At 42.5% G+C, this 57671-nt stretch carries 48 protein-coding genes (1 of these 48 running past the window's edge); 31 read left to right on the forward strand and 17 right to left on the reverse strand.

Going from position 1 to position 57671, the window contains the following annotated elements; translation table 11 throughout:
- On the forward strand, positions 1-195 hold the 3' portion of the coding sequence (locus JK628_RS05325; protein ID WP_202288295.1) for a M9 family metallopeptidase. It extends 2832 nt beyond the left edge of the window; 195 of the gene's 3027 nt are visible here — the last part of the coding sequence; its start codon lies off the left edge, out of view; the stop codon is at positions 193-195.
- 60 nt (positions 196-255) lie between these two features.
- Positions 256-837: a DUF2059 domain-containing protein gene (locus JK628_RS05330; protein ID WP_202288296.1), complete on the forward strand. Its 582-nt coding sequence runs from the start codon at positions 256-258 to the stop codon at positions 835-837.
- Between the two features lie 91 nt (positions 838-928).
- On the opposite strand, the gene JK628_RS05335 is transcribed toward JK628_RS05330, so the two are convergent.
- Positions 929-1309: a hypothetical protein gene (locus JK628_RS05335; RefSeq protein ID WP_202288297.1), complete on the reverse strand. Its 381-nt coding sequence runs from the start codon at positions 1307-1309 to the stop codon at positions 929-931.
- Positions 1310-1535: 226 nt separating this feature from the next.
- On the opposite strand from JK628_RS05335, the gene JK628_RS05340 reads away from it, so the two are divergent.
- A complete protein-coding gene (locus JK628_RS05340) occupies positions 1536-2201 on the forward strand; it encodes an SDR family oxidoreductase (protein ID WP_202288298.1) in 666 nt (221 codons plus the stop codon).
- Between the two features lie 301 nt (positions 2202-2502).
- On the forward strand, positions 2503-4830 hold the full coding sequence (locus tag JK628_RS05345) for a TonB-dependent receptor domain-containing protein (RefSeq protein WP_202288299.1): 2328 nt from the start codon (positions 2503-2505) through the stop codon (positions 4828-4830).
- Positions 4831-4890: 60 nt separating this feature from the next.
- On the opposite strand, the gene JK628_RS05350 is transcribed toward JK628_RS05345, so the two are convergent.
- Both JK628_RS05350 and JK628_RS05355 read right to left on the reverse strand, forming a co-directional pair.
- On the reverse strand, positions 4891-5340 hold the full coding sequence (locus JK628_RS05350; protein ID WP_202288300.1) for a dCMP deaminase family protein: 450 nt from the start codon (positions 5338-5340) through the stop codon (positions 4891-4893).
- Between the two features lie 121 nt (positions 5341-5461).
- Positions 5462-7123: a Na+/H+ antiporter NhaC family protein gene (locus tag JK628_RS05355; protein ID WP_202288301.1), complete on the reverse strand. Its 1662-nt coding sequence runs from the start codon at positions 7121-7123 to the stop codon at positions 5462-5464.
- Positions 7124-7586: 463 nt separating this feature from the next.
- On the opposite strand from JK628_RS05355, the gene gltS reads away from it, so the two are divergent.
- Both gltS and JK628_RS05365 read left to right on the forward strand, forming a co-directional pair.
- Positions 7587-8819 carry a sodium/glutamate symporter gene (gltS, locus tag JK628_RS05360; protein ID WP_202288302.1) on the forward strand — a complete coding sequence of 411 codons (1233 nt, stop codon included), beginning with the start codon at positions 7587-7589 and terminating at the stop codon, positions 8817-8819.
- A 136-nt stretch (positions 8820-8955) separates the two neighbouring features.
- Positions 8956-9204, forward strand: a complete 249-nt coding sequence (locus tag JK628_RS05365) for a DUF3297 family protein (RefSeq protein WP_202288304.1) — start codon at positions 8956-8958, stop codon at positions 9202-9204.
- 95 nt (positions 9205-9299) lie between these two features.
- On the opposite strand, the gene JK628_RS05370 is transcribed toward JK628_RS05365, so the two are convergent.
- Positions 9300-10214 (reverse strand): LysR family transcriptional regulator, encoded by a 915-nt coding sequence (locus JK628_RS05370; RefSeq protein WP_202288305.1) that lies wholly within the window; start codon positions 10212-10214, stop codon positions 9300-9302.
- A gap of 116 nt (positions 10215-10330) precedes the next feature.
- Here JK628_RS05370 and JK628_RS05375 point away from each other — a divergent pair, with 116 nt between their 5' ends.
- Positions 10331-11050: a CPBP family intramembrane glutamic endopeptidase gene (locus JK628_RS05375; RefSeq protein ID WP_202288306.1), complete on the forward strand. Its 720-nt coding sequence runs from the start codon at positions 10331-10333 to the stop codon at positions 11048-11050.
- Between the two features lie 191 nt (positions 11051-11241).
- Here the strand turns inward: JK628_RS05375 and JK628_RS05380 are convergent, their stop codons facing one another.
- The gene (locus tag JK628_RS05380; protein WP_202288307.1) at positions 11242-12030 is read right to left on the reverse strand and encodes a hypothetical protein; all 789 of its coding nucleotides are present in this window, start codon (positions 12028-12030) and stop codon (positions 11242-11244) included.
- 860 nt (positions 12031-12890) lie between these two features.
- Here JK628_RS05380 and JK628_RS05385 point away from each other — a divergent pair.
- The 3 genes from JK628_RS05385 to rihA all read left to right on the forward strand — a co-directional run bounded on the left by JK628_RS05385 (position 12891) and on the right by rihA (position 16190).
- Positions 12891-13421, forward strand: a complete 531-nt coding sequence (locus JK628_RS05385) for a hypothetical protein (protein WP_237524151.1) — start codon at positions 12891-12893, stop codon at positions 13419-13421.
- A gap of 326 nt (positions 13422-13747) precedes the next feature.
- Positions 13748-14833, forward strand: coding sequence for a DUF3083 family protein (locus tag JK628_RS05390; RefSeq protein WP_202288308.1), 1086 nt, complete (start codon positions 13748-13750; stop codon positions 14831-14833).
- 394 nt (positions 14834-15227) lie between these two features.
- Positions 15228-16190, forward strand: a complete 963-nt coding sequence (gene rihA, locus JK628_RS05395; protein WP_202288309.1) for a pyrimidine-specific ribonucleoside hydrolase RihA — start codon at positions 15228-15230, stop codon at positions 16188-16190.
- A gap of 232 nt (positions 16191-16422) precedes the next feature.
- On the opposite strand, the gene yecR is transcribed toward rihA, so the two are convergent.
- Positions 16423-16740, reverse strand: coding sequence for a YecR family lipoprotein (yecR, locus tag JK628_RS05400; protein WP_202288310.1), 318 nt, complete (start codon positions 16738-16740; stop codon positions 16423-16425).
- A 203-nt stretch (positions 16741-16943) separates the two neighbouring features.
- On the opposite strand from yecR, the gene JK628_RS05405 reads away from it, so the two are divergent.
- Entirely contained in the window at positions 16944-18290 is a 1347-nt protein-coding gene (locus JK628_RS05405; protein WP_237524152.1) for an aspartate aminotransferase family protein, read from the forward strand.
- 142 nt (positions 18291-18432) lie between these two features.
- Here JK628_RS05405 and JK628_RS05410 read toward each other — a convergent pair whose 3' ends face one another.
- Positions 18433-19485 carry an alkene reductase gene (locus JK628_RS05410; RefSeq protein ID WP_202288311.1) on the reverse strand — a complete coding sequence of 351 codons (1053 nt, stop codon included), beginning with the start codon at positions 19483-19485 and terminating at the stop codon, positions 18433-18435.
- 149 nt (positions 19486-19634) lie between these two features.
- Here JK628_RS05410 and JK628_RS05415 point away from each other — a divergent pair, with 149 nt between their 5' ends.
- The 8 genes from JK628_RS05415 to norW all read left to right on the forward strand — a co-directional run bounded on the left by JK628_RS05415 (position 19635) and on the right by norW (position 33836).
- A complete protein-coding gene (locus tag JK628_RS05415; RefSeq protein WP_202288312.1) occupies positions 19635-20216 on the forward strand; it encodes a TetR/AcrR family transcriptional regulator in 582 nt (193 codons plus the stop codon).
- A 338-nt stretch (positions 20217-20554) separates the two neighbouring features.
- On the forward strand, positions 20555-23158 hold the full coding sequence (gene glnD, locus JK628_RS05420; protein WP_202288314.1) for a [protein-PII] uridylyltransferase: 2604 nt from the start codon (positions 20555-20557) through the stop codon (positions 23156-23158).
- Positions 23159-23660: 502 nt separating this feature from the next.
- Complete coding sequence (locus tag JK628_RS05425) at positions 23661-26840, forward strand: EAL domain-containing protein (protein WP_202288316.1); 3180 nt, start codon at positions 23661-23663, stop codon at positions 26838-26840.
- 304 nt (positions 26841-27144) lie between these two features.
- Positions 27145-29211, forward strand: coding sequence for a methyl-accepting chemotaxis protein (locus JK628_RS05430; protein ID WP_202288317.1), 2067 nt, complete (start codon positions 27145-27147; stop codon positions 29209-29211).
- A 161-nt stretch (positions 29212-29372) separates the two neighbouring features.
- Complete coding sequence (locus JK628_RS05435; RefSeq protein WP_202289722.1) at positions 29373-29792, forward strand: ribosome recycling factor family protein; 420 nt, start codon at positions 29373-29375, stop codon at positions 29790-29792.
- Positions 29793-30234: 442 nt separating this feature from the next.
- A complete protein-coding gene (gene cspE, locus JK628_RS05440) occupies positions 30235-30447 on the forward strand; it encodes a transcription antiterminator/RNA stability regulator CspE (protein ID WP_101093053.1) in 213 nt (70 codons plus the stop codon).
- A 689-nt stretch (positions 30448-31136) separates the two neighbouring features.
- Entirely contained in the window at positions 31137-32666 is a 1530-nt protein-coding gene (gene norV / locus JK628_RS05445; protein ID WP_202288319.1) for an anaerobic nitric oxide reductase flavorubredoxin, read from the forward strand.
- Between the two features lie 24 nt (positions 32667-32690).
- Positions 32691-33836, forward strand: a complete 1146-nt coding sequence (norW, locus tag JK628_RS05450; RefSeq protein WP_202288320.1) for an NADH:flavorubredoxin reductase NorW — start codon at positions 32691-32693, stop codon at positions 33834-33836.
- Between the two features lie 115 nt (positions 33837-33951).
- Here norW and JK628_RS05455 read toward each other — a convergent pair whose 3' ends face one another.
- Entirely contained in the window at positions 33952-34830 is an 879-nt protein-coding gene (locus JK628_RS05455) for a LysR family transcriptional regulator (protein WP_237524214.1), read from the reverse strand.
- 268 nt (positions 34831-35098) lie between these two features.
- On the opposite strand from JK628_RS05455, the gene JK628_RS05460 reads away from it, so the two are divergent.
- The 3 genes from JK628_RS05460 (at position 35099) to JK628_RS05470 (ending at position 37379) form a co-directional block, all read left to right on the forward strand.
- Positions 35099-36310: an adenosylhomocysteinase gene (locus JK628_RS05460; protein WP_202288323.1), complete on the forward strand. Its 1212-nt coding sequence runs from the start codon at positions 35099-35101 to the stop codon at positions 36308-36310.
- 605 nt (positions 36311-36915) lie between these two features.
- Entirely contained in the window at positions 36916-37065 is a 150-nt protein-coding gene (locus tag JK628_RS05465; protein WP_202288325.1) for a hypothetical protein, read from the forward strand.
- Positions 37066-37142: 77 nt separating this feature from the next.
- Positions 37143-37379 carry a hypothetical protein gene (locus JK628_RS05470; protein WP_202288326.1) on the forward strand — a complete coding sequence of 79 codons (237 nt, stop codon included), beginning with the start codon at positions 37143-37145 and terminating at the stop codon, positions 37377-37379.
- A gap of 681 nt (positions 37380-38060) precedes the next feature.
- On the opposite strand, the gene JK628_RS05475 is transcribed toward JK628_RS05470, so the two are convergent.
- Positions 38061-38291, reverse strand: coding sequence for a hypothetical protein (locus JK628_RS05475; RefSeq protein ID WP_202288327.1), 231 nt, complete (start codon positions 38289-38291; stop codon positions 38061-38063).
- Positions 38292-39492: 1201 nt separating this feature from the next.
- Between JK628_RS05475 and JK628_RS05480 the strand changes: the two genes are divergently transcribed.
- The 5 genes from JK628_RS05480 (at position 39493) to JK628_RS05500 (ending at position 44878) form a co-directional block, all read left to right on the forward strand.
- Complete coding sequence (locus JK628_RS05480; RefSeq protein WP_202288328.1) at positions 39493-40452, forward strand: helix-turn-helix domain-containing protein; 960 nt, start codon at positions 39493-39495, stop codon at positions 40450-40452.
- Positions 40452-41672, forward strand: coding sequence for an EAL domain-containing response regulator (locus tag JK628_RS05485; RefSeq protein ID WP_202288330.1), 1221 nt, complete (start codon positions 40452-40454; stop codon positions 41670-41672). The genes JK628_RS05480 and JK628_RS05485 overlap by 1 nt, the downstream gene beginning before the upstream one ends.
- Entirely contained in the window at positions 41659-41967 is a 309-nt protein-coding gene (locus JK628_RS05490) for a hypothetical protein (RefSeq protein WP_202288332.1), read from the forward strand. The genes JK628_RS05485 and JK628_RS05490 overlap by 14 nt, the downstream gene beginning before the upstream one ends.
- Entirely contained in the window at positions 41957-43963 is a 2007-nt protein-coding gene (locus JK628_RS05495; protein WP_202288334.1) for a hybrid sensor histidine kinase/response regulator, read from the forward strand. The genes JK628_RS05490 and JK628_RS05495 overlap by 11 nt, the downstream gene beginning before the upstream one ends.
- 201 nt (positions 43964-44164) lie before the next feature.
- Complete coding sequence (locus JK628_RS05500) at positions 44165-44878, forward strand: glutathione S-transferase family protein (protein WP_202288336.1); 714 nt, start codon at positions 44165-44167, stop codon at positions 44876-44878.
- A 106-nt stretch (positions 44879-44984) separates the two neighbouring features.
- On the opposite strand, the gene yghU is transcribed toward JK628_RS05500, so the two are convergent.
- Together yghU and JK628_RS05510 are read right to left on the reverse strand one after the other, a co-directional pair.
- The gene (gene yghU / locus JK628_RS05505; RefSeq protein ID WP_202288338.1) at positions 44985-45842 is read right to left on the reverse strand and encodes a glutathione-dependent disulfide-bond oxidoreductase; all 858 of its coding nucleotides are present in this window, start codon (positions 45840-45842) and stop codon (positions 44985-44987) included.
- Between the two features lie 290 nt (positions 45843-46132).
- A complete protein-coding gene (locus JK628_RS05510; RefSeq protein ID WP_202288340.1) occupies positions 46133-47137 on the reverse strand; it encodes an HAD family hydrolase in 1005 nt (334 codons plus the stop codon).
- Positions 47138-47401: 264 nt separating this feature from the next.
- Between JK628_RS05510 and JK628_RS05515 the strand changes: the two genes are divergently transcribed.
- The 4 genes from JK628_RS05515 (at position 47402) to JK628_RS05530 (ending at position 50715) form a co-directional block, all read left to right on the forward strand.
- Complete coding sequence (locus JK628_RS05515) at positions 47402-47650, forward strand: hypothetical protein (protein ID WP_202288342.1); 249 nt, start codon at positions 47402-47404, stop codon at positions 47648-47650.
- A gap of 72 nt (positions 47651-47722) precedes the next feature.
- A complete protein-coding gene (locus JK628_RS05520) occupies positions 47723-47881 on the forward strand; it encodes a hypothetical protein (RefSeq protein ID WP_202288344.1) in 159 nt (52 codons plus the stop codon).
- Between the two features lie 68 nt (positions 47882-47949).
- The gene (locus JK628_RS05525; protein WP_202288346.1) at positions 47950-48096 is read left to right on the forward strand and encodes a hypothetical protein; all 147 of its coding nucleotides are present in this window, start codon (positions 47950-47952) and stop codon (positions 48094-48096) included.
- A 198-nt stretch (positions 48097-48294) separates the two neighbouring features.
- Positions 48295-50715 carry a hybrid sensor histidine kinase/response regulator gene (locus JK628_RS05530; protein ID WP_202288347.1) on the forward strand — a complete coding sequence of 807 codons (2421 nt, stop codon included), beginning with the start codon at positions 48295-48297 and terminating at the stop codon, positions 50713-50715.
- Between the two features lie 128 nt (positions 50716-50843).
- Here the strand turns inward: JK628_RS05530 and JK628_RS05535 are convergent, their stop codons facing one another.
- The 6 genes from JK628_RS05535 to JK628_RS05560 all read right to left on the reverse strand — a co-directional run bounded on the left by JK628_RS05535 (position 50844) and on the right by JK628_RS05560 (position 57498).
- Positions 50844-52913: a M13 family metallopeptidase gene (locus tag JK628_RS05535; protein ID WP_202288348.1), complete on the reverse strand. Its 2070-nt coding sequence runs from the start codon at positions 52911-52913 to the stop codon at positions 50844-50846.
- Between the two features lie 200 nt (positions 52914-53113).
- The gene (locus JK628_RS05540; protein WP_202288349.1) at positions 53114-54169 is read right to left on the reverse strand and encodes a PepSY-associated TM helix domain-containing protein; all 1056 of its coding nucleotides are present in this window, start codon (positions 54167-54169) and stop codon (positions 53114-53116) included.
- A 337-nt stretch (positions 54170-54506) separates the two neighbouring features.
- Entirely contained in the window at positions 54507-55163 is a 657-nt protein-coding gene (locus JK628_RS05545) for a nitroreductase family protein (protein ID WP_202288350.1), read from the reverse strand.
- A gap of 110 nt (positions 55164-55273) precedes the next feature.
- A complete protein-coding gene (locus JK628_RS05550; RefSeq protein WP_202288351.1) occupies positions 55274-55564 on the reverse strand; it encodes a putative quinol monooxygenase in 291 nt (96 codons plus the stop codon).
- A gap of 579 nt (positions 55565-56143) precedes the next feature.
- A complete protein-coding gene (locus tag JK628_RS05555) occupies positions 56144-57046 on the reverse strand; it encodes a prohibitin family protein (protein WP_202288352.1) in 903 nt (300 codons plus the stop codon).
- Between the two features lie 212 nt (positions 57047-57258).
- Positions 57259-57498: a YdcH family protein gene (locus tag JK628_RS05560; protein WP_202288353.1), complete on the reverse strand. Its 240-nt coding sequence runs from the start codon at positions 57496-57498 to the stop codon at positions 57259-57261.
- Positions 57499-57671 lie beyond the last annotated feature (173 nt).

Consider the following 57671-nt stretch of genomic DNA (forward strand, 5'->3'; position numbering starts at 1 on the left):
CACGGCACAGGTAACCTCAGTCTCTATGCTGGTACCAGCTGGTCGAATGCGACCAGCTACGATTATGCTTCGACCAATGCGGATACTAACCAAGAATCGATTAGCGTTGCTAATCCACCTGAGGGTTGGTATTACATTACTGTGCAAAGCGAGCCTAGTGCGAGTGGTGCTAGCGTTCAGGTAGATGTTAAATAAAGACCTTTATTGAGGGCTCCTTAGGGAGCCCTTTTTTCGATAATATATAGAGGAACTTCTATGCTCAGGTTATGGATATTTCTGTTGCTGTTGGTTGCTAATGTTGGTTTGGCAGCAGATGAAGACAGTAAACGGCGTCAAGCGAGCGCATTGCTAAACGCCATTGATGCCGAAAGAATGCTTTTACAGGCACAGTTTAAGTTGCAGGGGCAATATAGCCATCTATTGAAGGATTACCGAATTCCAATCGCTAAGCGACCGCTGGAGGAGCAGTTTCGTAAACGAGCTTTCGATTTCGCTCGCCAAACCATGAGCTGGGAACAGCTTGAGCCGCCAATTGTTGAGGCATACAGCCAGCAATACAGTGAAGAGGAGCTAGCAAGCTTAACAGCTTTCTTTGCGTCGGATACCGGGCAGAAGTTTTTAAAGACGCAACCGCAACTTGCCGCGAGCGTCGACCAATTAGTTAATCAGCAGTTGCAGATGGTTAATGGCCAGTTTGCGAATTTGATTGAAGAGTTTGTTCTTCAGGCTGGTCTGACTCAGCAACCAGTGCCGAGTCACGGTTCAGCGGTCCACATCTCCCCCAAAAGTCGTCCTATAGCACCGCCATCAAAACCAACTCATAACGTTAGCCAATAGTTGCTCTGTTTTGAACAGAGCTTGCGGGCATAGAGTATTCTTGTGTGAGCTTATAGTTTGAGCTGCTCCAAGAAAGGAGCAGCAGTATGACCTACTCTTTGCTTGGGCTCGTTCGACTAATTGGAGCTTGGACGGGAGCCTGATGGTTGGGATGTGAGACGACTCCTTGGCCATTTGCTGGTGGTGCCATCGGTGGAATACCTACTGGCGGAGGTGGGGGCAATGGTTTGTCGTCAGCCGCAAATATCTCAGTCTCATTCTCGGACATTTTACTTTGGCTTAGCGGGTACTGTTGAGGTTCGTTCACCCGCTCATCCACACTAGATCTCTCTACGGGAAGTTGAGCAATGCTGGCCTGAGTGTCATTGGCCAGAGGAAGCGACTCACTCGCTGGTTTGGTTTGTTCTAGGTTGACGACGAACAAACCCGCAAGCGCCAAGATTGTAGCGCCAATAGCTATTTTATTATTCATTCTATAAACATCCATGTGTAAGTTAATAACTTAACCTAACAGGTGTGCAGATTGTATGCAATTAGTGGCGTGAGAACGAGTCTAATACCGTGACCAGCAATGATGGCAGTTCCTCATTATGGTATGGGTTAAACGCTGACAAAGTGTGAGCAATTGCTAAGGCTGCTTGTGTATGTAAAGCTATAATCAGGTATTTCGTTCATCAATTTAGCTTATAGGAACAAACATGTCTCAAACTGTAGTGATTACTGGAGCTAATCGCGGTATAGGGTTAGCGCTAACAGCCCTTTATGCCGCAGAAGGTAAAACTGTTTATGCTCTATGCCGAACACCGTCTGCCGCGTTATCAGCGTTAAAGGTAAACGTGGTGACTGATATTGACGTGGCAACGGATGCTGGCATCGCCAACATGAAACAGGCATTAGCGACTATCAACATCGATGTGCTGGTGTGTAACGCTGGTATATTACGGGATGAGAACTTGGCTAACCTGAATCTTGATACTATTCGCGCCCAGTTTGAAGTGAATGCGTTGGCACCACTTCGCGTGGTTGAATCGCTACAAAATCGCTTAACTCGCGGCGCTAAAGTGGCGATGATCACCTCTAGAATGGGCTCAATTGAAGATAATACTTCCGGTGGTCGTTACGGTTACCGTATGTCAAAAGCGGCGTTAAATGCAGCATCAATGTCGTTAAGCCATGACTTGGCTCCTAAAGAGGTGGCGGTTGGTATCTATCATCCTGGATATGTGCAAACCGATATGGTTAACCATGGCGGCGATATCTCAGCTACTGAGTCTGCAGGCCGCATCGTTGACTTAATTGAGCAACTTGATATGAGTCAGTCTGGGGTGTTTAGGCACTCAAACGGTCAAGTATTACCTTGGTAAGCGCAATTTAAAAAAGAGAGAGTAAGTAGAGGCTGGGTTGTTTGTTATTTCGGAACAGGTAACTCTGTCTTCAGGTTTTGGTATCAATACTATTTTATGCCGATTGAACAGCAATGGCGTCGGCCACTATAGGCGCTTTGCATACTTTAACTTTGTATGTTTTATGTGAGATTTAGGGCGTTACCCTGATGTGGTTATAACATTAGATCTTCATATGTAAATTGTAAGTGATAATCATTATTATTTGGTTGTTTTTTCTTTATACTCGCCGCCATCTTTTCTTATCTATGAGAATACTCTGGTGTTGTCACGTTCTATTAAACTGTTTTCATTATCTTTTCTTGCTCTATCGATTCAGTCACATGTCTATGCGCAAACCGAAGTCTCGGCAATGGACTCTACCTCTAACACACAAGCGGCCAAAATTGATGCGACAAACAGGGTGCTAGGCGCACCTAAAGTCGCAGCGATGGAGGTCATTGAAGTAACAGGAAGAGCTTATCGACGAGGGTTAAAATTGGCGCCTCCGGGCACAGCGGTTATGACCATGAAAGAGGTCGAGGAGCAGCAATCAACACAGTTTGCAGAGCTGGTTGATCAACTCCCTGGTGTTAACATTGATGGCGGTACGCGAGTCGGGGGGGAGCGCATTAATGTGTGGGGTTTTGGTGATGAAGAAGACCTTAATATGTATTTAGACAATGCCCCTTTAGGTTTTGAGCAGTATCGTTATGGCTCTTTTTTCGTTGACCCTGATTTAATTAAGCAGGTGCAGGTGATTAAGGGGGCGCATGATGTTCGCTCTGGTAATGGTGGTTTTGGTGGTTCCATGTATGTCACCAGCAAAAGTGCAGAGGACTTTTTAAAGGCTGGAGAACATTTCGGCGCCCGAGTCAAAGCAGGTTACAGCGACAATAATGACGAAAAGCGCAGCTTAGTCAGTGTATATGGGCAATTTAATCGTCACCTATCTGCCATTGTGAATTACACCTATCGAGATGCCAACGACACCACTCTAGGAAATGGTATTTGGGGCGACAATATCGCTGAAGAGGGGGAGCCTCCTGAACGTGATACTGGTGATGAAGCTAAACTGCGCTACTCTGGCTACCGTCAAAATAGCTTATTAGCAAAAATTGACTTCGACTATGGCGACCATTTGATGTCACTGTCGATGACAGATTACCAAGATGAAGGACAAAAGCCTTGGGCAAACCGCCGTGGCCAAATGCCCACGATTAGTGACTACAACATAAAGAAGTATGGCGATTACGAAACAGCCTTGTATGCAACGACGGCAGACAATAACTACAAAGATACTAATTACTCATTAAACTATCGTTATACGCCAAATAACGATTGGATTGACACTCAACTTGTTGTCTCAACTAGCAATAATCAGCGGCATTGGATACGTCCCGATATTGCATGGGAGAAAATGTATGTGTCCGTTGGTAATTTTGGTCATGAGTCATGGCTTGATTACAAACGCTCATTTGTGGATATCAATAACACCAGTTGGTTTGGCGATAATAGTCTATTGATTGGATTGCAGTATTTGAGCTCAGATCGTGACTCATTGGTGTATAACAAAACTTACGCTAAGAAAGAAGCAAAGAATTTTGGTTTATATACGCCTTATTACCAACCAAGTGGCAAGCAGCAAACATCCAGCGCTTATGCTGAGTTTAATTACCGGATTAATGATCAGCTTTCAGTGAAACCTTCGGTTAGATATGACTATATCCGCAGTGAAGGTAAGGGCAACTTGGCCCCTGATTATAACGATCTCTCAGCGGGCCATGATTATAGCGCAGTGTCACACTCTGGCGTTTCACCTCGTTTAGGGATCCACTATGAGTTGAGCCAACAGACGCAGTTTTACTTTGACTACGCCTATACGTTACAAGCTCCGGTTATCGACGATATCTACACTGTACAATACGCTAGAGCGAGTAAGGCAATCACCTCAAGCCGTGATCTTGAGGCTGAACGCTTACATGCTTATAAATTGGGGCTTACGCAGTTAAATAGTGGCTTATTGGCCGATGACGATACCTTGTCTACCCAGCTTACCCTCTATTACCACAAAGGTGAGAATGATGTCGCTAAGCGCTCAGGTGTAAATTCGGTAGAACAAGCACAAGGTTATAATACTAACCTTGAGGGCTATTATAATCAGGGGGCTGATTTAGTTGTTAATTACCGATACCAAGATCTGTTTGCCGATTTAGATGCGTCTTATATTACTGGTAAACACAATGGTAGTTTAAAAGACTCGAGCGGAGAGGATGAATACCTAGCCGACTTAGCACCGACGAATATCGGTTTGAAGCTGGGTTACTACCTTACTCATGACTTAATGTTCGCATGGCGTGGTAAGTGGTATGACAGTAAGTCTGAAGATGAGATGCCAAACAAAAGTAGCTTTAGAACGGATCAAGCAACAGATGCTTACTTTGTTCAGGACTTCTATGTTGCTTATACAGGTGAATCGGGCGTTCTAGATAATTGGGAAGGTTATTTAACGGTAAAAAATATAACCAATCAATACTATAAGCCCTATATGGGAGACGGAGTTCCAGCGGCAGGCCGAGATGTTAGAGTCAGCGTGGCTTACAAGTTTTAGCCATTAATACAGCAATAAAAGGCCATAATTTTGGCCTTTTATTGTCTCTAAATTTAATAACTACTCAGCTTCAGCTGCTTCTACCTGCATCCAATCAACTTCGACGCCGGCTTGGTCGAACATGTCTTGGCTTATCTTAATCTTTTCGCCCCAACGTGATAGAAAGTCTGGACTTGGTTGTGGGCTGTGTACTGTGCTTAAGCCTGTTTGAATTATCTTTGCCGCGCAGTTAGGGCAGGGAAAATGGGTTACCCAAATTTCGCAGCCACTGAGATCTCGCTTGGCATAGAGGATAGCATTCTCTTCGGCATGGAGGGTTTTAAGTAACTTCATCTCACGGTTGTCGGTTTCAGCACTATCAGAAACCCCATGAGGGTAGCCATTGAAACCTAAAGAGACAATGCGGTTATTTTCGGTGATCACCGCGCCTACTTGTGTAGAGGGATCTTTGCTCCAAGATGCAACAAGCTCGGCCATCTGTAAAAATCGTGTCGCCCATTTGGTCATCATCTAACAAGCACTCCTAAATCTATACGACTGAATAAACTACTCAAACTTCACGCTATTCTCTATGGAGAACAATGATAAATCAACCTATAGCTAGCTGAATGAGTAAATAGGCGGAATAGGGCTAAATGATATCGAGCGAGGATGTCTGGGTTGTAGAATAAGCAGGGATTTGGCAAGACTGGCCAAAGCGATTCAAACCAAACCACAACAATAGCGTTGCAGTGAGGAGTACGCTCCACCATGAAAGTCCAAAGCCTGTCGCCACAGTGCTTAAGAATGCGGTGGCTCCAACAACGAGCGCGTATGGCATTTGGGTTCTAACATGCTCTATATGATTACACTGAGAAGCCATAGAGGAGAGAATCGTAGTATCAGATATTGGCGAGCAATGATCCCCCCAAACTGAGCCCGCTAGTACACAGGAAATTGAAGAGTATATAATGTGCATGTCCGCAGGGTTAACAGCGCCATTGTTGCCTGAAACTAAGCTCCAACTTACTGGAACAACCAGCGGCATTAATATCCCCATGGTGCCCCAACTCGTCCCCGTTCCCAGTGAAATAACCCCAGCCAATAAAAAAACTACCGCTGGAAATAACGCCGGATAAATGCCATCAGCTATGATAGTTGCAAGATAGTTTGCAGTGTTTAACTCTCGGGTGATTTCAGCGAGTGCCCAGCTTAAAACAAGTATCACAAGTGCTGTTGTAACGCGGCTTAATCCATTTGTCCAAGAGTCGATAGTCTCTTCTAAAGACATGATTTTTTGAAAAACTGTCATCATAATTGCGACAATAGATCCTAGAAAGCCACCAAACAATAATGCAACAAGTGAATTGGCACTGGCCAGTATATCTGTAATCGTAGCGCCTTGACCTGTGACTATAATACCCAAGATAACCGTGATAATTAAGGTAAGGATCGGCAGTAATGCATTTAAACAACTAGAGCGTTGAGGTGCTGATTTTACTTCGTTTAACTCTGGCACATGTACTGAAGGTTCAGCTGAGAACGCTCCTCTTTCAGCTGTTAGCATCGGACCAAAATCTTTACCTGTGTACGCGATGAAAATAACAAATATAAGTGTCAATATAGGATAAAAGCTATAGGCAAGGGAGTTTAGAAAGATAGCATAGGGTTCGTTTAAACCATCAATACTCTCGATTGCCACGCCAATCAATCCCACCTCATATCCAATCCAAATCGAAATCAACGCTATAGACGCCAGAGGTGCTGCGGTAGCATCGACCAAATAAGCCAACTTCTCCCGTGATATTTTTACTTTATCGGTTAGAGACCGCATGGTATTGCCGACAATTAATGTATTGGCATAGTCATCAAAGAAGATAACAAAGCCCATAAAGACAGTACTCAGCTGTACGCTTTTTCGACTGTTTGCCCAACGCTTAATCTGCTCAATTAAGCCAATTAAACCACCATTGCTAGAAATGACTCCGACCATACCACTGATAAATAAAGTAATGAGAATAATTGAAGTATGGTCAGTATCATTCATCACATTTATTACATACTTTTGTGGTACATCAAGCAGACCTTTAAAGAGCGCTGTAAAGTCTTGGCCTGCTATTGCCCACGCGCCAAACCAAATTCCTAAAAACAGAGCAATAATAACTTGCCGCAGAATAAATGCTGCTGCAATGGCGATAAGAGGAGGTAAAATTGAAATAACATTCGGAGTTGCTAATGCTGAACTGTCAGCTGCAAAATGGGCTATCGAAAAAGAGCAAGCAAGCAGCACTATGATTGATATCCAGCGTTTCATATCTAAATTTACTCCCGTGTTTTCCCCCTTTTTTAAGCCCGCTTTATCTATAACGGCCATGAATAATGAAGAGCTAACAGTGCCATATAAAGCTGTTTTTTTAAGGTGGAAAACATGCAAAATTGATGACATTGAGTGTAGGTTAGGAAATTTAGAAGTACAAATAGCACCATCCGTGGGCAACTTCTGCATCGCAATCGAGACACATATGACTTAGTTAGGTCGCCCCTCTAATGCTCTCAAGGCAGTATCAACCATGCTTGTAACGAAATGCATGACAATGTTGTGTGGTTTTGACTGATTATCTCCACTGATTAAACATTTACACTTCCCCGTATAGGTCCCTCAGAACGAATAGATCTTAAATGGCGTTACTAACACCCATAGATAAAGTGTCGTCAAATCTATGATTACCCTCAAACGACATATAAGTAAAAAAACGCAGAGTAGCAAGGAAATATAAATGCAGCTTGAAATCGTCGATGTATCACCGTTTGTCGCTTTTACGTTAGCGATTATGGTGCTGTTTTATGGAAAATATCTAACGACTAAATATGAACTATTGCGTAAATACAGTATTCCAGAGCCCGTCGTGGGCGGTTTTGCTTGTGCTGTCTTAGTCGGCGTACTGTATTACTTTTTTGGCTATCAACTGAATTTTGAATTGGATGTCATGGAATGGTTGCTGGTCTATTTCTTTACTGGGATCGGTTTACGGGCTGATATTAAAACCCTATTAAAGGGCGGTAAGCCTTTGTTGTTTTTACTCCTCTTAGCTTCGAGCTATATTGTTATGCAGAATATTTTAGGGGTGAGTGTCGCCAGCTTATTTGGACTCGATCCTAAAGCTGGCTTGATGTCTGGTTCGGTTGCGTTAACGGGAGGTGTAGGTACTACTATGGCGTGGGCACCGACCTTTGTGAGCGAGCTTGGTATTGCAAATGCGACAGAGCTAGGCGTAGCGTCAAATACCTTAGGACTTATTGGCGCTTGCTGTATAGGTGGCCCGATAGCCGCCTACTTGATTAAGCGTCACAAACTTGAAGTCAGTGCCAGTGATGATCTCACCATAGGGACAACACATACTGCTGAAACGGCTGGAATTAGTGTGACATACTTTGGTGTGTTACGTGCGTGGTTGTGGTTAAACGTCTCTATGATGCTTGGCTATAGTATTAATGAAACCTTGCAAGCGGCAGGGGTAAAATTACCGTTGTTTGTGGCCTGTTTGCTGGCGGGTATTTTAGTCGGAAACTTTGGTCGTTGGGCATTGGGCCGCTTAAATAGACCTAGATTACATAACTATGCAGAAGAAGCTGAGCGAGGTTTAACGCTTATTTCGGATCTCTGTTTGGGGATGTTCTTGACCATGGCACTAATGAGTCTGCAGATCTGGAAACTGGAAGGCAGCTTTGTTTACATTTGTACTATTGTAGGACTACAGATCTTGATGTCTGCACTATTTACGACTTTTGTGGTGTTCCGCGTGATGGGCAAAGATTATGGCGCCGCTGTTATCTGCGCAGGCTTTGGTGGTGTCACGCTCGGTTCAACAGCGACTGCGATTGTGAATATGCAGGCGGTTACACAGCAATATGGCGCTGCACGTCAGGCCTTTATTGTGGTGCCATTGGTATGTGGTTTCTTCATCGACATCGTTAACGCTATGGTGATTAATTTTATGGTTTATTTTTAACACTGTAATCAATAATAAATTTAGCGAAGGTATAGCGGTACATAACATTTATGATTGCCGCTCTTGAGCATAAGGCTTGTATTGCCTACAATAGCGCACGCTTTATTAACTACAACTTTTCACTACAGGCCCGACCATGACTGACACTACAGCAAAACCAGCTTTACCTGATCGCCTTTCGGTTAACCCACGTAGCCCACATCATGTGGCAGCAATTTTCGATCACGATATTGGTATTATGCTAAACGGCAAAGAGCGTTTTGATGTCGAAGAGTATTGCATCAGTGAAGGTTGGGTTAAAGTCCCGACACACAAAGCACTGGACCGTCGTGGTCAACCACTTATGGTGACAGCAAAAGGTACAGTTGAAGCATTTTATAAATAAATAGCCTTAACTGATCAACAGGTTTATTGATGCCAGTCATTGTTAAACCTGTTGAAGATACGCCCTTTTCATAGCGCTACTACACCGTTTGAGTCTCACCAATATTTTCTTTTTGAAAGAAAAAAATCAATAAAAGCACGGACTTTAGGCTGCTCAAGCTTAACCTGATGATAATAGAGATAAAGTTCTACGGATGAATACCAGTATTCCTGCAAAACTGGCACTAACTCTTGATTGGCCACATAGGTTTTAATGTCGTGATTATCAACTAAGGCATTGATTAACCCTATCCCTTGCACTGCCAGTTTTGAATGTCCGCTAACGGTTTTAATCGGCGCGTCCAGTAACACGTATTCCATCTCAGTTTGTACACTATTGGCGGATTTGTTAACCACTAGCGCATTACTCGGTTGTTGGTGCGGATGACTAATCATCTGGTGTTTTTTTAGTTCATCTGGGGTATCTGGGGTACCGAATCTGACCAGGTAGTCTGGCGAGGCAAAAACTCCCAGTTTTGCCTGCCATAATGACCTCCGTTTTAGATTCGGGTGTTTTATTCCTAAGTAATCAGATACCCCCCAATAGATATCATGGAGGTCTTCGTCTACATCAATAATGTTTTCCTTCACATCAAAAATGAGTTCAATATCAGGGTAAAGACGGTGAAACTCGGCTAACCAGGGGAAAATGGTTTCATCATAAGTTTGCACATCTTGAGACATTAATTTGAGGATCCCAGTAAATTTATCCTGTCGAGTCTCAAGCCAGTGCGACAGTGAATCATGCTGTTCAATTATTTTCTGTGCGCGGAGCAAAAACTCGCCACCAAACTGGGTCAATCTGATTTTTCGAGTGCTACGCTCAAACAGTGGTGCTCCCAAGCGTTTTTCGAGTTGTGAAACCTGCTTGCTCATCGCCATTGGAGTTTGTCTTTGGGCATTCGCTGCTAGGGTAAAGCTGCGGTGCTTGGCCACAAGAATAAAGGCAATTAGGGTTTCCGTTTTGAACATAATGGCCTGACAGTAAACTTTTAGTTTAGCCAGCTTATACTGATAAACTATTTTTATGTAGTTTTATTCCTTATACAGTGTGCTTCATTCGTTTAAAAAAGCAACGGAGAGGAACTATGCAATACCTGGAATATTTATTATTAGGTTATTTAGTCATTTGGCCCATATACATCTATCTCACCCATGAAAAAGAAAAGCAAAGTGTCATAGCAAACCCGGAACAACGAATTGCTGTTTATCGTATTACTATGCTGCAGTTATGGCTGCCCGTGATGATCTTGATGATACTGGTCTCCCAGAGCCATATTTCGATGAGTGATATCGGATTACAATGGCAGTTCGGGCTGGCTAATCAAATCGGTGTCGCGGCGCTAGTGTTGATTGGTGGATATTTTTTAATGTCACTTAAAAGGCTTAGTGAAAGCACTGAAAATCATCAAGCGATACGAAAACAGTTAGCTTATATTCAGTGGTTAATGCCAACATCAGTCAAAGAGTCCCGTTACTTTATCTTGGGTGTTTCGATCACTGCTGCTGTCTGTGAAGAGTTATTGTTCAGAGGGTATCTAATGCACATGCTAGCCGACTATATGCCCACTTACGGCGTCGTCATAATATCGAGTCTTGCCTTTGGGTTACCTCATCTTTACCAAGGACCAATTCATATTCTTAGGACTGCGCTGATAGGGGGGGTGATGGCGTTGATTTATCTGGCGACAGATTCAATTATCGTTCCCATTGTATTACACGCAGTTATTGACATGTACAGCGGTGCGTTGGCTTATCTTGTTTTGAGAAAACAGCCAAGTGAAATTATTGCTGAAAAATCCAGATAGACGCTCTATTTATTGATATGTTTAACTTTTACTATTCTAGTGTTTATTACTTGTTCTGTGATAGTGTAATTCGTCCGGAGCATAGACCATATAATCTTCTGTTAAATTAAAATGGGAACAAATAAAATCTAGCGAGAATAAATGGTCATTCTCGCAAGATAACATTACTCGTTTAAATTTAACAAGTTTGATTAAAAACGGAAGTCTACACCGATAGATGCGGTGAAGCCATCTGAATTAATATCTCCTTTTGCGGTGTTCTGTATTTCAACATAATCATATTTCAACTCAAAAATAACATTAACAACCTGCTCTCCAACTTGAGTCTTTATTCCTTGTAGCCACATTAAGTTAGCAACATTCATATCAACACCGCCATATGAAGAGCCAAGGTTAACGTTAAATACAGAGAAGTGTGTTTCGTTCCAAGCATGTAGTGCATAAAGGTTTATTGAACCTAGGTGCGCTTCTTCGCCGCCTAATGCCTCAGCGACCTCTTTTGAAGTAATTGGAGGTAGTGGAGAGCCCGGTATGCCGGATGCCATATCTGCGATATCATCAGTTTTGAAATCAAGGTAGGTATAATTTAATGATGGAAAAAACTGCGTGCCATTATCACTTGATAGTGGCAACATGTAACCCGCTGTGAACATACCCGCAGACTCATCTAAATGATAAATATCAACATAAACACCACCGAAACTGTCAAAGTGTGCTGCCCGTAAGCGAGCATTATTTGATTGAGTGTAATACTCCGCAAAACCTATAGTTTGTGAAATATCACTTGTTAAGCCCGCTGCACCGCCGCCCGCTAGCAATTTTAGCTCACCGTCTTGATCTGCAAATACACCGATTCTCTTGCTGCTATTGCGTGGATCGGCATCATGATATTCAGCTGACTGCTCATCATTGGCGACTGCGTTAGCAGATAGTAAAACCGATGCTGTTACTAATGCTGCGTTTAGTTTATTTAGTTTCAAAGTGGTGCTCCAAATGGTATTAACTTAATGCAACGCGGCATAACTTCAATGCTGCATTTACTTTATTTTGTATGTACGGCTTGTATACATATTGTTAGTTAACTAGCGCGAATAAGTAATATTTAAACGATAGTTATTAAAAGTCACACGAAGTTTTATCTAATTCAATGGTATTAATTAGGCTTGTTTGTTGTTACTAATTATTTGCGGTGATAATAGCATTCGCGATAATTAACTTAAACTGAAAGTAGGACTATATTGTCTGGCTGCATAGGACACTTAGTCTCATTTATTATGAATTGGCGCTGGTTACTTGTAGTTAGTAATCTAGATGGTGTTCTGCTCTAGTTACATTTAATTTAATTGTGATGTTATGGGCTTTTTCTCTATTTTAGCCAGGGTTTTGTTGTTGAACAAATATTTGATTTTGCCGTGATATAAAATAGAGCGGGATAATAATATGGTTAAGTATAATCCCATCAGCATTATTGCTGAGCGGCATAGCTGATATGTTTAGGAGCGAAATTTGCTTGCTACTTGTGAAGGCAACATCCTGAAAATGAGTTGTAATTATCAGTCTAGATACTATTTGGCTAATAAATAATATCCTTAAGTATTAATGCCTTGGTTGATTTTCAAGCTTGAATTAATCACTCTTCAAGCGCATCATTTACTTAGGCACGGCAATAGCGTTTATCCGCTCAGTCTGAAGAGACGGATTTTAGTGGGAGTTTATGGGCTGTTTGAGGTTAGTTATTACTGCTTAACTGACATTCACAGCATCCTAGGTGCTAGCATTGATCGCAACGAATGGTCGCGAGCTAGGTAAAATTAATAGAACAGATCGCAAGGAAAGCACTATGCATACTCATTTGTGGGTTAGCACTATGTTCACCGCTGTCAGTTTGTTGTGTTTATCGATAAGTACATTAGCGACTCCATCAGAGTCGCTGAAGCAGTCCAAACTAAAAATGCCAGCTCAAAAAACACCAGTGCAACAAGCTGTAGCCATCATCAATATTGATCTCAATAAATACCTCGGCGGTACTCAAGGCAGGCTTAATAATAAGTCAGCACTTATCTTCAAGTTTGGTGATGGCACGGATGGTAATTCTTGCAGTATTATCACCACAGATAACTATCTTAGGCACTCAAAAAATAGGCTCGAAAACATCAACCTTAGCGAGTCTAACTTCTACTTTGATTGCCAATGGAATAATAACTATTATTTTCTTTCTAATCGCTCTCCCACATATGCAGAAGTGATCATCAAGCAACCCGATAGCCAGTTCCCTATGTCGATGCATATCGAGGCTAAACTGGTCAACCTTACGGGAGAGGAGGCCAATGTTGTTAGCGGCGACATCTCCTTAAGAAGAAAACCTAGATAGACTCACTTTTATGGGAACTACTGAATAATATCAGCCATGATTGGATGGCCAAAGCTTGCCAACTTCCAACCTCCAACCTCCAACCTTAAGCTACAGACTCTCTTTCTCTAACCTTTGGAGTGCTTGTCGATAACAACGGCTTCTTAATAGAAATTAAGCGAGTAATGAGTTTGCAGTTGGCGATGGATTTTAATAAATAAATCATATTCGGGAGGTATGATGTTGCCAGTATATAGAAGCGTGTTCTACCGCCGTATTTCCGTAACCGTTTATCGCTATTATCGGCAGCAGACTATGCAACGGTTAACTTATCACAAGGAGTATTTATGTCCCTTAGCCATCAGCAAAAAGTGTACATACCCAAGGACGTTCGAAACAATCAATACATCACAGCAGAAATAAAAGTAACAGATGCTTTGTTGGCCCATTATCTAGATTACAAAGCGTGTTATCAGACGCTCAGCCGCACTATTTTCAAGCTTGCAGAGCAAGATGAGTTATATAATGTGCATGTGATCACTAATGATAAGTTACCCGTGGTGCGTTTTCACAGTGAAACGTATTGCTTTCCAACTGCCGAGCAGATCGTATTTTTCTATAATCCCAAATACCATGAAGCCCAAAGCCTCCATAGCCAAGATGGTTACCGAGCACGTAAAATAAGGATCGTATTCTTAGCGACCGGTGAAGACATTCGCAGCAACTCGGCTGATTTTCATCTGAAAGTGCAGTCTTTTCTGACGAAACTGATGCCGCAGTTGCCAGAGAAAGATCTCAGCATTAAAATCCGCGACCATCAGCATCTCTCTTACGATCTATTCGCCAAAGCTAAAGGCAACAAAGAGAGCTATGGATATAAGCTACGTTCAATCAGCGACAGATATAAAGCGAGAAGCTGTCCGCTTCCTGAAGGGCATGGTTCATTATGCTATGTCACAGTAAAACTACCGTTAAGTCGTACGCTTAAGCAGGCTTTATTACCTGAAGGTGCCAATGACTTTACCCCACTGTATCAGAAGCTTGAAGATGCTTTTATCCAGACGACATCGGCTAAGAATCTCAACCGGGTTGCTATGGTTGCCAATGGACTAACGCCATTGGTACGCAACAGTAAATATGACCAAGTCGATGGTACCGACGAAGTACAAATGCTTGGGTTTGATCCCAATATTGAGGATCAACAATTCATTCGCCACTGGAACGGTAACGATCTAGTTGAAATGGTGAGCTTTACGATTGCTGCGGGCGTACAAGATAGCAAAGATGGTGGGCTTGGCCGTTACTTGAATCGAGTTGAAGAGGCATTAAAGAGCTTTACATCTGAACTAGCGTTTGACAGATCGCGACAAGATCTCATTGTACGATTCCACCAACATATCAGCTATCAAATGCCGGAACAGCTCATCAGCTAATCAACTTCGTCACGGTGAGTCGACTCAAGATTGTTAATTAAAATAGCGAGCCAATGGGTTCGCTATTTATGGATGAACTTTCAGGTAGCAATTTAGCTTTTATTAGTCCTCAAGATAGCTATTTAGTCTATGTGCCCGAAAAAGCTACGCCCGTGCAACTATCCCCATGGTTGGCATGAGGGGAATCGTGCGCACGAACGAGGTTGAGCGCTTGCATTTACTGCTTCTTTCCTTGCCATTGGCAGGCTTATAAACTTGATAAATAGATGATTTAAAACGAACATGATTGGTCATTAGCTGCATAAAATCCGATAACTCATCACAGTTTTATCTATTACAACTGACTAGGATGTTAATTATCTATTATCTCACTGCCGATTAGCGGAGTCTAAGCATGTCCAATATAGCCCATTCCCCAAAGCCGATTATCCTCGATTGCGATCCAGGTCATGATGATGCCATCTCACTGATTCTTGCATTGAGCAGTAGTCAATTGCAGCCTTTGGCAGTGACCACAAGTGCTGGCAATCAAACTCCAGATAAAACCTTAAACAATGCATTGCGGGTGCTGACACTGCTCGGGCGCAGCGATATTCCAGTTGCTGGTGGCGCGATTAAGCCATTAGCCCGTGACCTTATCATTGCCGATAATGTCCATGGTGAGAGCGGTCTTGATGGCCCCGAGCTGCCCGACCCGAGCTTTATGCCATTAAATAAGTCAGCAATAGAGTTGATAGCGGAAAAAGTGCGTGCCAGTAGTGAACCTGTCACCTTGGTGCCATCGGGTCCATTGACCAATATTGCCCTGTTCCTGTCTACTTACCCTGAGCTGCATTGCAAGATTGAGCGCATTGTATTGATGGGGGGGGCTGCTGGCGCGGGTAACTGGACTCCCGCGGCTGAGTTTAATATCTTTGTCGACCCAGAAGCTGCCGATATGGTGTTTAAAGCGGGCGTTCCCATCACCATGTGCGGGCTGGACGTGACTCATCAAGCGCAAATAATGGATGAAGATATTGAGCGTATTAGGAAAATTCCAAACCATGTCGCCAAGTGTGTGGCTGAGCTGCTAGATTTCTTCATGATCTATCATAGAGACCCTAAATGGGGCTTTGAAGGCGCACCACTACATGATCCATGCACCATAGCCTGGTTACTCAAGCCTGAGTTATTTAGCGCTTATGATTGCTGGGTAGGGGTTGAAACTAAGGGCGAATACACTCAAGGCATGACGGTGGTAGATCGATACCAGCTCACCCAACGTCCACATAATACTCAGGTGCTTTGTGACATTGATAGAGATGGCTTTGTTGATCTGATTGTTGAATGCCTAACAGCCTATAATCCAAAAAACTAATATTGAAAGCAAGCGCATGGGTTAGTATGAAAGCGAATATGCTTTTCAGCGTTTTGATACTAACGCATCAGCTTAAGCAGCGGTATGTAAGTATGGACTTATCGATTTAAACTGGAGTACGGCTCTGATCATTAAAGCTGAGCGCGGTCGAGAAGCTGGGATCGAATAAAACGATTAGCTCTACTGGGTCAATTAGGTCGCCATCCTTGGCCATAGGGGTTGGCTAGGTCAATTAATCAATGCACTGAAATTCAGCGGTGATTCGAGAGTTAGTACAGCCGTAATCACCGCGGGCGATGCAATTCTCAAAGCTGGCGAAAGCTTCTACGTCCTTATAGCCCCAACGCTCACAACGCTTAAGAGCAGCAGCCTTTGTGGCTGGCTTATCTATATTTGCAACCGCGCCCCACATTGGGCTGTATTCATGCATCATTTTTACGGTTCCATCAGCCTTACTGCCGCCAGATGCTTGCATGGCAACGGGTGGGGTTTTAACAGCACAACCGCTTATTGATAACGCAACAAGGCTTACTAATACTAAACTTTTCATTTTGAATTCATTTTCTTATGTATTTGGGGGAGTAGGTTGAGTATACACTTGTGTAGTTGGTGGTGTAAAGAGGACGAATTAGAGCCTCTTGCACGAATAGAGCATCGGTAATAGCGAGTAGAATCTCGATTACTCAGCTTTAGGTGGTGGTACTAATGTAGTCAATGCTTATTTCACCCTGTATCATACGTGCCAGATATTTTATGATGAAGACTGTAAAGATGAGCAATGCCAATAAACCCGCTACCAATGCGCTGCTAAAACAAGCCCATAACAACATGCCTTTAGGTGTAGCTGATAGCTACCGTTATTGGGGTGAAGAAAATACCGTATTTGTTAAAAGCAGCCAGGGTTGCACCATTACCGATGCCGACGACCAGCTGTTTATCGACTTCCGTCTTGCCTATGGGCCTATCATCTTAGGCTATCGCGATAGCAGAGTAGATCAAGCAGTCGTGGCAGCAATCACTGAACGTGGCACTATTTCTGGCTTTTCAACTGACCTTGATTCCCAAGTGATCGAGTTGATCAAGCAGATGTGCCCCAATATTGAGAAAATGCGCTTTGCTAACTCAGGTACAGAAGCGGTAATTGGCGCAGTACGTACCGCCCGTGGGTTTACTGGGCGTGATAAAATCGTAGTGGTTGAAGGTGGTTTCCATGGCCTTTACGACGAAATGATGTGGAAGTCAGATGTCGATAACTGGGACAACACCACTGAGGAAGCACCGAAGATTGCCTCTTTTGGCGGTGGTATTCCTGAAGCAAGTCGCGAGCATTTGGAAACCGTGCCACTTAATGATTTTGCTGCTATCGATGAAGTCTTTGCGCGTGTTGGCGATGATATCGCAGCTATTGTGATTGAACCGATTTTAGGCAACTGCGGCAGTATTGCATCAAGCCAAGAATACATGCAGAAATTGCGTGATGTTTGTGATGCTAGTGGCACCTTGTTGATTATGGATGAAGTTAAAACAGGTTTCCGTGTCGCTAAAGGTGGTGCACAAGAGCTCTACGGTATTCATGCTGATCTAACGACTTATGCTAAAGCGATGGGCAATGGTTATCCTGTCGCGGCTTTTGGTGGTCGGAAGGACGTGATGGACGTGATCAGTTTTGGTAAAAATGGTGTCACTCACGGTGGTACGTATACCGCTAATATGATTGCACTCAGCGCCGCTAAAGCAACGTTAACAATTTTGAACGAAACCGATGCGTATGACAGCATCAATAAAGCCGGTGCCGATATTCAACAGGTGTTGTCACGGGTATTTAGCAAACACGGTATCGAGCATAAGTTTGCCGGCCCTGATGCGATGTTTGGCATTCACTTTGGCAGCGAAGTGCCACATAACTATCGTGACTGGAAGAAAACAGACAGCGACTTATATACCGAGTTTGCCCATAACTTGATTAAGAGCGGTATTATGTTGGAACCCGATTCGCGGGAGCCGTGGTTTATCTGTGAATCCCATAAGGAGATTTGCTTGCTCAAGCTGGAAGAGGTTGCAGATGCCGCCATGGCAAAAGCTATCGCCGATCGCAAGTAAAGCAGCCTAAATTTAGGTTATTAGCCTAGTGTTTTTTGAGGTAAAAAAAAGAGGTTAACCTTAGGGTTAACCTCTTCTGCCTCAACGATACCTAATTCAAGGATAAGACACAGGGTTGATGATTTAGTAGAGCGCTTTATAGCTAGACTAGGCTGGTTAGCATCTCATCTGAATATGGCACTAACTCACTCCCTTCTCTAACTCGGGTGACATAATCAGGGTTGGCGATAAAAGGTCTGCCGATCGCGAGTAGATCAAATTTATTTTCGGCGATAGCGGCGCTACCTGTTTCAGCGCTATAGCTGCCTACACCAACTAGGGTTTTACTGTAAACGCTACGTACGTAACTCGATGCGCTGCCGTCTAGATAATCAAACTCCATAGCATCATCAAAAATACCTATGTGCAAAAATGCTAAATTACGCAACTCAAGCTCAGCTAGTAAGTAGTCAAATACTGCGCGGTCTCGTTTGTCACCTGCCATATTGAAATAAGCACCTGGTGAAACGCGCAGTGCGGTTCTGTCATTACCAATACGGTTACTTATTGCATCAACAACAGCTAAAGGAAAGCGCGCCATATTTTCAACGGTTTGACCATATTCGTCAGTGCGACGATTACTGTCGTGATGCAGGAACTGATCGATAAGGTAACCATTGGCACCGTGGATCTCGACGCCATCGAAGCCTGCATCAATCGCATTTGCTGCGGCCTGAGCATAATCAGCGACTAGCTGCGTGATCTCATCATGGCTAACCGCTTTAGGGACTTGATAGGTCAATTCACGCATTCTAGGAACACTCCCCTCCACGCCAATCGCGGATGGGGCTAATACCTGGGTTGAACCTGACTTTTCATAGAAGTGCGGGTGTGCTACTCGACCGGTATGCCACAACTGTGCAAATATTTTACCGCCACCTTGATGCACAGCATCGGTCACTACTCGCCAGCCATCTATTTGGGCTGGGGTAAATAAACCGGGCGTGTTGGGGTAGCCTTGACCATCGGCACGGATAATCACGGCTTCAGAGATAATAAGGCCTGCCTCTGCGCGGCGTGCATAATAATCTGCCATGGCTTGAGTCGGCACTAATTCACCATCTGCCATACAACGAGTCAGCGGTGCCATAAGAATGCGATTTTGTAGGGTGATAGTTTCGTTGAGGGCAAAATTTTGAAATAGGTTATCAGTCATAGCGATCTCCGTTTCTTGAATGTTCATTCAAGATATTCTTATTTGAATAATCATTCAAGTATTATTTTGAACAAACATTCAAAATTAAGTACAATCAGTTTATCGCCGCCCCAAAATCCCAAAATGAAAAGCTCGGAGCCCAAGCCCGCATGCGTAATGCTGAATTTGATAGAGAAAAAGTACTAAGATCTGCCATGACCGCTTTTATGGACAAGGGCTACGGCAAGACGAGTATGCAAGATCTTACTAAAGCCACAGGATTGCACCCCGGCTCTATCTACTGTGCATTCGATAATAAACGTGGCTTATTGTTAGCGGCTTTAGAGCAATATAAAACCGATAGAAGTGCAGAATTTCAGCGATTTTTTTCGGGAAAAAAACCAGTATTAGTCGAACTAAAAGCCTACCTAGATAATACTGTTCAAGAGTGCATTAGCTGCGAAGCGGCCAAAGCGTGCTTGCTCACCAAGGCGCTTAATGAGATGGCGCAGCAAGATGAAGAGGTACAAAAAACAATTACCGAGAATCTGGCAAACTGGCAGCAGGGACTCGCCGATGTTTTGGCGTTAGCGCAAACGAAAGGTGAGCTGAGCAGTAAACGTGATAGCCAACATTTGGCCCGTTTTCTAGTGATGGGAATATACGGTTTAAGAACCTTTGCACACACGCATCCCAAAGGCGACACGCTGCAAGAGCTCGCCGACCAACTTTTTTTAGATATCAGTGCCTAGGGCAGTGCTAACAGCTTAATAGGGGACTCATCAAATTCAGTGCCCCTCAATATCTACTCGTGGTAAAGCTATCACTATCACCATAAGCAGAAATAACTGCAGCGTTGAGAACGCTACTCATTGTTGCCTATTCTCATTTATCTCTATCCGGGGATTTCCGCTGGTTACACTTGCTGAGTGGAAAGGGGACTAATGACTAAAATGTTGTCTATTTGTAATTTATAGCTAGATCATCTACCCTATTTCTTCATTTTAAGGCCATTGCATAGCGGTATAGTTAGTATAAATAAAGATAACAAATCTTAATTATACTCAGTGCAAACAGCGACAGGAGAAACATGTCAGACTCTGATATATCACCTCAATTCGATACAAAAATGAGCATTACTGATTATAAAAAGGTAATTCAAGATGCTGACAACTACTTTAATAAAAACTTCACCCACGTCGCCATCGACGAGATTGTAAAGTTACGCGCTGATTTTTTTGATGCCCTCCTTCTCCATCTCTGGCAATGCGCCGATCTCGTCACCGAAAACTTATCTCTCAATGCTGTCGGCGGTTATGGTCGTCAAACCCTACATCTACATTCTGACATTGATATTTGTGTGTTATTTGCTGACGAGCTTAGTCCTCATCAAGAGGCGCAAATAGGCCAGTTTTTTACCCAACTATGGGATATCGGTCTAGAGCTAGGCCACAGTGTATTAGCGCTGAATGAAGTTGATAAAGCGTGTGAAGATATTACCATTGCCACCTCCCTCTTTGAGATCCGCCATTTAACCGGACCAGAGTCCCATGCAAAACAAGTCTTAGAGAGACTCTATGGCGATGATCTTTGGAGCAGTGAGGCATTTTTTAAAGCCAAGTTCAGCGAGCAAGATGAACGCCACAAAAAGGCACAGGGCAGCGCTTTTAGCCTAGAGCCAAACTTAAAAAATAGTCCCGGCGGCATGCGCGATATTCAGACCTTGATCTGGGTTACTCGTAAGTATTTTGCTGCAGAGGATATGGCAGCCTTAAGGCGATTCGGCTTCTTTACCGCCGATGAATATGCAGAATTATTAGAGTCACAACATTTTATCTGGCGTGCTCGTTGGGCACTGCACGCAGCGGCGCAGCGTTCTGAAAATCGATTACTTATTGGTTTGCAAAGTGATGTTGCTAGGTTAATGGGCTTTGGCGACAACAGTCACCTTGCTATCGAAAAAATGATGCGTCAGTTATATCGTGCGATGCGACGGATCAGTGAACTCAATCAAATGTTATTGCAGTATTTTAAAGATGAAATACTAGTACAAACTGACAAGAAGTCCACCGCGATTAATCAACATTTTGAGATAAATGGTCGACAGATAAATGCGCGCCATGATGATGTCTTTGTTGATCGTAAGCAGCTAATTGCGCTGTTTATCCATATAGCAGAAAACGCCAACGATATTGATGGTATTTCGCCGCAAACCATTCGTTTAATACGGCAGGTTAGACGACGATTATTGGGTGATCTGCAAGATTTTGATAGCTGTCGTAAAGAGTTTATCTCGCTATTTCGTCACCCTCAAGGCATGGGGCTCGCGCTATCGTTAATGCACAAACATGGCATTTTAGCGTCATATCTTCCCCAGTGGCGTGAAATTGTCGGCCAGATGCAATTCGACCTATACCATGTTTACCCCGTTGATGAACATACTCATAAGTTACTGAAGAATTTATATTCATTGAGCTATAAAACTGAAGTTCCTTCGCTTGTACAGCCTAGTGCAGTTTACAAAGCGATAGAGAATAAAGAGGTATTGTTATTAGCAGCCCTATTTCATGACTTAGGCAAGGGCCGCGGCGGTGATCACAGTGAATTGGGGGCCGTCGATGCGCTGCAATTTGCAAAGTTTCATGAGTTAAAACCATCGCAAGCTAAGGTGATGGCTTGGTTAGTTAAAAATCATCTATTGCTATCTCTGTCCTCACAGCGATTAGATATTTATGATCCTTCGGAAGTCAAAAACCTTGCTAAAGCGATAGGGACTAAAGCCAGACTCGATGCGCTCTATTGTTTAACTGTTGCCGATATTAAGGCGACAAATGATGATCTGTGGACTAACTGGAAGGCAACCTTACTTCGAGATCTCTATTTATCGATTAGTTACGCGTTGCGTAATGGCTTAGAGAACGTTTTAGAGCAACGAACTATCGTTCGTGAGCACAAAAATGAAGCGCTAGAGCTGATGGGGGTGAGTACAGCACCGGATGCCATAAAACATTTGTGGAAACGCTTACCGCTATCATTTTTTAGCAATGCTCAACCGAGTGATATAGCCCGTTACTCTAAGGCCATGACGCAATATCCAGCTGACCGTGCACTTATTCTACTAGATGAAAGCAGTACTAAAGGTAGTAGCGACCTATTCGTCTATATGAAAGACAAACCGGGTCTGTTTGTTACGCTATTTAATACCTTAGCTTCACTACAGATCTCCGTTCAGCAGGCGAATATCTCCAAGACTAAAGATGGTTACGTGGTGGAGTCTTTAAAAATACTGGATTATGACGATCACCCCATTAGAACCGCTGGGCGACGAGACCGCATCAAGCAAAAGCTGAAACAGGTATTGTTTGAAAATAGAAAGGTGCCTAAGCAGCGCCTCAACAGTAATATAGGCTCATTTGTCAGCGAAGCCAAAGTTGAGTTTTTACATTCTCGTAAAAAAGATAGAACGCTAATTAGTGTTACGGCGCTCGATAATCCACAATTTATGAGCCATTTCTGTAATGGCTTCAGGCTATTTGAACTCAATATTCACTCTGCAAAAATAACCACAGTGGGAGAGCAGGTTGATAATGTATTCCTTGTCTCTGACAAAGAGGGACAATCACTAGATGATGAGAATAAACAAGCGCTGAAATCTTTCTTTGTCGATATCATTAAAGAGCAGGAACCAGCCTGATGGGTTGATGTTTAATGAAATGAACATCATTGAACTACCCTCGCTTATGCATCGTATAAGCGAGGTGAGCCTACAGCGCTGAAATGAAAATCAAAGCTGCTATTCACCGTCAGTATGGGTCGTTAATTCGGTCTGATAGCTTCGCTTTTTTTAACAATGCAAAGAGGTCTCTTCTAAGAGGCAAAATGCAAAAGTCTAATAGCTAAAAACGCTGCTTTTATGTACTCTTAAGAGAGAGGCCGTTAGTTGCGCTTATTTCATCTTTCCTAAACCATTTATAGAATAATTAACAGAGATAAATAGCAAAAGTTTCTTTGTAATTAAGGCCTTGTTTAAAACTCATTGAACTCCCACCGAATCCTGTATCTTTAGGTCGGATGGGTATACATAAGATCATCTGTAATGGAATTTCATTTGCATCATAAAGCTTCGTAGTTGAATATCAGCGGTTAGGGTGCAAATTCAGCATCGCTTAATATCGTTTAAGCGTAAGGTTTACAGGATGTTGACTTGTTTATTCTCGCTTAGTAAGCACTTATCTATTTCATCGAAATGGCTGACATTTTTTGTTGTTATGCTTTGCGTCATACTTGCTTGGGTCCCCACTTCTAAGGCGGTTGCAGAAACTGAATCAGAGCAAGATATAGTGTCCCTGCAACTGCGTTGGCACCATCAGTTTCAGTTTGCGGGTTACTATACGGCGCTAGAAAAGGGCTTTTATCGGGACGAAGGTATTGAGGTTCAACTTCGTGCGGGAGATCCTAAACACACACCCGTGGAGGAGGTGCTATCTGGTGATGCTTTATACGGTGTCGGCAACAGTGAGATCCTTTATCGACGTTTGCAGGGAGAACCTCTGGTTGCTCTTGCTGCTATATTCCAACACTCTCCATCAATATTACTGACTCTAAAACAGTCTGGAATACGCTCTGCCCATGATCTTATAGGCAAAAAAGTGATGTTAGCCAATAAGAATCAAGATGCAGATTTCTTGACTATGTTTGTCAATGAAGGGATCTCGTTACCACAACTGGATATTATTTCTAGCAGTTATGATCTTGATGATCTGATCAATGGCAAGGTGGATGCATTTAATTCGTACACCACCAACGAACCCTACATTCTAAAGCAACTTAACATCTCCTATAACGTTATTGACCCAGTCAGTTATCGGGTCGACTTTTACAGTGATATTTTATTTACCTCGGAGACGGAACTGAATGAGCAGCCTGAGCGCGTAGCGGCCATGCGACGGGCTACGCTTAAAGGTTGGCGTTATGCGATGGATAATCCAGAAGAAATTGTGGATCTATTACTGACCAAATACCAAGCCAATAAATCACCAGAACATTTACTCTTCGAAGCGACAGAGATGCGTAAGCTGATTGTGCCTGACCTGATCCAAATCGGCCATATGAACCCCAAACGCTGGCAGCATATGGCTAGCACTTTTGTCAAAGCCAAACTGGTTAAGGATAACAGCAACTTTGCTGGCTTTATCTATGACTATAATCCTAGTGCTACCGCACTTCCTAAATGGGTATATCCGGTACTCTTCATTGCACTCTTCATTGTGATTTCAACCAGTTGTGTTAATTTTTATTTGCATCGTTTTAATCGGCGCTTGGCTGATGCGAAAAAGACGTTACAGCACAGTGAAGAGCGGTTTAAAGCCCTTAGCGAAGCAACTTATGGCGGTATAATCATCCATGACGAAGGGAAAATTCTTGAATGTAATAGTGGTTTGTCAAACATCACGGGTTTTAGCTATGCCGAACTGATGGGCATGCGAGGTCTTGACCTAGTTGCGCCAGAGTACCTTGATGCTGTGCTCAAAAATATGCGCAGTGACTACACCAATAGCTATGAAGTCATAGGGGTACGTAAGGATGGTTCTCAATACCCACTGGCTATCAAAGGCAAAAATATTATCTACAAGGGACAACAAGCGCGGATCATAGAGTTCATTGATGTCACCGAGAATAAGGTAATTGAAGAAAAGTTAAAACTCGCCGCAAGTGTTTTTACTCACGCCCGTGAAGGGATTATGATCACAGATGCCAGTGGTAACATTATTGATGTCAATGAGACATTTAGTACGATCACCGGCTATGATCGCGAAGAGGTACTGGGTAAAAATCCAAGACTTCTTCAATCAAATCGGCACAGCCAAGAGTTTTATTCGGTAATGTGGAACTCTCTATTAGAAAATAAACAGTGGTCGGGAGAGCTGTGGAATAAACGTAAAGATGGAGAGGTATTTGTTGAGCTCATTACCATTAGCGCAGTATCTGATACCAGTGGTAAAACCAAAAACTATGTTGCACTTTTTTCCGATATTACTTCAATGAAGCGCCATCAACAGCAGCTCGAACATATTGCTCATTATGATACCTTAACTGACTTACCTAACCGAGTGATGCTGGCTGACCGATTGCTTCATGCCATGATGCAGAGTGAGCGGCGCCAACAGTTTTTAGCGGTGGCTTATCTTGATTTAGATGGTTTTAAAGCAGTCAATGATACCTACGGTCATGATATGGGTGATGAGCTGTTAATCAAGCTATCGAGGCTGATGAGTGATACTTTGCGCGAGAGTGACACTCTGGCTCGCATCGGTGGTGATGAATTTGTTGCCTTGCTGGTGGATCTAGAAAGCATGGAGGATTGTGAGCGAATATTGGAGCGTTTATTGTTGTCGGCAAGCTGTCCCGTGACGTCTGGCCATGTAACTTTACAAGTGTCGACCAGTATCGGCGTGACCTTGTATCCTCAAGACCATGTCAGTGCCGACCAGCTGCTGCGCCATGCTGATCAAGCTATGTATATCGCCAAGCAAACAGGCAAGAATCGCTTCCATCTATTTGACGTCAATGAAGATAAAACCATACAAACTACACATGAGAACATTGAAAATATTCAGCGAGGACTGGAGCGAGGGGAGTTTGTATTATATTACCAGCCTAAAGTGAATATGAAGACTGGTACTGTAATTGGTTGTGAAGCTTTGATCCGCTGGCAGCATCCTGAGCGAGGTTTACTGCTGCCTGGAGAGTTTCTACCTATCATCGATAAACATCCGATTAGTTTAACGCTAGGAGACTGGGTTATTGATACGGCGCTGTCGCAGATGGCTCAGTGGAGTGCGGTTGAATTGAATATTCCGATAAGTGTCAATATCGACGCTTATCAATTACAACAAGAGGGCTTTGTCACTAAGTTATCCACTGCGTTAGCGCTACGACCAACAATTAACCCCGGCTCACTAGAGCTTGAGATCCTAGAAACCAGTGCATTAGGCGACATGCTCAAAGTGTCGGCGACGATGGAGGCCTGTATTGATATTGGGGTAGGCTTTGCGCTAGATGACTTTGGTACAGGCTTTTCTTCACTGACCTACCTTAAACGTCTACCGGCAAATTTACTGAAAATCGATCAGAGTTTTGTCAGAGATATGTTAGTGGACTCTGATGATCGGGCGATAGTCATGGGCGTCATTAGCTTGGCTTCTGCTTTTCATCGTCAAGTGATAGCTGAGGGGGTAGAGAGTATTGAACATGGCACGCAGCTAGTGTCGATGGGTTGCGTACTTGCTCAGGGCTACGGTATAGCGCGGCCTATGCCTGCTGCTAAATTACCCTCTTGGGTGGATGAATGGAAACCCAACACTGCTTGGATATGACGTTAAAAATTCGACGACTGCTTAATCGCTTCTGCTGTGCAAGCAATAATCTCCTTTTCTAGTGAGTTACCTCCACGGACACTTAAGCATAAGTATGTGTTCCATGGGCTATGATCAGGCGCTTAATTCTAAGCTTCAGTTAACTCTAATGTTTTAGCTATCATCGATAACCCATTTAGAGCGAACATTTAGTAACGCAGGCTTCACAGTTCTATAACTTTGGCGTTGTATTTGAGTGGCATTTGTTACCTAATATCTATTAGATTTTTCTTATGTCTTGCAGTGTTTATTTAGGCGGTCTTTTATGAAAATGACGATAAAAGCTAAATTAATCATTCTGGTAGCTATATTACTTATTGCGGTTTCCAGTTTATTTGTTGCCAACATGTTTGTAATAGAGCAGGCGGTTCTTAAGCAGGAGGAGCAGAATATTGGCAATGAAGTTGAGGCGCTAGTAAAGCAAAATCTCATTGGTCAAGTTGATACGTTAAGCCGTTCGGTTAACGACCTCTATCAACTCTCTAGGATCGATAATATCAAACAGGCGTTGGGCGACGAGATTAAGATGTTTCGCAATGTCATACATCGGATGTATGACAATAACCTTACCGATGAAGCCGATATGATGGTGTATACCTTCCTCAATGAATATCAATGGGGAGAGGGGCGATATTTGTTTGCCTATGATGCGGATACCCTCACCAATGAGGCATCAGGTATGGGTGGCGTATCAATGGGAAATAGTCGTGATGCTGTTGATGACAGAGGCAACTTTTATGCCCGCGATATTGTCACCGCAGCGAGAAACAATGAGATAGGCTTCAGTAGCTATTTTTTCTCAAATCCATCGACAGCTCAGGTCGAAGAAAAGCTCTCTGCCTCATTTTATTTTGAACCTCTTAATCTAGTGATCGCTACGGGTGAATACATCAGCACCTTAAAACAAGATAAGATCACCGCGGCGCTGCAGACGGTGATGGCAGCCAAATTTGGAGACAAGGGTAAGTTTTGGATACAGGATACGGATGGTAAAATTCTGGCTCACTCTGAAAAAGAGAAAATTGGCCAACTTACAGCAAACTCAGCTAAGGTGAAGCAAGCTTTAGGCAGTCAATCTGATGCCTTTTTAACGCTTTCAATTTTTGAAGCTGCAACCAATACAACTCAAACTCAGATTGTTTACGTCAGGAATATTTTACCTGAGTGGGGTTGGGTGATCGGAACTGGCACCTATGAATCAAATGTGACCTCGATTAAACAGGGCTTAACAGCCGGGACTCGAGAGATCTTTGACAGTAAAATTTATCAAAGTATTGCATTAACAAGTTTGCTTATTATCGTTGCGCTTAGCTGTTGTGTTTATCTATTAAACAAGATCATTGCTGACATGGTGGTGTTGAAAAAGCGCATTGAAGCCTTATCCACAGGTGATGCAGATCTGACTTCTCGGTTAGAGATTGTTAGTCATGATGAACTTGGCGACATAGGCCATTCGGTTAATCGTTTCATTGGCTATTTACATGACATGATGCTGGATATATCGCAATCTTCGCACAAGATAACCGAAGGGATAATACAACTCGATAACCAGTCGGAGCGTAATAGCTTAGCGCTCAATAATCATAGTTCAGAGACTGAACTGGCGGTAACAGCGATTAATCAGATGCATGCATCGGCAGATGCAGTCGCTAAAAGTGCAGTTAACACGGCGTTGAGTACCCAGCAGGCCAACGAAGAAGCAAAAGCGTCGAAATTAACCGTAGTCGAAGCCTCAAACAGCGTTATATCACTGGTTGAGGAAATGAACTCAGCAACCAGCAGTATTCATACTATGAGTGAAAACACCAATAAAATTGTATCCGTGCTCGGGGTTATTAAGGAGATCGCCGATCAAACTAATCTGCTGGCACTGAATGCGGCTATCGAAGCGGCTCGAGCGGGAGAGCAGGGAAGGGGCTTTGCGGTCGTCGCCGATGAAGTGCGTTCGCTGGCTTCGCGTACACAATCGAGTACGACTCAAATCGAGCAGATCTTATCTACGCTACGCAGTGATGCTAGCAGGGCTGAAAAAGTGATGAACGAAACCAAAAACAGCTGCCAAACCGTGGCTGAAAACACCTCTCTCGTCACCACTAGCCTAGATGCAATGACCGACTCTATTATAGAGATAAATGATTTAGGCGGGCAAATAGCAACCGCTTCTGAGCAGCAAAGTACGGTTACTGCAGAGATAAGCCGAAATATGCACGCCATTGAAGCGATGGCTGTTGAATTATTGCAAAATGGTCAGCATACAGCGCAGAGTACCCGAAACCTTTCAGCAGCCAACGAGCAGCTTAGTATATTGGTGAGTAAATTTAAGTTAGTTTAATCTTCGACGGACAGGTTGATAAACCATGGTTTTAGGAAGGTTGGCGGATCACTACAATGTATGCAGAGGTGAACCGTTATCATTTCTTTGAGTAGGAACTGTGGGATCTGCGGACAGTTAATGATTAAATAGCTTCAGAGTAATTGATCCGTAATACAGCCATGAATGAAGCCATTATCATCTCACTTCCCTCCCTTATTCATCGAATAGGTAGGGAAACCGTCAATAGTGCTAAAGTGTTTGCTGCGCAGTATCATTGTGAGCTTAAGCGGGTGCGTCGCTCTAGAAATTGGCAACTCTCTGGTGAGGCTATCGACATTCAATCGTTTGCAAGGGATTTGAGAGCTGAGTCAATCAAAACTGGGCAACGGGAGGTAGGGGCTAATGGTGAGTTTCATTATCTTATCAAAAAGATTGAAACGGCATTGCTTGGTCATGCAGATAAGCTGGAACCGCTAGCAGAAAAGCTTGCTCGCCTTATTAGTGAAAACCCCAACATCACCTTGGCCGAATTGGTGCACATCACCGATTGCCGCATGAGCGAGGCCAGAACAGCACGCTTTGATGCCGATCTTTGGTAGCGCCATTCCAAGTTGAATCAGGGGATCTTGTTCAAAGTAGAAGTTAACAAAAAAACAAGCCTCAGCATGGCAGACTATGTTGCGGAACGAAAATACCCCTTAATGTTCTAGTTGCAAGCTACTGATTTTAAGTGTTTTTAATGGTGCAGCGGGTCGCTACAGTATCTGTTTTATTCCATATGGCGTTACAATTTTACGGCTACGACATCTTTTTACATAAATTAAACCTTTACAATATCTCAAAGTGCTGTAAAGTACGCCTTGCTCTGGCATACAGAGTTATTAATGAAACATCAAGTAAAAGAAAAGCTTCAGATTCTGCGTTATCGTTGTATCATCTGTGTTTCCCTTAGCTTCATCGTAACATTTAATAATTCAGGCTCTCAGCACATCGCACTTTCGCGATAGATTTATTAATTCTCAACTATATAAGGGACATAAAATGTCTAATTCAACTACTGGTATCGTAAAATGGTTTAACGAAGACAAAGGTTTTGGCTTCATTACTCAAGACAATGGCGGCGCTGACGTATTCGTACATTTCCGCGCTATCACTTCAGAAGGTTTCAAGACTCTTGCTGAAGGCCAAAAAGTTTCTTTCGACCTAGAGCAAGGCCAAAAAGGCCCACAAGCAGCTAACGTAGTTGCTATCTAGTTGAAAGTCGATTCAAATAGTTAATAGCTATTTGAATCACTTTAAATAATTAAAGAGAAGTTAAATTCTCTTCAATTATTAAAAAAAGCGAACCTTATGGTTCGCTTTTTTGCGTTTAGGGGAGATAAATTTTTACCTTCCACTAATTGAACGGTTATTAGTGTCTGATTCACTATCTACAACACAACATTCGAGCCGTCGGCCAGCGTTTTATCTAGGCTATCAATGTCTGCGTGTACCTTTATCAACGAATTCACTTTCCAGTTCTGCCAATTGCCTACAGTGATTTGAAACCCACCCTACGGGAAGCGCTCACGCATTCCACTTCTGCTTTGCATTGGCTCATAAGGGAATAACCATTCTGTCGTCAATGCGCCTTGAATTGAAAAGCTTGAGCGCTTCTGAATTGATTAAATACCTAATGCAATTGGTATTAGTCAGTGCTACCTAGTCGGACACTATTTTTAATAGCTAGCATTCTTTTAAGTAAGTCATTATGACTATTATTTGAGCTGTCTTTATGACTGCCTATGTGTCTTTAAGACACTGTGCGACATTGTTATTTTGACATTGATTTTCAGGCGGGTTCTCCTTTATGACTCAGTTTCAATGGATTACGTTTTTGGCATGGTTAGTGCTAATACTCAGCTTAGAAATTAAAACTTATTTAATATTTTAGGCGGTAGCAAATGACAATTCATGTAAAAAACAATATTCATTGGGTCGGTCAACGAGATTGGGAAGTTCAGGACTTCCATGGTACAGAATATAAAATGACCAGAGGTACTAGTTACAACAGCTACCTCATTCGTGAACAAAAGACGGTATTGATAGATACCGTTGATCACCGCTTTAGTCATCAGTTTGTTCAAAACCTAGAGATGGAAATTGATCTCAACAGCATCGACTTTATTGTGATGAATCACGCGGAAGAAGATCACTCTGGCGCTTTATCTGCATTGCTGGCGAAAATCCCGGGGACGCCCATCTATTGTACCGAAGCGGCGGTTGATTCTATTGTGGGTCATCACCATCACCCTGAGTGGAATTTCAACATAGTCAAAACCGGTGACAGTGTGGATATTGGTAACGGTAAGCAACTGATTTTCATCGAAGCGCCAATGTTGCATTGGCCTGACAGCATGATGACCTACATGACAGAAGACGCGGTTTTATTCAGTAATGATGCATTTGGTCAGCATTACTGCGATGAACATCTGTTTAACGATGAAGTCGATCAAAATGAGCTTAAAGAGCAGTGCCTACGTTATTACGCAAATATCCTTACGCCCTTTAGCAGTCTTGTCACGGCTAAGATCCATGAAGTCTTAAGTTTTAATTTACCGGTGGATATGATTGCGACTGCGCACGGTATTGTATGGCGTGATAACCCAACGCAGATCATTCAGCAATATCTCGAGTGGGCTGATAGCTATCAAGAGGACAAAATCACTATCTTCTACGACTCAATGTCGAACAATACTCGGATGATGGCAGATGCCATTGCTCAAGGCATACACGACGTCGATCCTGCTGTTGCGGTTAAGGTGTTCAACGTTTCTAAGCATGATAAGAACGAAATCCTTTCGCATACCTTCCGCTCAAAAGGTGTCTTGGTTGGTTCGTCGACGATGAACAATGTGATGATGCCCAAAATTGCAGGCATGCTGGAGGAGATCACCGGACTCAGATTTAGAGGCAAGAAAGCGGCTGCATTTGGCAGTTATGGCTGGAATGGTGGCGCAGTCGACCGTATCAACACTCGCTTAATGGACGCCGGTTTTGAAACTGCGATTGGCTTGAAAACCAAGTGGCGACCAGATGGTAATGCGATGCGCGAATGTCGTGACCATGGTCGTCAAATTGCTAAACTGTGGGCTCTGCACCCTTTAACAGCTACTGCAGCGATTAATCCAATTAACGCGATAGCAAAGAAACTGGCGGCTACGCCTGCTCCAGTTGTGGAAAATAGCGATGTTGTTGAGCAAGTAGTGGCTCAACAATCAGTACCTGTTGGAGCGACTAATGACAATGTAGCTGCTCATCAGTCTGGTTGCCAACGTATGATCTGTACCGTGTGTAATTGGGTTTATGACCCCGTAAAAGGAGAGCCAAACCAAGATATTGAGCCTGGAACGGTATGGTCTGATGTTCCTGCTTATTTTCTCTGTCCTGAGTGTAACTTAGGCAAAGACGTGTTTATTGAACACAAGGTTTAGTTGGCGTATTTAGAGGAAGTAGTAATGACAGCACCGATTGTAATTATTGGTAGTGGTTTCGCCGCATATCAATTGATAAAAAATATCCGTAGGCAAGATAGCACTGTAGCTATTCAGGTCTTTACGGCCGATGACGGCGATGAGTATAACAAGCCAGATCTGAGTCATGTATTTTCAAAGCAACAAGATGCAGATGCATTGATCTTGCTATCAGGTGCTGACTTTGCCGCCCAGTATCAGGTTGAGTTACTGGCCAATACTCCGGTAGAGCGAGTCGATACGCAGGCACAATGTCTCTATGCCAATGGCGATTCTTATGCTTACTCTAAACTGGTTTTTGCCACTGGGGCGAGTGCCTTTATTCCTCCGGTTAAAGGAGATTGCGCAGCAAAGATTGTTACATTGAACAGTTTATCAGAGTACCGTCGCTCGCAATTAGAGATAAAACAGGCTGACCGCATCTTGATTATGGGCGGTGGCTTGATTGGTGTTGAATTGGCGATGGATCTGCAAACCAGTGGTAAAGAGGTGATAGTTGTAGAGCCTAATAGCCGCTTGCTTGCCAATGTCGCACCCGACTTTGTCTCATTGAAGCTGGAGCAGCCACTGCGTGACGGTGGAATGACACTCGAACTCAATGACTATGTGACAACAATAGAATCATTCGCGGCTGAGCAAGCGTTTGTGGTGAGCACCAAGGCTGGTAAGGTGTTTGATGTTGATTGCGTTATTTCAGCTGCAGGTTTGCGTCCGAACACGCTGTTAGCGCTGCAAGCAGGAATTGAGGTCAAACACGGCATTGTGGTTGATGCGCAACTTAAAACATCTGCCAATAATGTGTATGCATTAGGGGACTGCGCCGAGATTAATGGCAGAGTCATGGCTTACCTTCAACCTATAATCCTCAGTGCCAATGCACTGGCAAAGCAGTTATTGGGGCAATTATCGCAGTTGAGCTTCCCGCCAATGATGGTTAAAGTAAAAACACCGACATATCCAATCCAAGTGGGTGGTAGGTTTAATACTGATTCCTCATGGAGAGTGGCTTTTGATAAACATGGCGTGACTGCAGAAGCTTTTGATGATCAAAATAACATGACAGGTTTTGTCGTAACCGATGAAAATGCTAAGCAGGCTTTTTCGTTGCTAAGGAAAATGTCGGCGCGTTGATTAGCCGTGATAGGCCGGTTAACTAAAGTAGATTGGCCTATCTTTATTTTGTCTTTACAACAAGTGGGTTTAACTTTGACGGTAAATGATTTTTCGAACACCAATAATTTTTAGGTTACAGGGCTTGGGGAGCAAGTAAATCAATCAGCTTTCTGCTTTTCAAAGGTATCACAGCGTTGTTTGGGTAGACTGCGTATAGCTCTGTTTTCCAAGTAAACTCTGTTAGTAAACTGACTAGCTCACCAGATTCAATGTAAGGTTCGGCAATGAAATCGAGGGTGGTAGTAATGCCTAACCCTTTAACGGCATACCCCGCGAGTAATGACTCACTTTCTAACTGAAGAAAAGGGGCTATTTCTATTTTTACCTGTTTGCTGTCGATGATAAACATCCACCGGTTTTGGGTTAGACAGTGGGTGTAATTCATGCATTTATGCTTATTTAACTCAAAAGGATCTTGAGGCGTACCGTAGCGAGAAAGGTATTCTGGCGAGGCAATAACATAGGTATTTATGTTTTTGATTTTTTTGCATCTATACGAGCTATCTTCAAGTGCGCCAATTCTTAGCACTATATCAATTTTCTCTTGAATGAGATCGCCAATTCTATTATCAAAAATAATCTCAAGTTCGAGTTCCGGATAAGTTGATAGTAGTTCGGCAAACACGTTAGTGATGCCGTTATCAAACTCCAACACGGCAGGCATTTTTACCCGTAGCTTTCCTCTAACAATGTCTTTGCGCTCATCAATGAAGTTGTAGCATTTATCAACGCTATCAAATATCTCAGCGCAGCGCTCGTAGAGAAATAGTCCCTCTTCGGTGAGACTAATTCGGCGTGTGGTGCGTTGAATGAGAGAGCAACGCAGCTCATATTCTAGTTGATTTACATGTTTACTTATCACCGATTTTGACAAGCATAATTTCTCTGCTGCGGCAGAGAATGAGTTATTTGTGGCTACGCTATAAAAGGTGGCGAGTAAGTTCAGGTTCATCGTTTTCACGGCTTAACTCCTTATGCATATCGGTACAGTATCTGCTTCACTTTCTATTATTATTAATATTTATATTGTTTCTAAAGTGGAAACTCACTGGCTGGGGATAGCGAAATTTCGACTGTTAAGGATTTTATTATAATAATGTGGTTTCACCCTCTATTTTGCACAGTATGGAAACTATAAGTTCGTAATAAGTTGATTAACGCCTTGTTATTTATCAGCGATGATTTAGCGGTCCAAAATACGTTTATATAAATGAGGCCCTATGACAAATATCATCCATCCAGAGCATGACGTTGCCGATCTATCTCTTGCGCCACAAGGTAGTCGCAGAATCGCCTGGGCGCGTAACCATATGCCTATAATGCGCAGTATTATTGAACGCTTTGAGCGGGAGCAGCCATTTGCCGGATTAACTATCGGCATCTGTTTGCATGTAGAGGCGAAAACAGGGGTGTGGTTAGAGGCATTAACTAAAGGCGGAGCTAAGGTGGTTATTACGGGGTCGCCCGGATCGACTCAAGATGAAACCGCCGCAGCATTGGTTACCGATTATGGGGTGAGTGTCTATTCTCAGCGGGATGAAAATTTTGACGACCATATTCGCTATTGCCGTAAGGTCTTATCCCATGCTCCCGACATCATTGCCGACAATGGTGCCGATCTACACGAGCTTATTTTTACTGAGACAGAATTTGCTCCGCTTAAGCATACGCTATTGGGGGCTACAGAAGAAACAACGACAGGGGCTAACCGATTGCGTGAAGATTTCAATGCTGATCAGTTCAGCACCTTGATCATTAATGATACCCAAGCAAAACGTATCATCGAAAATAGATTTGGTGTGGGCTCATCGGTTGTCGATGGCATCATGCGTGCTACAAACGTCATGCTCCACGGCAAAAAAGTGGTGGTTATTGGCTACGGTTATTGTGGTTCAGGTACGGCGCAGCGTCTACGTGGTATGGGAGCGCACGTTACGGTAGTTGAATCAAATCCGTTATCGTTACTTGAGGCGCATATGGAAGGTTTTTACACCGCGAACCTAGAAGATGCACTGCCTGATGCCGATATGGTAGTTACCATTACCGGGCGAGACAACGTATTGCACAGTGCACACTTCAAGTTAATGCGACACAACACCATAATTGCCAATGCAGGCCATTTTCAACGTGAAATTAATATGGCTGAACTACAGGCGATGAGTGAAAGCAAAGATAAAATTCGTCCACATGTAACAGCTTACCAACTTGCAGATAAACAACTTTTTGTCCTATCTGATGCTAACTTAGTTAATCTGTCGGCTGGAGATGGCAACCCAATTGAAATCATGGATCTAGGTCTTGCGCTACAATCTTTAAGTTTGGAGCGTATCGCCATCAACCGTGGGTCATTACAATATATTCCCCAGCCAGTACCATTCGATATTGAAATGCAAGTCGCAGAACTGGCGGTTAAATATTGGATCAATCATTGATATAGCACTGTGTCCCCTCTGGTTTCAAAGGGGGCAAGCTGTATCTTACCTTGAGGTCGTTTAGACAATATGTCGCGAGGCTTTTTTTGTGAGGCCGAGCCGCGAAGCTAGGTTATTGTTAGTCTATTTATGACTTCGTCTGTAAGTGAGCCGGCAATCGGCTCACCAGCGTTATATTAGCCTGCTTGCAATATGGCTTAAATGTGTTTCCAGCTCATCTTCCGTTTTAGGAAGTGAATTGAGTTCGAATGAGAGTGGCTTGCTGCCATTGAGCATGAATACTGAGCTTGCACCATGATCATAGTGGAACCATTTTCCGTTGACGCAAAGATCAGTATAACAATTTGGTAGTAGTTCCATCAGGCACCTCTAAATTTTACATTTCATTTATTATGAAAAGACATAAAGTCATCGAATGTGTGAGCCTTGCTGTATTGCGACGTTTTATATTTGTGACTCAGCTCACCCTTATAAGACCTGAAAAGGCGTAGGCGCTCATTGATCTAAATCAAAGCCAATGTGATTAGCGATTCTGGTACCGCTATTTGACAAGATTAAAAACTAACAAAGAGATGTTTTTTCCTACTAATAAGATGGAAATCTGGATGGCTAGCTCGACTATGGCAATATGTGCTTTGTTCTACATAGACTACCGTTTCCTACCGACAATTACTGGCTTTGAAACAGTGTTGTTTGTGCTGGCTAATACTGAATGTTTATCTGCTAAAGGATTAGACTCTGCTTTTCAACTTTGATCTTGGTCAACATGTAGCAAGTCAAATAGATTCAATATTAGTGTATGGAATAATACTTAATCTTGAGGAGGCTAGATGTGACGGATGCAAAACTGATATTGATTTTAAAAACCTGTATTTCTATAGGCTTGTTGTTGATCCTACTCGGTATTTACTTGCATAACTTTAGCGAGTCGATAGAAGCGATGGGGGTAACAGGGATTATTATCAGCGCAATGTGTATTGCTCTAGGCATGGTACTGTCGCTACCGACAAAAATGTACCTGACCTTCATTTTGGTTCGACGCGAGTCCGAGGTTAATAAATCAAAGTAAGCCGTAGTTTGGTCCGAATGGCTGATTTTTTAATGGTGAAAACACTGGCTGATAGTGTTATCAATTACAGCATCGACAGCTGCATTGACAATAATCGCGCTACGGGGAGCTATAGCATCTGCCCTTCTAAAATGCTTCATTAAAGATCAAATAGAACCCACTCTTCGTAGCATTCCTATCGTAATCGACCCTGACATTCATTCTTGGTTATAGCTCATAACGATAACTTAGGCCATAGCTGAAAATGATTTCTCCATAGAACTGATTAGGGCTTTCTGCGGTAGACCTATCTCATTAAGCACCGTCATACCGTGTCTTGTCAGTCCACCATCGCTATCTTTAAATGTATGTCGATACCCAACGCTATGTTCGATGGTATTGTTGTTGCGGTAATGGTTTCTATAAGTACCTCTTAGCGAGTGCTGCCTAGGTCATAGTTGGGGGCGTCGCCTTGACTCCATTGAAATGCTTTGTAAAAGCCAACCCTCGGCCAAGGGGAGATAAATAATAGTAACGGTAGTTTAGCGCTAATTTTTGATAGTCATTACCGCTGCCAATTCTTTGAAAGTAATCAGTATATTCAAAATTGTGGAAATAGCCCTTCCATACATTAACTGAAAATTCCCGGGTGTCCTTTGTGAGTACGATGCCTAATTCAAGCGAAAAAGGCTTATCCTTAAATTATTGAAAGTTCGGGGGATCTATCGCCAATTGTGGCAATGAATCTTGATTTGGCTCATAGTATTTAATCCTTAACGCTGGGCCAATATAGAAGCCGTAATCGGTTTCAAAGATTAAATTGCCTTCGTAATTAATGATGATCGGACGATTTTTGTGCCTCTCCGGTGTCATAACCAATCCCCAGTCATATTCGTTTTGCTTCCCCATAGAGAGTTTACCGAAATAGCGCATGGCATTGTCATCAAAAAACAGGTCTGTTTAGAGCGTAAACCTAGGTCCACGCCATCATCTAGCTGGGTGCCAATTGAGGCGAATGTGACACTGGAACGATGTTATCATGAGCCTTGCCACTTTATCCGCTGTTAGCGGCGCATCTTCTACCTAGAACTGTACAAGTTGACGCTTAGTAGACGTTAGGCTCCTTAAGGCCTAATGGTTACTTTGTTGATACAATGAAGCGACCCATCAGGCTCACCTTACCCCAGTTGTTCTTTAGAGCTACAGTTACATAGAATGCTCAAAGAAATGGATGACTTGAGCATGTAGTGTGCGGTTCACTTCGGCAATGATAGGTGTAATGCTTCAGGTTGTATTTCTGAATTTTATGGCCTTAATTACACATTTGAACATCCTCAAACTGTCGTTTATTGTGAGCATAAGAATATTTAAATTTATTCTGATTATCTCCCTTGATTATCTCCCTTGATTATTTTCTGTATTGAAGGTTTAGAATTTCAACTTATTAATTCTATCACAGTAGTTATATTTTATACTTTATATTTAAATGGTTGAGTCAGAGTCGATAATGTTTAATTTATGAGTCTTTAGCTTACAATTTTATGGTCCTGATGATTAATTAATATGAATTGTAGAAGTGGCCTTATGCGCTAGTTAATTAGGCTGTGCTATTTAGCCATACGACTAACTGAATTTAAATCTACTCCAGAATATCAAGAATAGTCTGATACGGATATCTGTTATCAAATCTAAGTGAAACAGTCAGATCTTAAAAAAACTGTCAATCTTTGTTGATTGATTTACTACAGACTTATCGGGCTGAATAAGTGATATTACCCGCCATATAAATCTATCTTAGCTCGTGGATTTAGCTTTATCTATTTGTTCTCTAGGATTTTAAAGGGCTTGATACGAAGCTCTATATTAGCTAGGCATGTTAGATGACACTTAGCATGTAACTTGCCAATGTTGTCATATTTAATAATGTTTTACACTCAGTAATCAGTTAATTATACCAAATGACTTACTGGTGGAAGTATGAAGAACGAGCATGTAACAGGCCTTTATTTTAACGAGAGTGATCATCGGGTGTGGATTATGTACACGCAGCTATATCCTGAATGTATCGACGGCGTAGACAGAGAGCAATATATGAGACTATTAAAACAATTAAGAAAAACTAATGGAACGCGTTATGACCTCTACCAATTACTCCTATTCAAAAGACAAGCAGAGCCATGTATTCTCCACCTTTTTGAAACATATTCGGCAAAATAACGATCTGTCACAAGAGCAATTATGTGTGCATCTAAGGCAGCACAGTAGTCTTTTTCATAATTTAGATACTATTACCGTTAGCCGTTGGGAGCGTGGTGTTAATATCCCATCCTTAGCTAAACAAGCTGAAATAGTCGAACTGTACGACAATGAACTCACGAGTATTTATAGTTGCGATAAACAGTTTTTGAAGGAGTGCTGCTCGTTAGTGGCTATCCCTAATGCATTAGATCTTAAATCAAGCCACCCATATTACGCAAATGATGAGTATCAAATTCAAAGTCTCGATATCCAAGATGATAGCTTTTACTTAGTGCTTAAGATGATCCTTCGTTATGAAGGCAATCCAAGTCTTAAGTTAAAGCCTCCTCTTGAAGACTTTTATGGCCTCACTAATGTAAAAATCTCCATAGCAAAAGCATTTAATGGTCAAATCGTAGGTCACGGTCTCTATTTGGAAACCTCAGCTAACAATGTTTTTGAGTTAATCAATATTAGTAGTGGCCTTAGTGAAATAGTGGCTAGTTGTGAGCACAAAGATCGTGATGCAATGTTGGTATTGTCCTCAGCGGGTGCAACTAAACAAGTTGAGAACAGCATTATGTCTACTTATATCAATCAATTTTCTCAACAAAAGAATTTACGCTACCTCTGCTTTAGCGTCTGTGATGAAGGATTCATTAAAAAATTAAATACGGCGAAGTTAGAGCCGTTTAAGGTTAGAAATATGGAGTTTAACGACATAATGGTAGCCATTCACTCTTTCTTGCTGAGTCGTTCTGAACTGATGGCGAATCGTTTTTTGCTCAAGTTGGCAGTGATATCGCCGAAAAGATTGGTTACTTTTCTTAGCAATGATGATCAAGGAGGTTGCTAATGAAAGTACTTATTGTTGATGACCAGCTGTTTGTAAGAGAGACGATAAAAAGTGAGTTATCCTTGGTTGCCCCAGAGGTTAAGTTTGATTTTCATGAGGCTGATTGTGGTAATAAAGCTATAGAGATGCTTGAAAATAAATATATAGATGAGTTACCAGCCATTGAGTTAGTTATTGCAGATTTGAAAATGGAGAATGGTGATGGCCTTGCCATTATCAACCATATGGCGACTACTCGTAGTCGTGAAATCCCGCTAGCAATTGTAAGTTCCTCTGATAAACGAACTCTAGAATTAATAGGCAGTATTACTAATAGCTTTAGTTTGAATTTGGTTGGCGTATTTCAAAAACCCCTAGATATTAGTGAAATTTATGCTTCGGTCTCGGCAAATAAATCTGTTCCGCAAGAATGTGAGCAGTCAATAGAAGTAACACCGATCTGTAATGAAGCTAACATCACATCATTATTAAACGAAGATAATCTTTTTCTGTGCTACCAACCTAAGATAAACATAAGAACAGGTGAATTGGTCGGTTTTGAGGTTTTGTCTAGGCTTTGCATTCAAGGGGATGGGTTTATTTATCCGGACAAATTTATCCCATTAATTGAAAAGTCGGGCTTAAATTGTCAGTTTACTAAGTTAGTGTTTAATCAGGCGTTATCGCAATGGCATTTATTTGAGAAATTGAAGTTCTATAGCTTATCAGTCAATATAAGTGCTAATGACTTGTTGTCTGATGACTTTATCAATTATGTGATTGATAAGCACTTAAGTCATTCAGATATTAAGCTGATGCTCGAGCTGACAGAGTCTCAGCAAACAATTAATCAAGACCGATCGATACAAGCAATCGCAAAGTTCATAATTAATGATATTCCGATATCACTTGATGACTTTGGTAAGAGCTATTCTACGTTTGACCGCTTAGACAGCATTCCATTTGATGAGATAAAAATCGATAAAGACTTTGTCACAGATCTTGATGTTAACTTACAGCATCAAGCTATTGTTGAGTCAACAATAGCTTTAGCCCGTAAACTGAATGTCAAAGTCGTTGCTGAAGGGGTCGAAACATTGTCAGTGTTAAAGAAGCTGAAAGCCCTAGGGTGTCACATAGCGCAGGGCTATTACATTAGCCCACCCATAGAGGGGCGCTATTTGATGGCTTGGATTAATAATTATAACCAACAAAATGAGTGTCAACATGTTAGCTGCTAGCCAAAGTATTAAAACTAAGCTCCGCACCTTTTTTGCTCATTTCAAAGATGTTAGTAGGAGTCATCTTTATGGGGTTCTAACATTGGAACTTGATAATTTAGCTTCTGAAACTAGTCAGTTGGATAGTAGTAATTTTGATAATGTTTCTGCACAACTTCATAAGTACAAGGGTATTTGTCGATATTTGAAAATTGACAATGAAGCGCTTTATAGCGATGACCTTAGCAAGGTGGAGCTACTAGGGAATATCACAACTCTGCAAATTTTACTTAAGGATATTGAAAGTGAAATTTAGCGGTTTTGTTTTTGTGTTGGGTGTTTTTGGGACGCTAATCATTGACGTTGTGCTTTGGCAATATCGCCACGGAGAATTGAGTAAGCAATATCAAAGTCGAGCAAATAAGGCCTTTGAATCATCTAGAACTCAACTCATTCAACATCAAATTATGATGAATGCACTTCGTTCACTTTTTAATGCTTCTAATGAGGTAACAAAAGCTGAATTCAGCCTGTTTTCGAAAGATTTACTCAAAATTAAGTCAGCAATAGCGTTCACATTAGATCCATCTTTACAACTTAGATATTTGTCTGACTCTGCATTTTATGATGCAGTAAGCAATGGCAGTGTTCGTTCTGATATTAATGATCAAATCACTTATGATATCGAGGATTTTTCTACTATTGTGATTAGTATTGATGAGCCTAAACAGCCCTATCTAGTTTATGCTGTTTCGCATCAAAGACTACAGCAAAAGATAGATAAAAATAACGATATATGTGAGAGATTTACCTTTGGAGAAAAGACCTTTAGTAATCTAGAATGCCAAAATTATGAAGGAAGAGTGTTGGCCTCTTTATTTCGTTTCCATTCAGAGCAGTTCGTCGATTTACCTGAATACAATACCAGTTATCGTTTGTCTGTAGATTATATGCCAACGAAGAAAGAGTTAGTTGAAATCGTTGTGTTATTATTAGTGTGGCCTTTGTTCGGACTGGTATTTTCAATACTTATCGCGATGTTGATTCAAAATCGTATTGATAAAGAGAAACAACGTATTGAGTCCAATTCGAAGTTAGCGTTGTTATCAACATTAAATCATGAAATTAGAACGCCTATTAATGCAGTTTTAGGTTATGCAAATATGTTAAAAGCACAGTCTTGTTGCTCTGATAGCGGCAAAGAGAACCTAGATAAAATCATTTGGTCTGCCAACTTACTTAATAACGTTGCTCAAAATACCTTAACTTACAGTAAGGCAAGTTCTGGTACGTTGGGCCTACATTATGAAGAGATTAACCTTCCGCAGTTTCTAAAGAAAATTGACGATTACTATCGAGCATTTAGTCATACTCATAAAAAACAGTTGAAGATGCAGTTCTCCAGTGGCACTCCTGAATTTCTTCAGCTAGACGATACTAAGTTTTTCCAGTTAACCACTAACTTTATTAATAATGCTTTTAAGTACAGTTCCGGTGATATTGTGATCTGTAGTGTTAAGGTTAGTCCAATACTACAAAGCTTGACGATTACCCCTGACATTAAGGATAAAGCATTGGGTGGCTTTATTAGAGTCGCAGTCAAGGACTTTGGTAAGGGAATGTCCAAAGCATCAATGGAAGCAATCGCCAAGCCTTTTACCACGGACTTGAAATCATCCTCAGCACTTAAATCAGGAATTGGTATTGGTTTATATACCTGTAAAAAGGTGATCGAGAGTGTAGGTGGAAGTATCCGAATCCGCAGTCGCAAAGATCAGGGAACTCTAGTGATCTTTCGGTTCCCGTATAGGCAAAGTCATATGGAGACAGGCAAAAAATTTGCAGTCGACACATCATCAACTGCAAGAGTGGGTATATCTGCGCAAAAGAAGAGCAATCAGTTAGCCGTAAGCCCCGTTGTCAACCAGGACAAAGTCGAAAATGCAAAGCACGTCATACTTGTTGATGATAACTGTTTTAATTTGGAAGTCTGTAAGTCAATGCTTGAAAGTGACGGTTTCACCGTGATTACAGCTAAAGATGAACGAGAGACCATAAACGCGCTGAATAGTTTTTATGATGTAAAGCAGCAAACCGCTGAGTTGCCATCTCTTATTGTATTAATGGACTACATGCTTGATGAGACCGATGGTTTAACACTGATATCATTGTTAAAAGACTTAGGTTTTTATCACCCAAAGTATTTTATTCTATCGGCTAATTGTAAAGATGAAATCCCAAGGTCTGCTCTGTTTCCAGAGATCACCTTTTTACAAAAACCAATTGATATAAAAACAGCAAGAGCGCTGTAACTCTTGTTCCGCACTATTGGTTGAAAATAAATACAGGGCGAGCATCTGCCCTGTTTTTAGCATATATCCCGGTCCACTTAAAATGGAGAGTCGCGGCAGTCCATTTTTATCGGAGTGGTCTTTTAATGCTGTGTGCTACTTATCTTTCGTCTTTTTCAGACTCTCAGCGTCTTATAGGGAAAACCCATAAAGGATCAGCCAATGTTGAAAGTTGTTAGTTATATTATTTGCCCATTTGTGCAGCGTATTACCGGTTTGCTCGAAGCTAAAGGCGTGCCCTATGAGATTGAATACATCAGCCTTAAAGATAAGCCGCGATGGTTTTTAGACATCGCACCTAATGGTCAGGTGCCTATTTTAATTACAGAAGATAACATCGCGCTCTCAGAGTCCGACGCGATAGCAGAATATCTAGATGAAGAGTACCCATTGCTAAGGCCTGAAGTTAATCAGTCTGCGTGCCGTGCTAGACAAAGAGCATGGGTCTATCAGGGGGTTAAGCTTTACCTTAAACAGTGCAGCCACATGCAAAGTGGTAACAAGGAAACCTTTGATGAGCGTCAAGTCTTTATGCATAAAGCGTTTGCCAAAGTCGAAGCGTTTCTTAAAGAACACACCGCGACTCAATATTTTTGCGCCGACGTATTGGGCAATATTGATATGGCTTGGTTGCCTCTATTCCATCGAGCAGCCTTAGTACAAAAGCATACCGGGACTGAGTTGTTCGCTGGTTTTCCGTTACTGCAAATATGGGCTGATAACGTGATGGCGTCCGGTATTGCGGAAAAGTCAGTTCATCAAAAATTTGAAGAGAACTTTACCACGTTTTATTTAAGCGAAAATAACTACCTCGGTGGTGGTAATGCTTCAAAAGATAGCGGTTGTGGTGGGTCTTCAAGGGGGAGTTGTTGTTAATGATGTTTATACGCTGAAAAATAGAGGTTAGATGGGCATAAACGGCAGTTATTAAAGATAACTGCCGCTGTGGAGCTGACGAGCGAACATATTTTTAAGCTAACGATTAGGACTGCTTTTTTAATACTTCATCTATGTCGGCGGCGCTGTGTCGCTCAGTGAGCTGTTGCCACTCTTCACCCCAAGAGCAGTTGACGATTCGACCACGTTTAACAGCTTGGCGTTCACTTATCTGCTTAGCCCAGCGTTGCAGGTGAGTGTAGCTCGTGACGTCTAGGAATTCGGCAGCATCATAAAGTTTACCGAGCACTAGGTTACCGTACCAAGGCCAAATTGCCATATCAGCGATGCTGTACTCTTTACCCGCTATGTATTCATTATTTGCCAATTGCTTATCAAGCACATCTAACTGACGCTTAGCTTCCATAGTAAAACGGTTGATTGGGTATTCAAATTTTTCAGGGGCATAGGCATAAAAATGGCCAAAGCCACCACCAAGGTAGGGCGCGGAGCCTTGCAGCCAAAACAGCCAGTTCATCGTTTCTGTACGTGCCGCCGTATCACTTGGCAGGAAGTAGCCAAACTTTTCCGCAAGGTAGAGTAGAATATTGCCCGACTCAAATACTCTGATCGGGCTGTCGGCAGAATTATCAACTAATGCGGGAATTTTGGAGTTGGGGTTGATATCGACAAAGCCCGATGAAAACTGCTCGCTGTCGCCAATGTTTATCAAGTATGCGTCGTACTCGGCCTCAGATACTCCTTTAGCTAGCAGCTCCTCGAGCATGATTGTCACTTTCTGACCGTTTGGCGTCGCTAAGGAGTGAAGCTGTATCGGATGTTTGCCTACAGGAAGTGCTTGCTGATATCTAGTGCCAGAATCGGGGCGATTGATGCTTGCCCACTCGCCGCCATTCTCGCTATCCATTGTCCAAACTGTTGCTGGAGTATATTGCTTGCTCATCTATTTTCCTGTCTTTCTAACTGTTAGTAGTTATCGATATGGGTATGATTTTGTCGATTAAAACCTTTGTAGATAGAAGTATTGGTAATGAGAAAGTATTACATCGTATAAATTAACCTAACGCGCAGAGCGGGGTTATTAGTGCGGCAAGCTTTGGGGCAGAGATTGAGCGGTACGGTATAGCGGAGCAAAAAGAAGGCTTGATTAATCAAGCCTTCTTTTTTGGATTAGCTACATTCGTACATTGGATCAACGATTGCGGAGTTACGGCGATAATAAGTCACGGCGTATTATTTCGCTGGAGTGTAAATGGTGCACCAGTCATTTTTCATGTCAATCAAATGCCAGTTGTCTTTTTGTTTAGCTTCATCTAACGCCTTGTCTAAACGACCGACCGAAGAGTCACGGTCATACTGCCATTCACGTTCGCTATCAGTATGATGCACTATCATTGCCATACTCGGGTTATTCTGGCTGGTACTCCATTGCAACATAGCGTGGTCTCCATCGGAGTTACCAACCGCGAGTATTGGCTTTTTACCAATAATACGTTGAATATTTTCGACCTTTACCTGCTTATCATTGTTAGACACTAGCGTGCCATTTTTTACTAGCAGAGTATTACCGTCGAGTTTCACCATGTCATAGCCAAAGCTACTGCCAATGACATTCTCTGCTGGTATGCCATAAGCCTGCTCTGTCCATGCCCGCATGAAATCAGTGCCGCCACCGGATACGATATAGTTGCTAAAACCATTTTCTTTTAAGTAAGCCAACATCTCTTTCATCGGCTGGTAGGTCAAATCAATGTAGCTACGGTTAAAGCGCTGATCTTTACTCTTGGTTACCCAGGTGTGCACTATCTGTTGAAACGCCTCAACGGTTACTCCTGAATGTGTCGCTTGCAGTAGCTCGAGTAATGCATGGTGGTCAGCTTTCATTAGAGACTCCATGTCGTCTTCGAGTACCCATTTAAAAGGCGTTTGGGTCTTCCATTCAGGATGATTTTTTGCCAGCCCTTTAATCTGTTCAATGGTAAATACCAACTGGTAATACATAGGTTTCTCTGACCATAAGGTACCGTCGTTATCAAATACCGCAATGCGATCTTTTGCGGCGACATACTGCGGGCTCTCAGGGTTAGTGACCTCCTTTACAAAAGCTTCAATTGCGCTGCGACGCTCGCTTTGTGCCCATGAGGTTAGGGCATTGTCATTTGACTGGCAACTCAACGCTAGCGCTGGAGCAGAAGAGAGTGCTAGCATAACAAGCAAAGATAGAGATTGAAGTTTCATAACGTAACCCTTTAGTTTGATAGACGTTCAGTTAAACAAAAAAAGCAGCTAAAAATAACAGGTAAAAACACTAGTTTGTGAAGAAACTAAAGCTCTAAATCGGAATAAAATCAAGTAGCTCAGCAGCTTTACGTCAAACTCTGCCGCCATTCTTAGCTAACTAAGTTCAAATTCAGCGTTAGTAGCGTTAAAATAGTCACCATATTGCAGTATATCTATGGGCGTGAGCTCCGTTATCTGCGCAAAAATCAAGAGAGTATAAAGATGAGTGATGAACAGAATATTATCGATAGCTTAGCTAAACTAGAGCAGTTTTTGCTGTCAGTAGAAAACGGCGGATTAGGTTTAGTGGGTGTCGAAGGGGTTGGAATGGCCACCAACAATAGCGATGGTCGTCATTTTGTTGCTGTTTTTGATAGTCACCACAAGTTACTGCATGCGCGCTGGATAACTGATGAAATTTTCGCAACGGGCAAAGAGATGGTTCGCACTGGTGTAAAGGGCAAGCATTAGCCTTGCAGTTTATTTAACAGTAGGTCAGCTATTTAGCCCTGTTTATAAGCAGGGCTTTTTATGGAACGCTAATTGGCCACTCAAGTGGGGGGGATATTGGCGCTATATACCATGTTTAGTAAGCCGCAGCTATTTAATAACTATTTAGCCATTAGTCCTAATGGTTGGTGGAGTCATAAAGAGATGGTTGGGAGTATCACTGGATTGACAGATGTTGACCGTCCGCTGTGAGCGGCTCTTTTTATCGGTAGCAGGCGAGGGCGGTCGTTTTACTCTGTCACTTTGACTTATTAGCAAGTATGGAACAGCAACCGCAACCGCCAGCACATCTTGAATGGCAATTTGAACACTACCCTGAACGTTCACATATGTCGGGGAACTTGCCTGCCAGTACTGACGGTTTGGAGTCCCTATTTAGTGAGTCTAAAGTGATTGATACTGCGTAATAATCTAGTCAATAGTTCTGCCATTGCTCAGCGGTCTAAGTCTTGTTTAAACTACTTCTAATTCCCACTGAAAACACAGTGCATGCCGGAGAATGGGGATGGAAGCCTAAAGCGTTTGAAGCTTGCCAGTGGTTAATGGAATTAACTCAAGCTATAACCTATGGTTTAAGGACACATATTCGTTAGGATGACGTAAACATGTTTAAACAGGGACGTTGGTCAATTAAGCATTTCTTGCTCGCTGGTAGTGTATCGATTTTTGTCTTACTTGCTGCTGATATTTTGATGACGCATTACGTAGCAAATACTAAATTGGCGCTTTTTGAACTCGAGAGTAAAGTGGCAATATCATCTAATACCTTACTGATGATCCGCCGCCATGAAAAAGACTTTTTAAGCCGCCATAACACCAAGTACATAGAGTTAATTCAAACGGAAAAGGAGGATTTGGAGCAGCAGTTAACCGAAATTAATAAATTGCTAATTAAAAGTGATTTAGACATTATCTATGATAATCATCAAACCTTAAAACAGCTCGATAGCTATGTTGATAACCTTGCGCTGTTAACAGATGAAGTGTTAAGCATACGCGGTACAGGGGACGCCGTTGGGTTTGCGATGGCTCTGGAGCAGCACTCCAGCCAGTTACAATCTGAAGCGAATCGTTTAAAAGCCCCTCAGTTAGTAGACCTGATGATTGACAATCAACAAGATATTTTCAACTTCTTTGCTCGCCATGACACATTATTACTGCCGAACATTGCTGAGCAGTTTAGTAACATTGAGCAGAATATTAAAAACCAAACTCAGGCTTCAGGTTCGCTGCTTCAGGCATTTTTAGCCTTTGAACAAGCATTTTACCGTTTACAGGCCTCAAGTGAGCGTCGTGGTTATTCTGAATCCTTAGGTTATCACGGTGAGCTTAGACAAAGCGTGCATGATATTGAGGGTAGTCTCAATATGTTGTTCGGTAGTATCCCCACTAAAGTCGAGGCAAGTGTATCTGCTTTGGTTATGACACAGGCCATGGTGGAGGGCACTTTGACGCTCTTTATCATATTAATTCTCTTTTATATCTACTATGCAATTACGCGCATGGAGTCGGGCTTGATCACTGCCCGAGTCAAAGAGGAACGCGCCAATAAGGCCAAAAGTTCGTTTCTGGCTAACATGTCTCATGAGATAAGAACGCCGCTTAACGGTATTATCGGCATGACTGAAATTCTAACTGATTCAAAGCTTTCAGCGATACAGAAAGATTACTTAGCCACCATTAACTCTTCATCTCAGACGCTATTGATGTTGATCAATGACATTCTTGATCTATCCAAAATTGAGTCGGGTCATTTAGAGATAAGCCCGCATACCTGTGCGATCAAAGAGGTGATATATGACACTGCAGCGTTAATCGCTCCCAAGGCACAGCAGAAAAGTATCGCGCTTAGAATCAGTATCGATAGTAATATTCCTAGTTACATCAGAGCCGATGAGCAAAAGTTACGGCAGATCATGATGAACCTGGCTTCTAATGCCATTAAGTTCACTGCTTCAGGTTCCGTGACATTTAAATTACAGATAGAAACACAAACCGAACAGACTATAGGGTTACTTTTTTCTGTTAAAGACACTGGTGTTGGCATAGATGAAAGCAAGCACAAGCAAATTTTTGAAGAGTTTCAACAGGAGGATAGCAATACATCAGTTGAGTTTGGGGGCACTGGATTAGGCTTATCAATTTCAACTAGAATGGTGAAGATGATGGGCGGCGAAATAGCCATTAACTCATCCAAAGGGGTTGGCAGTGAGTTTTTCTTCTCGTTGCGCTTCGCGCGACAAACTGAAGGAGAGAGGGGAGCGCAGCCTGTGTCCCAGCATTTAATTTATTGTGCTAGACAGCATAGTCCGCTATTAATACAGAATATTATCGGTTTACATCATCAACTGGATAAAACCCATCAAGTGGATGAAATCGTGCCGTTGATTACGCCAACAAGTGTGCTGGTGTTTAATGCTGAAGATATTAAAGACAAACAGGCATTTGTAGCCAGTGTGGCGGACTTTTCAGGTACGCCGATTCTTATTTCACGTTCGAACAATACCGAAAAAGATGATTTCGGCGAGCTTGTGGCGGGTTACATCACCATACCATTGCTAGGAATGCGCTTAGATACCTTAATTAAGTCAGTGGCACATCGTCATGAGAGTAAGGATATTCTCCCGCCAATAAAGGAGGAGCGTGATGATAACAAGATGGTGCTGGTGGTTGAAGATAATAAAGTAAACCAACAAGTTGTTGCCATCAACTTGAAAAAGCTCAAAATGCCGCATTTAATCGCTAATGATGGCAAGGAAGCGTTAGAGCATTATAAACGCCATATAGGCAACTTCTCGGTGATCTTAATGGATTGCATGATGCCAGTGATGGACGGGTTTGAAGCGACAAAGGCAATTAGATTGTTTGAGCAGGAGGAGGATGCCAAGCGAGTTAGAATTATCGCACTAACAGCATCTATTCTTGATGATGATATTCAAAAGTGTTTTGACTCGGGTATGGATGATTACTTGCCAAAACCGTTCAAGAGAGAAGTACTGGTCGATAAGTTAGCTAAGCTACATTAAAGGGTGAGTGCCAATAGCTTTAACTTTTAATGATTGATAATAAAATGCCAGTCAATTGCTGACTGGCATTATTGCTTTGATTAAGTGTTAACAGTCGCTCTGTTAACTCACCGCTTAAAAGCTGAGTGTTACCAAATACGTACCCGCTCATCTTCTGCTAAATAAAGCGCATCACCTGGTTTAACATCAAAGGCTTTATACCAAGCATCGTGATTACGCGGTGCTTGGGCGCGATAGCGTCCTGGAGCATGTGTACCAGCACGAAGCTGATTTAGCATGCTTTGCTCGGTGCGTTTCTCTTTCCAGACTTGTGCCCAAGCAAGGAAGAAACGTTGATCGCCTGTGACGCCATCAATCACAGGAGCTTCTTTGCCGTTAAGGCTGAGCTTGTATGCATGGTAAGCCATCGATAGACCACCCACATCACCAATGTTTTCACCTAGACTGTTGCGGCCATTAACGAAGTTTTCAGGGATTGGCTCGTACTTATTGTACTGAGCTGCTAGCTGATCGGCTTTAGCGTCAAATGCGGCGCGGTCAGCATCAGTCCACCAGTTTCTCTGAATACCGTTAGCGTCAGATTTTGAGCCTTGATCATCAAAACCGTGGCCCATTTCATGGCCGATAACCGCACCAATACCGCCATAGTTTACCGCGGCATCGGCATTAGGATCGAAGAACGGAGGTTGTAGAATCGCGGCTGGAAATACAATTTCATTAAATGAGCTATTGTAATAAGCGTTAACACGTTGCGGTGTCATGCCCCAGCGATTACGATCGGTTTTCTTCAGCTCTTTAGCCACACTGTCAGCTTTAAAGTACTGGCGTAGGTTGTGAAGATTACCCATTAGATCGGTCTTTGTGAGGGTTAAACCATCAAACTCTTGCCAAACATCAGGGTAACCAATTTTAGGGTTAAAAGCGGCCAGTTTTGCATGAGCGTTGACTTTCGTCTCTGCACCCATCCAGTCGAGATCATCAATACGTTGGCCCATTGCGGTACGCAAGTTCTCAACAAGTACTGACATCTTTTGCTTAGATGATTCAGGGAAGTAGCGCTTCACATACACCTTGCCGATGGCAAAGCCCAATGACTGAGTGCCGGACATCTCTGATACAGCGCGTTTCCAACGAGGACGAGGCTCTTCCTGTCCGCTTAACTCTTTGCCATAAAAAGCAAAGTTAGCAGCGTAGATATCTTCTGACAAGAGATCAGCGTTATTGCTTATGGTGTGGAAGGTTAGGTAGTCTTGCCAAACCTTAAGTGACTCACTATTGACTAAGCCGATCATGGTTTTTACCGGCTCAGGCTGTGAGATATTCAACTGAGGAACACTATAGCCGGTTTGGGTAAAGTACAGATCCCAATCAAAGCCTGGGTATTGGGTGGTTAAGTCACTGCGCTTAACTTGGTTTAAGGTGAGATCGCGGTTACGACGTTTTTCTCGTGGCCATTGGCCTTCAGCCATTTTAGTCTCAAGTGCAATTATGGCTTGTGCACGCGCTTCGCCATCTTTAACGCCAGCAAATGCCAGCATCTCGGCTATGTGCTTGACGTAAGCGGCACGGATTTTGACAAAACGCTCACTGTCTTCAAGGTAATATGAGCGGTCGGGTAAACCTAGGCCGCCAGCACCAATAGACATCTCATATTGATTTGGATCTAGACGGTTAAACCACATCCCACCTGAGATAGGAGAGGTCGCCCCTGTAAGCCATGCTTGACCAAAAATCTTGGTCAGATCATCGGTACTATTGATTGCTGAGATCTGATCAAGGGTGCCTTGAATTGGGGTGATACCCAACTTGTTGATGGTATCTGTATCCATGTATGACTGGTAGAAGTCGGCAATTAGTTGCTCTTCAGGATTCAAGTCGTTGCGACTGGCGATATCATCGATGATCTCTTTGACTTGCTTTTCACTGCGCTCAGCAAGACCGGTGAATGCACCATAGCGGGTCTTGTCTGCCGGCATTATATAGTTGTCATACCAAGTGCCGCTGGCGTACATAAAGAAGTCATCACCGGGTTTAACTTCTTCATTTCGCGCAGATAAATCAACGCCAAAGCTGCCGAGTTCGGCTTGGTCTGTTGCGGTTTTAGTGATTGTAGTGTCGTTGCTGTTGTTAACATCCGAAGTGCCGCAGCCGCCCAAAAAGGCAGTGGCTAGGGCAATAGCAATGAGTGATTTTTTCATTGTTTTATGCTCTTCCTTGTTGAAGTTATTATAATTTTTTAACGGCTCCATCTTCTAGCAGTGGCACAAAATGTCAACCATGTAATTGTTAGCAAAGTTTAGAGCGAGAAGGCTGGTGGGGGAGAGCAGTTTGCAAAGGCAGATGTTCCGCAACAGGGAAGCTGAATTAGCCGCCCTGTGCGATGAATCAATACTCCAGCTTACTTACGAAATATACGGCGGTAGAATGTGATCGCACTAAACATTAATGCCATGCTGCCAATGAGTGATATCGACGTGATAAAGACGACATAACTAAAGGGCATATTTAGCGCATCATGCAGTGGTCTCACAAAGCTGGCCACCCTACCAGAAAGTGGTCTGTCGCTATGCTTTAGTGCATCTTTAATGGTGCCTTTTTCGAAATTCATCGTCATACGATCAGCTTCTCGTAACCACACATCAGTATGGCTATCGAACCGATAGCTATAGCTAGCGTCAGCAGGCTGTTCGCCCGCTTTTGGTTTTTTGCTGCGAGCTTTACTAATGGCGACTAACTGTGAGTCTGGCCATAGTGTTTGCGCGGTTTGCAACTGACTCTGCCAGTCCCTTGCTTGACTCTGTGGCAAGCTCATTTTTGTTTGTGGTGCAGATTTTAACGCGCCAGTCCATAAGCTCTTATAAGTGATTAAGAAACCACTCAGACACAAGATGAACAGTGGAATGGAGATAAATAGACCAAGTTGAATATGGCTCTTAAGTAAGCTGCTTGAGCGACTATTTTTGGGAATGCTATGTTTTAAGCGAAACCCTTTACGCACGCGCCACCAGAGGTAAATACCTACTAGGGTAATAGCGGCGCCAATCAGTGAAGCCCAGGCATTAAGGTATTTACCGAAGTCACCGAGTAGGAAGTTTCTATGCAGCCAAAAAACAGTACTGTACATAGGCACTTCAGAAAATTTGCGTACTGAAAGTTCATTTAACTCAGCATCCAGTGCGATACTCGTGCCTCTGGCTGCCGCTTGAATATACGGAGTATGTTCTGTTGGGAAGCGTACAGTGCTTATCTCTGGATAACGTTCAAATAAGCTGGCTGTGACCTCCGCTTTTTGCTCAATTGATAGCGGAGCATACTGCTGGCCTTTACTATCGAGGCGCTTTAGCATATCCATACTGCCAAGATAAACACCGGTTGTTAATACAATTAGCATCGTGATACTAATCAAAAAACCAATCCAATTGTGGAACCATTTTAACGCTGAAACGACATTCATTATAGTGCTCTCAAATCGGTCTGAGCAAACAATACGCTCAAGACATCTATGGTTGTCAGCTTACCTTTGGTTGTAGAAACAGCTTGATTTTTATCTGATTTTGTACCAAAAAAGCAAGTAAGCCTTGAAGGTGCGAATAATAATTAATCTCACTAACAAGTTCAATTAAAGAAGTGTAAAGGCGCGTGATATAGCTAGCAGTTTGCATGATTAACATTGAAGAGGAGATTGATATCAGAGAGATTGCTCTAGAAAGCGTTTTTTTAAGGCGTAAAAGCCGCTGCTAAAAGTAATAAGCAGCGGTGTTATTTATGAGTTATGGAGGCTCTTGTAGAGCCTAAATCACCGTCATCACAGCTGCTTGGCTTAGGCGTGATTTTGGCAAGTTAGCATTATAATCTTCATCTTTATGGTGATAACCGATGGCTAAGGCAACTTCACAGACAAAACCACCTAATTCATCTTTGAATATTTCACCGATGAGTTCACTATCAACACCCTCCATTGTTGTTGAATCGATACCAAGACGGGCGAGAACATGTAATGTGTTACCTAATGCTAAGTAGGTTTGTGATTTTGTCCAAGCAGCATTGTTACCCAGCTCGTCAGTGTTGAGTGATACAAAGGCAAAACCGCCAAACGCCTGCTCTCTCTCTTCGGGTTTGGTGCGACCATCTTCAATCCCCTTATCAACCACTTTAGCGTAGTCTTCACGGGTGTAGCTTGGGTTGTGTGCGAATAAGATGATGTGTGACGCCGACTTTACATGGGGTTGGTTAAACTGAAATTTGTTGGCAAAGGTGTCATGCATGCGCTGCTTTGCTGCATCTGTTTCAATTACGATGAACTTCCATGGTTGAGAGTTAATTGAAGAGGCTGATAAACGCATTGCTTCATAAATAACATCAAGATCAGCTTGTGGAACGCTCTTTGAACTATCGTATCTCTTGGCTGTGTAACGGTTTGCTAAATCGGTAATGATAGGGTGAGTCATGTGAGTTTCCTTATGGCGCTAGTGGTATTGAGCTAGCCCATTTAAATTGTTTATAAGTTGGGATTAAAAATGTAGTTACCCATCCTTCATCTTCTGATTGGATGGGGTTATCAGCCAATTTTAGTCATTTCATTAATGCTAAATAGCTCGACACAGCCCTCCGTGGCGGCGATGTAATCAGCTAGGTGACTATTTGCCAGATGTGCTTGTAATTGTTCAGATGATTGCCAGTTTTCATAAAACACAAAGTGGGCTGGGTTTTCATTATCTTGGTGCAAGTCATAGTTGATGCAGCCAGGTTCAGCGCGGGTAATGTCAATAAGCTTGATTAACTCGGCTTTAACTAATTCAATGCTGTCTACTTTGGCGATGATGTTAGCGACGATAGTGAGGTTGGCCATACTGGACTCCTGTGCTCAAATCTAAACTTTTGTTGTCGGCGGCGCATTCGATGCGTGCTTTCTATGGGCTGCATATTAGCGCTAACCATTAAAAATAAAAACAGCTTAAATTTTGAATTATTATCAATGAATAATTGATAATGTGTTTTATTGCAATCAAAGCTATTTCAATCTAACAGTGGGTATTACTTGAGGATAGCTAAATAAGAAGATTTATCTGCTAAGTCTGACAATAAAAGATCGAAAACGGGGCCCTATAGGCCCCGTTCTGTTGTTCACCTTTCTATTAATTACATAGGTGAAGTGTGTATACCCATCCCACTTGAAAATGCTCGTTTCAGAGGTGTTGTGCCAGTTCAATTCTAGGCGCGTTAACGTGGAAATGGTTATTCCCTTTTAAGTTGGTGCAACAATGAAGTGGGCTTGCACAACTCCTTCTGCGATGGGTTTTAATGGGATTTACTCTGTGTTATTGATTTTAGCAAGGGAGCGACCATTAGCTGCAATCAATGCCTTGACTAAAGCCCATTAAACTCCCACTGAATCCTGCATTTTCAGGTCGGATGGGTATATATGCCGTTAATTAGATTTAGCTTGGTCTTGGTCTCTAATATCCATAATAGGCATTACACCGTTACCCATCATGGTGCTTGGCAGTTTGCCATCCCACGCTTGTGCTTCGGTTAACTTAACAATCAGAGGATTGTTTTTAAGTGCTTTTGCTTTTGCGTCAATGGCCTGTGCCTCGGCTTTACCTTTCAATAAAATTGATTGGGCTTCAGCTTCGGCGATTTTTAATATCCCTTTGGCTTTTGCGTCAGCAGTGTTTACAGCTCGCAGTGCTTCTAAACGTTGACGCTCCAGTTTATGCTCCTCAGCGGCAGCGAGGTTTTTCTCTGTTTGCTTAATCTCAATTGAGTTGATGTATTTTTGCGGCAAGATAATGTTCTCAATTTGAATATTATCGACCACTACCGGGAAGCCTTCCATCTCTTCCGCTAAGCGCTGCTCTATGCCTTGGATTGCACTTGCTCGGTCTTGAATAAGTTGCTCCGCTTCAAATTGAGGGATGGTATCTTTTGTTGCTGAGCGAAAGCGTGGGTCAAGAATGCGTTGTTCAAATTGCAGTAAACCACCATAACGTTTAAATAGATCTAACGCAGCCTCTTTGTTAACGGTCCAGTTTACCGAGACTTCAATCGTGACGGGCATCTGCTCTTTAGTGCTTGATGCCATCTTCTCGGCATTTTTTCGAGTACGAACTTCGATCAACTCTACCGTTTCAATAAAAGGGATCTTAAAGTGTAACCCTGGATTTTGTTGCTCCTTGGCTTCTCCGAAGCGCTTAACAACGCCAACGTGTCCCTCTATTACAATAAAGTAAGAGTTAAATAAGGCGAAGATAATGAGCAATATAGGTAGAATTTTCACGATTGAAATTGATTTTAAAAATGAAAGTGGTGACGGTTTTAATAGTGACATGTTTGGTATCCTTTCTAAATATGCGCGGCAAAGATACCAGTTAACTCTATGTTATGAAACATTTGTTTATTTTTGGTTGCTAAAGTGTGCTGTTGGCGTGTGGCGGCAATAAAAAAGACCAAGTTATTTTCCTTGGCCTTAATCGATATTTGGCTACTTTTAACGTAGCAGTACGTTTAGTTCTCATGCACCATGGTTAGATAAGCGAAACGCTATTTGTTTGATAAACGCTTATATAACGAGTCTTTCAATTCAGCCCGGTTATGCTTTAGTTGGTGCATGGATTTATCATCTATCGGTGCGCCGTTCAATTCCAGCACTCGGATCTCTTTATCTAAAGCATCGTAATGTTTGGCATCTTTAGTAAATGCAGCATCACTTTTACATCGTTGCATAATAATAGTGTGGTATTCAGGAAACTCATGGAGCAGAGAATGATCTTCACCTAACATAAAAACCCCTTTAAGCTGATATTAGTAAACACGATATTCGCCCGTTAATTAAAGCCAATTACTTGATTAAATACAAGTCGATGAAAAGTGGTTTAGGCACTAGTTCGTTGCTCTAGGTTAACTTAAGCATCGATATCCATGTCAGCGAGGCTTAGACTGCTGCGCAATAGCTG

Origin of the sequence: Shewanella sp. KX20019 (genome assembly GCF_016757755.1) — a bacterium.
In the GTDB taxonomy this organism is placed as follows: Bacteria; Pseudomonadota; Gammaproteobacteria; order Enterobacterales; family Shewanellaceae; genus Shewanella.

Bases quoted from the DNA above. Each gene is read 5' to 3' on its own strand.
- JK628_RS05330 (WP_202288296.1), top strand. From the start codon at position 256: ATGCTCAGGTTATGGATATTTCTGTTGCTGTTGGTTGCTAATGTTGGT.
- JK628_RS05335 (WP_202288297.1), bottom strand. From the start codon at position 1,309: ATGAATAATAAAATAGCTATTGGCGCTACAATCTTGGCGCTTGCGGGT.
- JK628_RS05340 (WP_202288298.1), top strand. From the start codon at position 1,536: ATGTCTCAAACTGTAGTGATTACTGGAGCTAATCGCGGTATAGGGTTA.
- JK628_RS05350 (WP_202288300.1), bottom strand. From the start codon at position 5,340: ATGATGACCAAATGGGCGACACGATTTTTACAGATGGCCGAGCTTGTT.
- JK628_RS05355 (WP_202288301.1), bottom strand. From the start codon at position 7,123: ATGAAACGCTGGATATCAATCATAGTGCTGCTTGCTTGCTCTTTTTCG.
- gltS (WP_202288302.1), top strand. From the start codon at position 7,587: ATGCAGCTTGAAATCGTCGATGTATCACCGTTTGTCGCTTTTACGTTA.
- JK628_RS05365 (WP_202288304.1), top strand. From the start codon at position 8,956: ATGACTGACACTACAGCAAAACCAGCTTTACCTGATCGCCTTTCGGTT.
- JK628_RS05370 (WP_202288305.1), bottom strand. From the start codon at position 10,214: ATGTTCAAAACGGAAACCCTAATTGCCTTTATTCTTGTGGCCAAGCAC.
- JK628_RS05375 (WP_202288306.1), top strand. From the start codon at position 10,331: ATGCAATACCTGGAATATTTATTATTAGGTTATTTAGTCATTTGGCCC.
- JK628_RS05385 (WP_237524151.1), top strand. From the start codon at position 12,891: ATGCATACTCATTTGTGGGTTAGCACTATGTTCACCGCTGTCAGTTTG.
- JK628_RS05390 (WP_202288308.1), top strand. From the start codon at position 13,748: ATGTCCCTTAGCCATCAGCAAAAAGTGTACATACCCAAGGACGTTCGA.
- rihA (WP_202288309.1), top strand. From the start codon at position 15,228: ATGTCCAATATAGCCCATTCCCCAAAGCCGATTATCCTCGATTGCGAT.
- yecR (WP_202288310.1), bottom strand. From the start codon at position 16,740: ATGAAAAGTTTAGTATTAGTAAGCCTTGTTGCGTTATCAATAAGCGGT.
- JK628_RS05405 (WP_237524152.1), top strand. From the start codon at position 16,944: ATGATGAAGACTGTAAAGATGAGCAATGCCAATAAACCCGCTACCAAT.
- JK628_RS05410 (WP_202288311.1), bottom strand. From the start codon at position 19,485: ATGACTGATAACCTATTTCAAAATTTTGCCCTCAACGAAACTATCACC.
- JK628_RS05415 (WP_202288312.1), top strand. From the start codon at position 19,635: ATGCGTAATGCTGAATTTGATAGAGAAAAAGTACTAAGATCTGCCATG.
- glnD (WP_202288314.1), top strand. From the start codon at position 20,555: ATGTCAGACTCTGATATATCACCTCAATTCGATACAAAAATGAGCATT.
- JK628_RS05425 (WP_202288316.1), top strand. From the start codon at position 23,661: ATGTTGACTTGTTTATTCTCGCTTAGTAAGCACTTATCTATTTCATCG.
- JK628_RS05430 (WP_202288317.1), top strand. From the start codon at position 27,145: ATGAAAATGACGATAAAAGCTAAATTAATCATTCTGGTAGCTATATTA.
- JK628_RS05435 (WP_202289722.1), top strand. From the start codon at position 29,373: ATGAATGAAGCCATTATCATCTCACTTCCCTCCCTTATTCATCGAATA.
- cspE (WP_101093053.1), top strand. From the start codon at position 30,235: ATGTCTAATTCAACTACTGGTATCGTAAAATGGTTTAACGAAGACAAA.
- norV (WP_202288319.1), top strand. From the start codon at position 31,137: ATGACAATTCATGTAAAAAACAATATTCATTGGGTCGGTCAACGAGAT.
- norW (WP_202288320.1), top strand. From the start codon at position 32,691: ATGACAGCACCGATTGTAATTATTGGTAGTGGTTTCGCCGCATATCAA.
- JK628_RS05455 (WP_237524214.1), bottom strand. From the start codon at position 34,830: ATGAACCTGAACTTACTCGCCACCTTTTATAGCGTAGCCACAAATAAC.
- JK628_RS05460 (WP_202288323.1), top strand. From the start codon at position 35,099: ATGACAAATATCATCCATCCAGAGCATGACGTTGCCGATCTATCTCTT.
- JK628_RS05465 (WP_202288325.1), top strand. From the start codon at position 36,916: ATGGCTAGCTCGACTATGGCAATATGTGCTTTGTTCTACATAGACTAC.
- JK628_RS05475 (WP_202288327.1), bottom strand. From the start codon at position 38,291: ATGCGCTATTTCGGTAAACTCTCTATGGGGAAGCAAAACGAATATGAC.
- JK628_RS05480 (WP_202288328.1), top strand. From the start codon at position 39,493: ATGACCTCTACCAATTACTCCTATTCAAAAGACAAGCAGAGCCATGTA.
- JK628_RS05485 (WP_202288330.1), top strand. From the start codon at position 40,452: ATGAAAGTACTTATTGTTGATGACCAGCTGTTTGTAAGAGAGACGATA.
- JK628_RS05490 (WP_202288332.1), top strand. From the start codon at position 41,659: ATGTTAGCTGCTAGCCAAAGTATTAAAACTAAGCTCCGCACCTTTTTT.
- JK628_RS05500 (WP_202288336.1), top strand. From the start codon at position 44,165: ATGTTGAAAGTTGTTAGTTATATTATTTGCCCATTTGTGCAGCGTATT.
- yghU (WP_202288338.1), bottom strand. From the start codon at position 45,842: ATGAGCAAGCAATATACTCCAGCAACAGTTTGGACAATGGATAGCGAG.
- JK628_RS05510 (WP_202288340.1), bottom strand. From the start codon at position 47,137: ATGAAACTTCAATCTCTATCTTTGCTTGTTATGCTAGCACTCTCTTCT.
- JK628_RS05515 (WP_202288342.1), top strand. From the start codon at position 47,402: ATGAGTGATGAACAGAATATTATCGATAGCTTAGCTAAACTAGAGCAG.
- JK628_RS05525 (WP_202288346.1), top strand. From the start codon at position 47,950: ATGGAACAGCAACCGCAACCGCCAGCACATCTTGAATGGCAATTTGAA.
- JK628_RS05530 (WP_202288347.1), top strand. From the start codon at position 48,295: ATGTTTAAACAGGGACGTTGGTCAATTAAGCATTTCTTGCTCGCTGGT.
- JK628_RS05535 (WP_202288348.1), bottom strand. From the start codon at position 52,913: ATGAAAAAATCACTCATTGCTATTGCCCTAGCCACTGCCTTTTTGGGC.
- JK628_RS05540 (WP_202288349.1), bottom strand. From the start codon at position 54,169: ATGAATGTCGTTTCAGCGTTAAAATGGTTCCACAATTGGATTGGTTTT.
- JK628_RS05545 (WP_202288350.1), bottom strand. From the start codon at position 55,163: ATGACTCACCCTATCATTACCGATTTAGCAAACCGTTACACAGCCAAG.
- JK628_RS05550 (WP_202288351.1), bottom strand. From the start codon at position 55,564: ATGGCCAACCTCACTATCGTCGCTAACATCATCGCCAAAGTAGACAGC.
- JK628_RS05555 (WP_202288352.1), bottom strand. From the start codon at position 57,046: ATGTCACTATTAAAACCGTCACCACTTTCATTTTTAAAATCAATTTCA.
- JK628_RS05560 (WP_202288353.1), bottom strand. From the start codon at position 57,498: ATGTTAGGTGAAGATCATTCTCTGCTCCATGAGTTTCCTGAATACCAC.